Annotated in this window: 57 protein-coding genes; 16 read left to right on the top strand and 41 right to left on the bottom strand. The window is 65.9% G+C overall.

Annotated features, from left to right (window positions below; all coding sequences use genetic code 11):
* Window positions 1–63: 63 nt before the first annotated feature.
* Both H2040_RS05065 and H2040_RS05060 read right to left on the bottom strand, forming a co-directional pair.
* A complete protein-coding gene (locus H2040_RS05065; RefSeq protein ID WP_287155509.1) occupies window positions 64–450 on the bottom strand; it encodes a PIN domain-containing protein in 387 nt (128 codons plus the stop codon).
* Window positions 451–461: 11 nt separating this feature from the next.
* Entirely contained in the window at window positions 462–881 is a 420-nt protein-coding gene (locus H2040_RS05060; protein WP_022696929.1) for a hypothetical protein, read from the bottom strand.
* Window positions 882–1,032: 151 nt separating this feature from the next.
* Here H2040_RS05060 and H2040_RS05055 point away from each other — a divergent pair, with 151 nt between their 5' ends.
* Window positions 1,033–1,800: a HesA/MoeB/ThiF family protein gene (locus H2040_RS05055; RefSeq protein WP_287155447.1), complete on the top strand. Its 768-nt coding sequence runs from the start codon at window positions 1,033–1,035 to the stop codon at window positions 1,798–1,800.
* A 301-nt stretch (window positions 1,801–2,101) separates the two neighbouring features.
* Here the strand turns inward: H2040_RS05055 and H2040_RS05050 are convergent, their stop codons facing one another.
* Entirely contained in the window at window positions 2,102–3,016 is a 915-nt protein-coding gene (locus tag H2040_RS05050) for an MBL fold metallo-hydrolase (RefSeq protein WP_287155435.1), read from the bottom strand.
* A gap of 107 nt (window positions 3,017–3,123) precedes the next feature.
* On the opposite strand from H2040_RS05050, the gene H2040_RS05045 reads away from it, so the two are divergent.
* Entirely contained in the window at window positions 3,124–3,756 is a 633-nt protein-coding gene (locus tag H2040_RS05045; RefSeq protein WP_022696925.1) for a MarC family protein, read from the top strand.
* On the opposite strand, the gene H2040_RS05040 is transcribed toward H2040_RS05045, so the two are convergent.
* Genes H2040_RS05040 through H2040_RS05030 form a run of 3 tightly spaced genes read right to left on the bottom strand, consistent with a single transcriptional unit; the run spans window position 3,736 to window position 5,226 of the window.
* Window positions 3,736–3,933, bottom strand: coding sequence for a hypothetical protein (locus tag H2040_RS05040; RefSeq protein WP_287155418.1), 198 nt, complete (start codon window positions 3,931–3,933; stop codon window positions 3,736–3,738). The two genes, H2040_RS05045 and H2040_RS05040, sit on opposite strands and share 21 nt — an antisense overlap.
* 49 nt (window positions 3,934–3,982) lie before the next feature.
* Window positions 3,983–4,201, bottom strand: coding sequence for a hypothetical protein (locus tag H2040_RS05035; protein WP_287155410.1), 219 nt, complete (start codon window positions 4,199–4,201; stop codon window positions 3,983–3,985).
* Complete coding sequence (locus H2040_RS05030; protein ID WP_502709327.1) at window positions 4,198–5,226, bottom strand: 2-hydroxyacid dehydrogenase; 1,029 nt, start codon at window positions 5,224–5,226, stop codon at window positions 4,198–4,200. Before H2040_RS05030 ends, H2040_RS05035 begins: the two co-directional genes overlap by 4 nt.
* A gap of 116 nt (window positions 5,227–5,342) precedes the next feature.
* On the opposite strand from H2040_RS05030, the gene H2040_RS05025 reads away from it, so the two are divergent.
* The 4 genes from H2040_RS05025 (at window position 5,343) to H2040_RS05010 (ending at window position 8,584) form a co-directional block, all read left to right on the top strand.
* Entirely contained in the window at window positions 5,343–5,831 is a 489-nt protein-coding gene (locus H2040_RS05025) for an SH3 domain-containing protein (protein WP_287155397.1), read from the top strand.
* Between the two features lie 149 nt (window positions 5,832–5,980).
* A complete protein-coding gene (gene fabA / locus H2040_RS05020) occupies window positions 5,981–6,496 on the top strand; it encodes a bifunctional 3-hydroxydecanoyl-ACP dehydratase/trans-2-decenoyl-ACP isomerase (RefSeq protein ID WP_022696921.1) in 516 nt (171 codons plus the stop codon).
* 16 nt (window positions 6,497–6,512) lie between these two features.
* Window positions 6,513–7,727, top strand: a complete 1,215-nt coding sequence (fabB, locus tag H2040_RS05015; RefSeq protein WP_287155391.1) for a beta-ketoacyl-ACP synthase I — start codon at window positions 6,513–6,515, stop codon at window positions 7,725–7,727.
* Between the two features lie 38 nt (window positions 7,728–7,765).
* Window positions 7,766–8,584, top strand: a complete 819-nt coding sequence (locus H2040_RS05010) for an enoyl-ACP reductase FabI (RefSeq protein ID WP_287155383.1) — start codon at window positions 7,766–7,768, stop codon at window positions 8,582–8,584.
* Between the two features lie 60 nt (window positions 8,585–8,644).
* Here H2040_RS05010 and H2040_RS05005 read toward each other — a convergent pair whose 3' ends face one another.
* The 26 genes from H2040_RS05005 to H2040_RS04880 all read right to left on the bottom strand — a co-directional run bounded on the left by H2040_RS05005 (window position 8,645) and on the right by H2040_RS04880 (window position 36,323).
* Window positions 8,645–9,481 (bottom strand): CAP domain-containing protein, encoded by an 837-nt coding sequence (locus H2040_RS05005; protein WP_022696918.1) that lies wholly within the window; start codon window positions 9,479–9,481, stop codon window positions 8,645–8,647.
* A 217-nt stretch (window positions 9,482–9,698) separates the two neighbouring features.
* Complete coding sequence (locus H2040_RS05000) at window positions 9,699–11,663, bottom strand: DUF885 domain-containing protein (protein WP_287155371.1); 1,965 nt, start codon at window positions 11,661–11,663, stop codon at window positions 9,699–9,701.
* A 180-nt stretch (window positions 11,664–11,843) separates the two neighbouring features.
* Window positions 11,844–13,970: a polyribonucleotide nucleotidyltransferase gene (pnp, locus tag H2040_RS04995; RefSeq protein WP_287155362.1), complete on the bottom strand. Its 2,127-nt coding sequence runs from the start codon at window positions 13,968–13,970 to the stop codon at window positions 11,844–11,846.
* A gap of 50 nt (window positions 13,971–14,020) precedes the next feature.
* Window positions 14,021–14,290 (bottom strand): 30S ribosomal protein S15, encoded by a 270-nt coding sequence (gene rpsO / locus H2040_RS04990; RefSeq protein ID WP_287155354.1) that lies wholly within the window; start codon window positions 14,288–14,290, stop codon window positions 14,021–14,023.
* A gap of 16 nt (window positions 14,291–14,306) precedes the next feature.
* A complete protein-coding gene (gene truB / locus H2040_RS04985) occupies window positions 14,307–15,260 on the bottom strand; it encodes a tRNA pseudouridine(55) synthase TruB (protein WP_287155347.1) in 954 nt (317 codons plus the stop codon).
* A 2-nt stretch (window positions 15,261–15,262) separates the two neighbouring features.
* Window positions 15,263–15,655 carry a 30S ribosome-binding factor RbfA gene (gene rbfA, locus H2040_RS04980; protein ID WP_287155338.1) on the bottom strand — a complete coding sequence of 131 codons (393 nt, stop codon included), beginning with the start codon at window positions 15,653–15,655 and terminating at the stop codon, window positions 15,263–15,265.
* 70 nt (window positions 15,656–15,725) lie between these two features.
* On the bottom strand, window positions 15,726–16,616 hold the full coding sequence (locus H2040_RS04975; protein WP_287155332.1) for a hypothetical protein: 891 nt from the start codon (window positions 16,614–16,616) through the stop codon (window positions 15,726–15,728).
* A 105-nt stretch (window positions 16,617–16,721) separates the two neighbouring features.
* On the bottom strand, window positions 16,722–19,310 hold the full coding sequence (locus H2040_RS04970) for a TonB-dependent receptor (protein ID WP_287155324.1): 2,589 nt from the start codon (window positions 19,308–19,310) through the stop codon (window positions 16,722–16,724).
* Window positions 19,311–19,483: 173 nt separating this feature from the next.
* The gene (locus H2040_RS04965) at window positions 19,484–19,945 is read right to left on the bottom strand and encodes a DMT family transporter (protein ID WP_287155316.1); all 462 of its coding nucleotides are present in this window, start codon (window positions 19,943–19,945) and stop codon (window positions 19,484–19,486) included.
* Between the two features lie 90 nt (window positions 19,946–20,035).
* Window positions 20,036–22,561, bottom strand: a complete 2,526-nt coding sequence (gene infB / locus H2040_RS04960) for a translation initiation factor IF-2 (protein WP_287155307.1) — start codon at window positions 22,559–22,561, stop codon at window positions 20,036–20,038.
* 126 nt (window positions 22,562–22,687) lie between these two features.
* Window positions 22,688–23,308: an RNA-binding protein gene (locus tag H2040_RS04955; RefSeq protein ID WP_287155507.1), complete on the bottom strand. Its 621-nt coding sequence runs from the start codon at window positions 23,306–23,308 to the stop codon at window positions 22,688–22,690.
* Complete coding sequence (gene nusA, locus H2040_RS04950; protein ID WP_287155299.1) at window positions 23,301–24,971, bottom strand: transcription termination factor NusA; 1,671 nt, start codon at window positions 24,969–24,971, stop codon at window positions 23,301–23,303. Before nusA ends, H2040_RS04955 begins: the two co-directional genes overlap by 8 nt.
* A complete protein-coding gene (gene rimP / locus H2040_RS04945; RefSeq protein WP_022696903.1) occupies window positions 24,968–25,510 on the bottom strand; it encodes a ribosome maturation factor RimP in 543 nt (180 codons plus the stop codon). The genes nusA and rimP overlap by 4 nt, the downstream gene beginning before the upstream one ends.
* Window positions 25,511–25,605: 95 nt before the next feature.
* Complete coding sequence (locus H2040_RS04940) at window positions 25,606–26,181, bottom strand: hypothetical protein (protein ID WP_287155284.1); 576 nt, start codon at window positions 26,179–26,181, stop codon at window positions 25,606–25,608.
* Window positions 26,182–26,221: 40 nt separating this feature from the next.
* Complete coding sequence (gene trmB / locus H2040_RS04935) at window positions 26,222–26,908, bottom strand: tRNA (guanosine(46)-N7)-methyltransferase TrmB (protein WP_287155275.1); 687 nt, start codon at window positions 26,906–26,908, stop codon at window positions 26,222–26,224.
* Between the two features lie 81 nt (window positions 26,909–26,989).
* Complete coding sequence (gene metK / locus H2040_RS04930) at window positions 26,990–28,159, bottom strand: methionine adenosyltransferase (protein WP_022696902.1); 1,170 nt, start codon at window positions 28,157–28,159, stop codon at window positions 26,990–26,992.
* Window positions 28,160–28,291: 132 nt separating this feature from the next.
* Window positions 28,292–28,711: a helix-turn-helix domain-containing protein gene (locus H2040_RS04925; RefSeq protein WP_022696901.1), complete on the bottom strand. Its 420-nt coding sequence runs from the start codon at window positions 28,709–28,711 to the stop codon at window positions 28,292–28,294.
* A 16-nt stretch (window positions 28,712–28,727) separates the two neighbouring features.
* Window positions 28,728–30,359 carry an apolipoprotein N-acyltransferase gene (gene lnt / locus H2040_RS04920; RefSeq protein ID WP_287155243.1) on the bottom strand — a complete coding sequence of 544 codons (1,632 nt, stop codon included), beginning with the start codon at window positions 30,357–30,359 and terminating at the stop codon, window positions 28,728–28,730.
* The gene (locus H2040_RS04915) at window positions 30,356–31,222 is read right to left on the bottom strand and encodes a hemolysin family protein (protein WP_022696899.1); all 867 of its coding nucleotides are present in this window, start codon (window positions 31,220–31,222) and stop codon (window positions 30,356–30,358) included. The genes lnt and H2040_RS04915 overlap by 4 nt, the downstream gene beginning before the upstream one ends.
* Entirely contained in the window at window positions 31,212–31,697 is a 486-nt protein-coding gene (gene ybeY, locus H2040_RS04910) for an rRNA maturation RNase YbeY (protein WP_287155229.1), read from the bottom strand. Before ybeY ends, H2040_RS04915 begins: the two co-directional genes overlap by 11 nt.
* Entirely contained in the window at window positions 31,694–32,647 is a 954-nt protein-coding gene (locus tag H2040_RS04905) for a PhoH family protein (RefSeq protein WP_027068238.1), read from the bottom strand. The genes ybeY and H2040_RS04905 overlap by 4 nt, the downstream gene beginning before the upstream one ends.
* A 56-nt stretch (window positions 32,648–32,703) precedes the next feature.
* Window positions 32,704–34,074 carry a tRNA (N6-isopentenyl adenosine(37)-C2)-methylthiotransferase MiaB gene (gene miaB, locus H2040_RS04900; protein WP_287155207.1) on the bottom strand — a complete coding sequence of 457 codons (1,371 nt, stop codon included), beginning with the start codon at window positions 34,072–34,074 and terminating at the stop codon, window positions 32,704–32,706.
* A gap of 115 nt (window positions 34,075–34,189) precedes the next feature.
* Complete coding sequence (locus H2040_RS04895; RefSeq protein WP_022696895.1) at window positions 34,190–34,609, bottom strand: Fur family transcriptional regulator; 420 nt, start codon at window positions 34,607–34,609, stop codon at window positions 34,190–34,192.
* A 36-nt stretch (window positions 34,610–34,645) separates the two neighbouring features.
* The gene (locus H2040_RS04890) at window positions 34,646–35,071 is read right to left on the bottom strand and encodes a GNAT family N-acetyltransferase (RefSeq protein WP_287155196.1); all 426 of its coding nucleotides are present in this window, start codon (window positions 35,069–35,071) and stop codon (window positions 34,646–34,648) included.
* Window positions 35,068–35,715, bottom strand: a complete 648-nt coding sequence (tsaB, locus tag H2040_RS04885; RefSeq protein WP_287155505.1) for a tRNA (adenosine(37)-N6)-threonylcarbamoyltransferase complex dimerization subunit type 1 TsaB — start codon at window positions 35,713–35,715, stop codon at window positions 35,068–35,070. Before tsaB ends, H2040_RS04890 begins: the two co-directional genes overlap by 4 nt.
* Window positions 35,715–36,323 carry a malonic semialdehyde reductase gene (locus tag H2040_RS04880; protein WP_287155189.1) on the bottom strand — a complete coding sequence of 203 codons (609 nt, stop codon included), beginning with the start codon at window positions 36,321–36,323 and terminating at the stop codon, window positions 35,715–35,717. The genes tsaB and H2040_RS04880 overlap by 1 nt, the downstream gene beginning before the upstream one ends.
* A 160-nt stretch (window positions 36,324–36,483) precedes the next feature.
* Here H2040_RS04880 and H2040_RS04875 point away from each other — a divergent pair, with 160 nt between their 5' ends.
* Window positions 36,484–36,975, top strand: coding sequence for a GNAT family N-acetyltransferase (locus H2040_RS04875; RefSeq protein WP_287155181.1), 492 nt, complete (start codon window positions 36,484–36,486; stop codon window positions 36,973–36,975).
* A 12-nt stretch (window positions 36,976–36,987) separates the two neighbouring features.
* Window positions 36,988–37,530 carry an AAA family ATPase gene (locus tag H2040_RS04870; protein WP_287155173.1) on the top strand — a complete coding sequence of 181 codons (543 nt, stop codon included), beginning with the start codon at window positions 36,988–36,990 and terminating at the stop codon, window positions 37,528–37,530.
* Here H2040_RS04870 and H2040_RS04865 read toward each other — a convergent pair.
* Together H2040_RS04865 and H2040_RS04860 are read right to left on the bottom strand one after the other, a co-directional pair.
* Window positions 37,527–38,108, bottom strand: a complete 582-nt coding sequence (locus H2040_RS04865; RefSeq protein WP_287155164.1) for a NifU family protein — start codon at window positions 38,106–38,108, stop codon at window positions 37,527–37,529. The genes H2040_RS04870 and H2040_RS04865 overlap by 4 nt on opposite strands.
* 75 nt (window positions 38,109–38,183) lie before the next feature.
* A complete protein-coding gene (locus H2040_RS04860; protein WP_022699075.1) occupies window positions 38,184–38,663 on the bottom strand; it encodes a universal stress protein in 480 nt (159 codons plus the stop codon).
* Between the two features lie 122 nt (window positions 38,664–38,785).
* On the opposite strand from H2040_RS04860, the gene H2040_RS04855 reads away from it, so the two are divergent.
* Complete coding sequence (locus H2040_RS04855; protein ID WP_287155157.1) at window positions 38,786–39,271, top strand: hypothetical protein; 486 nt, start codon at window positions 38,786–38,788, stop codon at window positions 39,269–39,271.
* On the opposite strand, the gene H2040_RS04850 is transcribed toward H2040_RS04855, so the two are convergent.
* Entirely contained in the window at window positions 39,238–39,846 is a 609-nt protein-coding gene (locus tag H2040_RS04850; RefSeq protein ID WP_287155149.1) for a redoxin domain-containing protein, read from the bottom strand. The genes H2040_RS04855 and H2040_RS04850 overlap by 34 nt on opposite strands.
* Window positions 39,847–40,037: 191 nt before the next feature.
* On the opposite strand from H2040_RS04850, the gene H2040_RS04845 reads away from it, so the two are divergent.
* Window positions 40,038–41,246: a multidrug effflux MFS transporter gene (locus H2040_RS04845; RefSeq protein ID WP_287155145.1), complete on the top strand. Its 1,209-nt coding sequence runs from the start codon at window positions 40,038–40,040 to the stop codon at window positions 41,244–41,246.
* A 10-nt stretch (window positions 41,247–41,256) separates the two neighbouring features.
* Here the strand turns inward: H2040_RS04845 and H2040_RS04840 are convergent, their stop codons facing one another.
* The 3 genes from H2040_RS04840 to H2040_RS04830 form a co-directional block, all read right to left on the bottom strand.
* A complete protein-coding gene (locus tag H2040_RS04840; RefSeq protein ID WP_287155124.1) occupies window positions 41,257–43,440 on the bottom strand; it encodes a protein-disulfide reductase DsbD family protein in 2,184 nt (727 codons plus the stop codon).
* A gap of 123 nt (window positions 43,441–43,563) precedes the next feature.
* A complete protein-coding gene (locus H2040_RS04835) occupies window positions 43,564–44,379 on the bottom strand; it encodes a SapC family protein (protein WP_161624638.1) in 816 nt (271 codons plus the stop codon).
* A gap of 131 nt (window positions 44,380–44,510) precedes the next feature.
* Window positions 44,511–46,640 carry a TonB-dependent receptor gene (locus tag H2040_RS04830; RefSeq protein WP_287155113.1) on the bottom strand — a complete coding sequence of 710 codons (2,130 nt, stop codon included), beginning with the start codon at window positions 46,638–46,640 and terminating at the stop codon, window positions 44,511–44,513.
* A gap of 114 nt (window positions 46,641–46,754) precedes the next feature.
* Here H2040_RS04830 and H2040_RS04825 point away from each other — a divergent pair, with 114 nt between their 5' ends.
* From H2040_RS04825 to H2040_RS04815, 3 genes are all read left to right on the top strand, one after another.
* Entirely contained in the window at window positions 46,755–47,195 is a 441-nt protein-coding gene (locus H2040_RS04825; protein ID WP_287155108.1) for a transcriptional repressor, read from the top strand.
* A 96-nt stretch (window positions 47,196–47,291) separates the two neighbouring features.
* Window positions 47,292–47,735 (top strand): ANTAR domain-containing protein, encoded by a 444-nt coding sequence (locus H2040_RS04820; RefSeq protein ID WP_022699084.1) that lies wholly within the window; start codon window positions 47,292–47,294, stop codon window positions 47,733–47,735.
* A gap of 89 nt (window positions 47,736–47,824) precedes the next feature.
* On the top strand, window positions 47,825–48,754 hold the full coding sequence (locus H2040_RS04815) for a thioesterase family protein (RefSeq protein WP_287155102.1): 930 nt from the start codon (window positions 47,825–47,827) through the stop codon (window positions 48,752–48,754).
* Here H2040_RS04815 and H2040_RS04810 read toward each other — a convergent pair.
* The gene (locus tag H2040_RS04810) at window positions 48,743–49,627 is read right to left on the bottom strand and encodes an alpha/beta fold hydrolase (RefSeq protein WP_287155100.1); all 885 of its coding nucleotides are present in this window, start codon (window positions 49,625–49,627) and stop codon (window positions 48,743–48,745) included. The genes H2040_RS04815 and H2040_RS04810 overlap by 12 nt on opposite strands.
* A 90-nt stretch (window positions 49,628–49,717) precedes the next feature.
* Here H2040_RS04810 and H2040_RS04805 point away from each other — a divergent pair, with 90 nt between their 5' ends.
* Window positions 49,718–50,134 (top strand): secondary thiamine-phosphate synthase enzyme YjbQ, encoded by a 417-nt coding sequence (locus tag H2040_RS04805; RefSeq protein ID WP_287155098.1) that lies wholly within the window; start codon window positions 49,718–49,720, stop codon window positions 50,132–50,134.
* Between the two features lie 7 nt (window positions 50,135–50,141).
* Here the strand turns inward: H2040_RS04805 and H2040_RS04800 are convergent, their stop codons facing one another.
* Complete coding sequence (locus H2040_RS04800) at window positions 50,142–51,122, bottom strand: hypothetical protein (protein WP_287155096.1); 981 nt, start codon at window positions 51,120–51,122, stop codon at window positions 50,142–50,144.
* A gap of 96 nt (window positions 51,123–51,218) precedes the next feature.
* On the opposite strand from H2040_RS04800, the gene H2040_RS04795 reads away from it, so the two are divergent.
* Together H2040_RS04795 and H2040_RS04790 are read left to right on the top strand one after the other, a co-directional pair.
* The gene (locus H2040_RS04795; protein ID WP_022699089.1) at window positions 51,219–52,376 is read left to right on the top strand and encodes a DNA cytosine methyltransferase; all 1,158 of its coding nucleotides are present in this window, start codon (window positions 51,219–51,221) and stop codon (window positions 52,374–52,376) included.
* A 25-nt stretch (window positions 52,377–52,401) separates the two neighbouring features.
* Window positions 52,402–54,861: a ligase-associated DNA damage response DEXH box helicase gene (locus tag H2040_RS04790; RefSeq protein WP_287155500.1), complete on the top strand. Its 2,460-nt coding sequence runs from the start codon at window positions 52,402–52,404 to the stop codon at window positions 54,859–54,861.
* Here H2040_RS04790 and H2040_RS04785 read toward each other — a convergent pair.
* Window positions 54,858–55,344 (bottom strand): hypothetical protein (locus H2040_RS04785; RefSeq protein WP_287155093.1); only part of this gene is annotated, 487 nt, incomplete at its 5' end. The two genes, H2040_RS04790 and H2040_RS04785, sit on opposite strands and share 4 nt — an antisense overlap.

Raw genomic sequence — 55,344 nt, 5'->3', positions numbered from 1 at the left:
GAGCCCGGAAGGGCGTCTCGAAGGCGGGGTCGAGAAGGCGCGAATTTCCTCAGGAAACTCCGCTCAAAGTCCCGCTTTTTTCGCGGCTTCGCCGGGGGTGAGGACGACCGCCCCGATGACGCCGCGGACGTCGAGGAGGTCGGAGTCGCTGGAGACGACGGGGACATCGGCTGCGGCGGAGAGGGCGGCGAATTTCCGGTCTTCGGGATCGGGGACGGCCTGCATGGCGGCAAGGTCCAGCGGGCCGTCAAAGCGGCCCGCCTCCGTGAAGAGGGGCGCGGCGGCGGGCCAGTCCAGCGGAGGAATCTTTTCAAGGATGCGCCGTGTCTCCGCGCGGGTTTCCTCCGCCCAGACAAGGATCAGCCCACCCTCTCGCGCGGCGGCGATCAGGCGGGCCGAGGCGGAGCGGGGGTTGAATCCCGCCCCGACAAAGACATTGGTATCAAGGATCAGCCGGACGCTCAGGATTCCTCGACCGCGACGCAGGCATCGCCTTGGAACGAGAACGTCTCGACATATCCGTCCGGCGCGATCACGAAACGGGTCTCACACTGGGTGAAATGATCGACGGGCGGATTATAGACGCTCTCATAGACCGTTTCCTTGCGTTTGATATGCTCGCCGTCCTCGTCGACGGTCTCGACCCAGCGCTCATGCGGGACCTGGGTGTAGTTCCCGCCGGTGGTGTAGGATTCCTCGACGAAATAGGTCCACATCTCGCGGCCCTCCGACATGCCGGCCTTGTCGACAGGCGGCCCCCAGTCCAGCAGGAGCTGGTCGGCGTGGACCCCAACCCATTGCGAGGTTTTCTGGCGATACCCTTCGGCGGTGGCGCAGGCGGCCAGCGCAAAAAGGGAAAAGATAACAAGCAGGCGGCTCATAACTCTGTCTCCCCACAGACGTTGATAAACGTCATCTTAACCCTTGCGGACCGGGTTGGGGAGGGTGAAACCGGGAGAGGCGCAAAATTCACAATCGCCCCGCGCCGCCCCATATCAGGCAGAACGCCCTTTTAGCGAGACGGACGCCGCCATGCTGAGCCCTGAAGAACTGGAGCGCTATGCCCGGCACATCGTGCTGAAAGAGATTGGCGGGCCAGGCCAGCAGGCGCTGAAGCGGTCGCGGGTGCTGATCGTCGGCGCGGGCGGTCTGGGCTCCCCCGCCGCGCTTTACATGGCGGCGGCGGGCGCGGGCGCGATCATCCTGGCCGATGACGACGCCGTGTCGCTCAATAATCTCCAGCGCCAGATTCTTTTCACGACCGATGAGGCGGGCGCGCCCAAGGCGGAAACCGGCGCGGCGCGGCTGGCCGCGCTGAACCCGCATGTCGCCGTGGAGACGCTTTCCAGACGGCTGGACGCGGCGGGCGCGGCGGAGGCCGTGGCGCGGGCCGATATCGTGCTGGACGGGTCCGACAATTACGAGACGCGGTTCGCGGTGAACGCGGCCTGCCACGCGGCGGGCAAGCCGCTGGTCTCCGGCGCGGTAGAGCGGTTTTCCGGGCAGGTGGCCGTGTTCCGCTCGGGCCTTACGAAAGAAGTGGAGGCGCGGTCACCCTGCTATCGCTGCCTGGTCCCGGACATTCCCCCCGACGCGGAAACCTGCGCGCAGATCGGCGTCGCGGGACCGGCGGCCGGGGTGATCGGAAGCTGGATGGCGCTGGAGGCGATCAAGCTGATCACCGGGGCGGGAAAGCCGCTGGACGGGCGCCTCGCCATATTCGACGGGCTGGCCGGGACCGCGCGGACCATCGCTCTGCCCCCCGACCCGGCATGCCCGGTTTGCGGGAGTAGCGCATAATAGAAGCGCGGCGGGGACCGCCGCGCTTCCTGTTGCGTCTGCCTTGATGAACCTATTTCCGTCCGGCGCCCGGCTTGTTCGCCGGCTTGTCCTTTTTAGCGTCCGGCGTCTTCGCCGGCTGGCCGGATTGGGGTTTGTTCTTGTTCTTATTGTCAGGCATGGGTTTCGTCCTGAAAGTGCGGGGTTAAGCGGCCCGCGGTCGGTCCGGCCGGAATGGCCGGATCAGACGCTATAACGCCGGACGCGGCCCGCCGGTTTCCGCCCGCGCTGCGCAAGGCGCGAACCGCGCGGCCTCGCCCCCCTAGTTCTGCGAGGAGCGGCCTTCGGTGAGGTCCGGGTAGAGGATGTTCACCAGCGTCTCGCTGTCCATGAAGCCGGCATAGTCCTCGTCCAGGTCCGCCAGCGGGTTGTCGGCGAGGGTTTCTTCCAGGGTCAGGCCCTCATCGATGCTGGCCTGCACGCGGTCGCGCAGCATCACGGCGAGGTCATGGGCGGCCTGCAGGTCGGCGCGCGTGGCGAGCGGGCCGTGGCCGGGCATGATGGTGGTGTCCTCGCCCGCGATCTCCAGCCCGCGCGCGAGCCCGGCGATGAAGCCGTCTATGGAGCCGCCGGAGGACGTGTCGATGAAGGGGAAGGACTGGTTGAAGAAGATGTCGCCCATGTGCAGCACGTCGGCCTCGGCGAAATAGATCACCGCGTCGCCATCGGTATGGGCGTTGGGGATGTGTTCGACATGTGCGGTCTGGCCGTTCAGGTGCAGCGTGACGTCGCGCGTGAAGGTGACCACGGGCCAGGCCTCTTCCGGGCTGGCCGGGGTGGAGCGGTCGAAGATTTCCGATTGCTGGTCGGTGGACAGGCGCTGGCGCACGTTTTCGTGGGCGATGATGGTGGCCTGGTCCCCGAACGAAGCGTTGCCGCCTGTGTGGTCGCCGTGCCAGTGCGTGTTGACGACATAGCCCACCGCGTTGCCCTCCACCGACTGGATGGCGGCGCGGATCTGCTCTGCATTATCGGCGAATTTGTCGTCGATGATGAAGGTGCGGTCATCGCCCGTCAGCACGCCGACATTGCCGCCGCGCCCTTCCAGCATGAACAGGTTCGGGGCGATGTTCACGACCTCGAACGGCCAGTCCTGGCCAGCCTGTTTTTCGTGCGCGTCATGAGCGGCGGCGGGGGCGGCCGCGAGCATCGCGGCGGCGGTGAGCGTGCGGAGCATGGCGGGTTTCCTTCGCTTTAGTGGGCGCAAATCTGCATGTCGGCTATGAAAATGGAGCGCGGATGAGGCTTTGACAACTTATCCGCAATGAGCGATGCGCTCGGGTCATGGACTTTATGGCGATGATCCCCTTCTTCGCGGCGCTGGTCGCGGTCACCAACCCGATGGGGTCGGCGGCGATCTTCCTGTCGATGACATCGGACTCCACGCGGGCCGAACGGGCGCGGACGGCGAACACCGCCGCCATTGCCTCGACCATCGCCTTGCTGGTGACCGCGGTGGCCGGGAAATACATCCTCGGCTTCTTCTCCATCTCGCTGGACAGTTTCCGCGCCGCGGGCGGGGTGATCCTGTTCCTGATGGCGCTGTCCATGCTGCGGGCGCGGCCCTCGCGCATGCACTCGGTGGACGAGGAGCGGCTGGAGGGCGAGGAGAAGGACGATCCGGGCGTGTTCCCGCTGGCCATTCCGCTGATCGCCGGTCCCGGCGCGTTCGCCGCGGTGATCGTCTATGGCGAGGGCGTGACCGGGCTTCTGGGCTGGGCCGCGATGTCCGGCGTGATCCTGGCCTCCGGCCTGGTGATCTTCGCGATCCTGCGCGCGGCCACGCCGATGTCCAACCTGCTGGGCGTGACCGGCATGAACGTGCTGATGCGGGTGATGGGCCTGATCCTGGCGGCGATCGCGATGGAAATGATCGCGGTGGGCTTTAGCGGGCTGCTACCCGGCCTCGCCGCCTGAATCTTCTCCGCCCTTCGGGGCAAACGCCTTGCGCGACAGCCAGGCGAGCGCGGCGACGAACAGAATCCCCAGAATCCCGATCACGATGCCGGTGAACAGAACGCCCAGCGCCGCGCCTAGAAGAAGCGCGGCGAGGAAGACGGCGACGGCCAGAATGCCGAAAAGAATATATCTCATGGCAGGCAAAACGCCGGCGGCGGGCGAATGGTTCAAAGCCGGCGCAGGCTTATTTTGCACTGGCGTCCGGGGACTGATCGCCGTCCTTGGCCGCCTGGCCCAGCGCCAGGATGAGCGCTGTTGAAAGCCCGAAGGCCAGCGCGAGGCCGATGCCGAGCCCGATGAGGGGATTATCCAGCGCGATTGCCAGCGCAACGCCGATTGACACGCCCGCCCCGAGACCGATGGCGAGGCCCGCAAAGGCGGGATGGGTGAGGCTTTCCATCATGATTCAAACAATACGCGGTCCGGCGGCCGGTGGCCATCGGTGAACACGCGGATATTGACGATCACCTTCTCGCCCATCGCCGTGCGGCTCTCGATGGTCGCCGAGCCCATGTGCGGGACAAGGACGGCGTTTTCCAGCTCCAGCAGGGTCGGGTGGATGTCCGGCTCGTTCTCATAGACGTCCAGCGCGGCGCCGGCGAGGCGGCCGTCCTTCAGGCGCTCGGCCAGCGCCGCCTCGTCGATGACATCGCCGCGGGAGGTGTTGACCAGCAGCGCCTCGGGCCGCAGGCGGTCCAGACGCTTCGCGTTCAGCAAGTGCCGCGTTTCGCGCGTGGAGGGGCAGTTGACGCTGACCACGTCGACATGGGCCAGCATGTCGTCCAGCTCCGGCCAGTAGGTGGCCTCCAGCGCCTTTTCGATGGCCGGGCTGACCGGATTGCGGTTGTGGTAATGGACATGCATGTCGAAGGCGCGGGCGCGGCGGGCCACGGCCTGTCCGATGCGGCCCAGCCCGATGACGCCCAGGCGCTTGCCGCGCAGGCTGCGGCCCATCATCCAGGTCGGAGCCCAGCCGCTGAAGCCGCCAGCGCGCAGGACGCGCTCGCCCTCCGACAGGCGGCGGGCGCAGGCCAGGATCATGGTCATCGCCATGTCGGCCGTGTCCTCTGTCAGGACGCCGGGCGTATTGGTGACGACAATGCCCTGATCGTGCGCGGCGCGGCGGTCGATATGGTCCACCCCGGCGCCGAAATTGGCGATCATCTTCAGGGAGTCGCCGCCGGCGGCGATGATATCGGCGTCGATCTCGTCCGAAACGGTGGGGACCAGAATGTCGGCGCGGGCGGCGGCGGCTTTCAGCTCGTCATGGGTGAGACCGCGGTCTTCCAGATTGAACTCGGCGTCGAACAGCTCTCGCATCCGGGTCTGGACCGGATCGGGCAGTCTGCGGGTGACCACGACAACGGGCTTGCTCGGCACTTGGACACGTCCCTTTCGTTTCGCGCGGATGGCGGAATGAAGCGGCATAGCAGAGCGCGGCGCGCGCAGCCAATGGCGCAGCCGCCTTTACGTCTTTTTCATCATGATGGGGCGATGATTCATACTTCCCGACTGGCCCGACCCCGAGAGAGCGGCGAACCGTCATGCGCGCCCTGCGATGCCTGATCCTGATAGCGGCCTTCCTGCCGGCCGCCGCGCACGCCATGGCGCCCACGCCCTCCGGCCTGCCGGTGCCGCGTTTCGTGACGCTGAAATTTACCGAGGTGAACGGCCGTGCCGGCCCCAGCCCCAACCATCCCGTGCGCTGGACCTATCAGCGACAGGGCCTGCCCGTGCAGGTGGTGGCGGAGACGGAAAACTGGCGCCGCGTGATGGATCCTGAAGGGGATCTGGTGTGGATGCACAAGCGCACGCTGGACGGCGCGCGCGCGGTTATCCCCATGCGCGACACGGCCCTGCGCAGCGATCCGGCGCGCGACAGCGAGATAGAGGCGGTGGCCGAGGCCGGGGCGGTTCTGGTCCTGAAACGCTGTGACGCCGGCTGGTGCCGCACAGAGGCGCAAGGGTTCGAGGGCTGGATCAGCGCCGCCGATCTGTGGGGCCTGAACGCGGACGAACGCCCCGGCCCCTGACAGCGCGCGCAGCCGCTTTAAGGCGCCGCGCGCCCATTGCATCTGTCACGAAATGATAACAGTTTGGCGCGGGCTTTCCGCCGGTTTGCGATGATATGCGCATGGCGGACCCTTTTCGCATGTTTCATTTGCGTGATTGACGGAATTTCATGGCGAACCAGAAAAACGCGTACAGCTACGAAGACCTTCTTGAGTGCGGCCACGGACGCCTGTTCGGACCGGGCAACGCCCAGCTGCCCCTGCCGCCCATGCTGATGTTCGACCGCATCAGCGAGATCACCGCCGATGGCGGCGCGTTTCAAAAGGGCAAGGCCGTGGCCGAGCTGGACGTTTCCGAGGACAACTGGTTCTTCGGCTGCCATTTCGAGGGCGACCCGGTGATGCCGGGCTGCCTGGGGCTGGACGCCATGTGGCAACTGGTCGGCTTCTTCCTGGGCTGGACCGGCGCGGAGGGCAAAGGCCGCGCGCTGGGCGTGGGCGAAGTGAAGTTTACCGGCCAGGTCACCCCGGACATCAAGCATGTCCGCTATGAAATCGACATAAAGCGCCTGATCAATCGCCGCCTGGTCCTTGGTCTGGCGAATGGCGAAGTGCAGGCGGACGGCAAGACGATCTACAAGGCGGAAGACCTTCGCGTCGGGCTGTTCAAACCGGAAGAATTGTAAAAGGGAGGATGCGCTGATGCGACGCGTTGTCGTAACGGGAATGGGCATTGTCTCGCCGATCGGCTCGACGCTGGACGATGTTTCGAAATCGCTGCAGGACGGCCGCTCCGGCGTTGTCCGCGCGGAAGAATACGCCGAGATGGGGTTCCGCTGTCAGGTTCACGCAGATCCGGGCCTGGACCCGGCGGGCATCGTGGACAAGCGGGATCTGCGCTTCATGGGCGACGGCGCGGCGTGGGCGTGGATCGCCGCGCGCGACGCCATCAAGGATGCGGGCCTTTCCGAGGATGAAGTCTCCAACCCGCGCACCGGCCTGATTGTCGGCACGGGCGGGCCGTCCACGGAGGCCATCGTGAAGGCTGCCGACGTGACGCGCGAGAAAGGCCCCAAGCGGGTCGGCCCGTTCGCGGTGCCCAAGGCGATGACGTCCACCGGCTCCGCGCCGCTGGCGACATCGTTCAAGATCAAGGGCATGTCCTATTCCATCGCCTCGGCCTGCACGACGTCGCTGCACTGCATGGGCAACGCCGCCGAGCAGATCCAGTGGGGCAAGCAGGACATCATGATCGCGGGCGGCGGCGAGGAGCTGGACTGGACGCTGTCGGTCCTGTTCGACGCCATGGGCGCGATGTCCAGCAAGTATAACGATACGCCCGAGCGCGCCAGCCGCGCCTTTGACGCCAATCGCGACGGTTTCGTGATCGCCGGCGGCGCGGGAATCGTGATCCTGGAAGAATATGAGCGCGCCAAGGCGCGCGGGGCGAACATCTACGCCGAAGTGACCGGCTATGGCGCGACCAGCGACGGCGCGGACATGGTGGCCCCCTCCGGCGAGGGCGCCGAGCGCGCCATGCGTCTGGCGCTGGAGACCGTGGATTCGAAGATCGACTATCTGAACCCGCACGCCACCTCCACGCCGGTCGGCGATATTGCCGAGGCGAAGGCCGTGGCGCGGGTGTTCGGCGATGACGGCCCGGCGATTTCAGGCACCAAATCGATGACCGGCCACAGCCTGGGCGCGGCCGGGGCGCAGGAGGCGATCTATTCGCTGCTGATGATGCGCGACGGCTTTATCGCCCCCTCGATCAATGTCGAGGAAATGGACCCCGATATCGCCGCGACAAAAATCGACGTGGCGACCGAAACCCGGCAGGCGAAGCTGGACACGGTGATGTCCAACAGCTTCGGCTTTGGCGGCACCAACGGGTCGCTGGTGATGCGCCGGGTCTAGGCTGAGACAAGAAAGAACAGACGAGGGAACGGGAAGAGATGTCCGACGACAATCCGATGCCGAAAGGCGAGCTGATGAAAGGCAAGAAGGGCCTTATCATGGGCGTCGCCAACAAGAACTCCATCGCCTGGGGCATTGCCCAGCAGATGGCCGCGCAGGGCGCCGAACTGGCCTTTTCCTATCAGGGCGAGCTGGAGAAGCGGGTGCGCCCGCTGGCCGAATCCCTCGGCTCCGATTTCCTGGTCTCGGCCGATGTCGCCTCTGACGAGGACATGGACAAGTGCTTTGCCGAGATCGAGAAGCGCTGGGGCAAGCTGGACTTCCTGGTCCACGCCATCGCGTTTGCCGGCAAGGACGAGCTTCAGGGCAGCTTCACGGAGAACACGACGCGCGAGGGCTTCAAGCGCGCCATGGAAATCTCCGCCTTCTCTTTCGTGGACGCGGCCAAGCGCGCCTCTCACCTGATGGCGGACGGCGGGTCGATGGTGACCATGACCTATCTGGGCGCCGAGCGGGTTGTGCCGAGCTATAACGTGATGGGCGTCGCCAAGGCGGCGCTGGAGGCCTCCACCCGCTATATCGCGCGCGATCTGGGGCCGCGGGGCATAAGGGTGAACGCGATCAGCGCCGGCCCGATGCGGACGCTGGCCATGGCCGGGATTTCCGGCGGACGCTCCCTGATGAAGACGGGCAAGGACTGGTCGCTTCTGAAGGAAGACACCAAGATGGAAGGCGTCGCGGGCGCGGCGCTTTACCTGCTCTCCGACCTCGGCACGTCATGCACGGGCGAAGTTCTGCACGTGGACGCCGGCTTCCACATCGTCGGCGTGCCGGACCCGGGCGAGGACGAGGAATAGAGAATAAAAAGGCCCCGGAGATTTCCGGGGCCTTTTTCTTTCTCTGGTTGTCGGCTGTCCCTAGTCGTCGCGGCTGGCGGTGACGGAGGGGCCGTAGAGGGTGTAGACGGTGTCGCCGCCGCGGGCGGAGACGTCCAGATAGGCGGTCTCGCCGGTCAGGGCGACGCCCGAGAGGCGCGAATTGATGCTGACGCCCAGCTCGTCCCCGGCGGCGTTCTCAAGCCGCACGGTTTCCATGGCGAAGGAGTTGTCCGCGAAATCGGGGCGGACATTGTCCAGCCGGGAAACGCGGGCCGGCATCGGGTCGCGAAGCTCGCCATCGACGCGGGCGAAGACCTCGACCGCGTAGAGACGGCCGCCGGCTTCCGCGACGCCAACGCCCATATGCGTGAATTCCTCACGCTGGATATTGGCGGCATTGACCGGATCGGCGGCGATTTTCGCATCGACCTGGCTGGCGTCGGCCTGTCTCACCACGGCGACATTGCCGCCCATTGCCCCAAACAGGGCGGTGCGGTCTATGGCGCGGGCGCGTTGCAGATGGCCGCGGCCTTCCGGGTCCTCATGCGCGGCGTAACCGCGCGCGGCCATATCCACCGCGTGCAGGCGGGCCGCGTTATAGAGGCCATAGCGCAGGCGCAGCGGATCCTCGCCCGCCGCGGCGCGGCGTTCATTGATCTGGCGGACCAGCTCGGCCTCGACATCATTACGGAGGGTGACCCCTTCCGGCGGTTGCGCGACACAGTGCGACGCCTCGTCGAGGTAGGCCTCCAGTTGAGTGGACAGGCCCGCTTCGGCGACGCGACACGCATTGTCACCAGCCGCCAGGGCGGGCCCGGCGAAAGCAGCGCTGGCGCTAGCCAGGACTGCGACAGTTTGACACAGTTTATGTAACATGAGTGTCATGCTCCGCCGTGTGACAGAGTTGGGTCAAGCGGAGTTTTGTGAAATTTTCAGCGGAATCCGGAAGCGCGCTTATTAAACAAGCCCTTGATTCCTATGAGTATAGAGGCGGACGCCGGCTGAAAGCGACAAATGAAAAGGCCGGCCCGGGCAACCGGACCGGCCTCTTGTTTGTGACACTAATGTCAAAAACGGGTGACGAAAGCGGGGCCTATTCGGCCGGGTCGGCGCTGCCGTCCGCCTGCTGTTCGGCGATCCATTTATCGACTTCGGCTTCCATGACGGTCAGCGGCAGGCCGCCTTCCACCAGCAGCTTGTCGTGGAATTGCCGGATATCGAAATCCTCGCCCAGCGCCTCGCGCGCCTTTTCGCGCAGCTCCAGGATCTTGATCATCCCCATCTTGTAGCCCAGCGCCTGGCCCGGCCAGACGACATAGCGCTCGATCTCCACGATGGCGTCGGAGCGGTCGGTCACCGCGCCGGAATCGACCATGAAGTCGATGGCTTCCTCCCGGCTCCAGCCCTTGGCGTGCATGCCGGTGTCGACCACCAGGCGCGCGGCGCGGAACAATTCCGACTGCAGGCGGCCGATATCGCCGCGCGGGTCGCCCTCATACAGGCCCATCTCCTTGGCCAGACGCTCCGAATACAAGCCCCAGCCCTCCGAAAAGGCGTTGGTGGAGGCCGTCAGCTTGCGCAGCAGGGGCGTATCCTGATTGTCCAGATTGATGGCCAGCTGGAAGTGATGGCCGGGAATGCCTTCGTGATAGGTCAGGGTCTTCAGCGCCCATTTCGGCCAGATCGCCGTGGTGCGCAGATTGATCCAGTAGATGCCCGGACGCGACCCGTCCAGCGAGGGCAGGTCATAATAACCGCCTGGCGCGGATTCCTCGGAGAAGCTCGGAACCCGGCGGATTTCCAGCGCCTGCGGGGGCACCGTGCCGAAATACTCGTCCAGAAGCGGACGGATTTCCTCGACCTGATCGTTCAGGTCGGCGATCACCTGCTCCTTCCCCTCCGGGGTATCGTCATAGAGATATTCCGGATTGGTGGAGAGCTCCGTGATGCGCTCGCCAATCGTGCCCTCGGTCATGCCGATCTCGGCGAACAGGGCGTCCATTTCCTCATGGATGCGGTCCACCTCGTCCAGGCCGATCTGGTGAATGTCGTCGCCGGTCAGGTCCGGCTCGTCCGCATTGATGCGGATCAGCGCGTTATAAAGCGCCGCGCCATCGGGCAGGCGCGAGACCGAGGCCTCGTGCACCGCATCCTCGCTGAGCGTGGTCAGGGTATCGGCCAGGCGGCCATACGCGGGATAGACAATGTCGGTGATCGTGGTTTCCGCGCGGGAGAGATAATCGTCCGCGCCCTCGATCTCCGCATCCGACAGCTTCTTGTCGAAAGCGGTGTAGAGGATGCTGTCGGTCGGGGCGTCGGCGGTGAATCGCTCGATCACGGCCAGCGTTTTCTCCAGCACGAAGTCCGGCGGAACCACGCCCTGTTCGGCGTCGCGCTCCATGATGGCGATGGATTCATCCAGCACCCGCGCCATGTCGGCCAGGCGGGCGAGATAGTCTTCCGCGCCCTGCGCATCCTGCACCGGCTGCTGCGCCTGCAGGAGATTGGGCATGTCGATATGCGGGCCGGACAGCTGGGTGACCGGATAGACGGTGAAGCCCGCCGGACTGCCGACGCCATAATCGGCGACGTTCATCGCGGCGATGCCGGCGTCGATCTGGTCCTTGAGAAGGCGCAGCGTCAGGCGGCGGTTATGGTCCAGCGGCTCCGGATCGACCGCGTCCAGGCGGGACTGGAAGTCGCGCGCCATGGCGCGGGCGGCCTCATCGCCCTCCGGCCCGTAATCGCCCCAGTGGTGGTTGTAGGGGCCGCCCATCATTTCCTGCGGCAGGCCCAGATAGGTGGCGAATTCCGGGCTCTCGCGGAACAGCTCCACCGTCACCTGCTGGATCGCGGCGTCGAATTCGGCGCGGGCTTCCTGCTGGGCTTCGGTAACAACCGGGCTTTCGCCCGCAGCGGTATCGGTTTCAGGGGCCGCGTTTTCGGTGGTTTCGGCCGGGGCCGCGCCTTCGGTTTCAGCATTATCGGCGGCGGGATCGCCACAGGCGGTCAGGGCCAGCGCGGCGGCGCCGAGCAGCAGCATTGTTTTCAGGCTCATGTGATTTGTCTCTCCCCTTTGCGGACCCATGGGCTGCGGGTTCGCGGCGTTGCTTGGATTGCCGCGCATCTTGATCGGCGCCGACCCGCGCGGCAAGGCGGCGCTGCAAAGAAAAAGGCCGCCGCCCCTTTCGGGCGGCGGCCTTTGACATTTGGGTGCGGATTGCCGCGAAGACGCTGCCTATTCGGCGTTGTCTTCGGAGACTTCCTCGCCGGTTTCCTGATCCACGACCTTCATGGACAGGCGGACCTTGCCACGGTCGTCGAAGCCCAGAAGCTTCACATAAACCTCGTCGCCCTCGGCAACCACGTCAGACGGATGGCCCACGCGCTCCTGCTTCATCTGGGAGACGTGCACCAGGCCGTCTTTCGGGCCGAAGAAGTTCACAAAGGCGCCGAAGTCCATGACTTTCACGACCTTGCCCTTGTAGATCTCGCCTTCTTCCGGCTCGGCCGTGAGGCCCCGGATCCAGTTCACGGCCTGCTCGATCGAGGCCTTGTCGCTGGAGGCGACCTTGATCACGCCGTCGTCATTGACGTCGACCTTGGCGCCGGTCGTCTCAACGATTTCACGGATGACCTTGCCGCCCGTGCCGATGACGTCGCGGATCTTGTCGGTCGGGATGGTGATCGTTTCGATCTGCGGCGCATATTCGCCCACCGAGCCGCGGGACTCGGTCAGGGCCTTGTTCATTTCACCGAGGATGTGGAGACGGCCGCCCTTGGCCTGCTCCAGCGCGGTTTCCATGATGTCCTTGGTGATGCCGGCGATCTTGATGTCCATCTGCAGGGACGTCACGCCTTCGGACGTGCCGGCCACCTTGAAGTCCATGTCGCCGAGATGGTCCTCATCGCCCAGGATGTCGGACAGGACCGCAACGCCGTCCTCGTCCTTGATCAGGCCCATCGCGATACCGGAAACCGGGCGCTTGATCGGCACGCCCGCATCCATCATCGCCAGCGCCCCGCCGCAGACGGTCGCCATGGAGGAGGAACCGTTGGATTCCAGGATCTCCGAGACCAGACGGATCGTGTAGGGGAATTCCTCGGCGTCGGGCATGACCGCCTTGAGAGCGCGCCAGGCCAGCTTGCCGTGGCCGATTTCGCGGCGGCCCGGAGCCAGACGGAAGCTGGTTTCGCCGACGGAAAACGGCGGGAAATTATAATGGAGCATGAATGTCTCCTTATAAGTCCCCGTCAGGGAGTCGACATATTGCTCGTCTTCGCCGGTGCCCAGCGTCGCGACGCAGAGGGCCTGCGTTTCGCCGCGGGTGAACAGCGAGGAGCCATGCGCGCGCGGCAGCGTGGCGACTTCCGCCATGATCGGGCGGACTTCGTCCAGCGCGCGGCCGTCGATGCGCTTCTTGGTCTTGATGATGTCGCCGCGGACGATGGAGGCTTCCACCGACTTGAAGACATCATTGAAGACCTGGCTGGTCATGCCGTCCGGGTTGTCCTCGGTCGCGACCAGCTTCTCCACCGCCTTTTCCTTGGCGGCGTCGATGGCGGCGCGGCGTTCGGTCTTGTCGGACAGCTTGTAGGCGTCGCGCAGCTCTTTCTCGACCAGCTTGGAAAGCTGGGCCTTCTGCTCCGAGCGGTCTTCCGGCTGGAAGTCCCACGGCTCTTTCGCCGCCTTCTCGGCCAGATTGATGATCGCCTCGATCACCGGCTGGAACGATTCATGGCCGGCCATGACCGCGCCCAGCATCTTTTCTTCCGAAAGCTCTTTCGCTTCGGATTCGACCATCATCACCGCATCGCCGGTGCCGGCGACGACCAGGTCGAGGTCGGAGTCTTCCAGCTCGTCCACGGTCGGGTTGATGACGTATTCGCCGTCGATCACGCCCACGCGCGCCGCCCCGATCGGGCCCATGAAGGGCACGCCGGAAATGGTCAGCGCGGCGGAGGCCGCAACCAGGGAGACGATGTCCGGGTCATTTTCCAGATCGTGGCTGAGCACGTGGATCATCACCTGGGTGTCGTTCTTGAACCCCTTGGCGAACAGCGGCCGGATCGGCCGGTCGATCAGGCGCGAGGTGAGGGTTTCCTTTTCGGTCGGACGCCCTTCGCGCTTGAAATAACCGCCGGGAATCTTCCCGGCGGCGTAGGTTTTCTCGATGTAGTTGACGGTCAGGGGGAAGAAATCAAATCCCTCTTTCGCCTTGGGTTCGGCGACGACCGTCGCCAGAACCTTGGTGTCGCCATAGGTCGCGACAACCGCGCCCGTGGCCTGGCGGGCCATGCGGCCCGTTTCAAGCGTGAGCTCGCGCCCCGCCCATTCAATCGTTTCGGTCTTTATATCGAACATACGTCTTTCATCTTCCGGCCGCGTCTAACGGTATTGCGATCTGTCGCGTCCTAGCGGCGAATGCCCAGCTTCCCGATCAGCGCCTTGTAACGAGCTTCGTCCTTGCGCTTGAGATAGTCGAGAAGGCGGCGGCGCTGGGACACCATTTTCAGGAGCCCGCGGCGGGAATGATTGTCCTTCTTGTGCGTCTTGAAGTGCTCTGTGAGGTTGGCGATCCGTTCTGTGAGGATCGAGACCTGAACCTCCGGCGACCCCGTGTCACCGTCATTCTGAGCGTTATCCTTGATCAATTCGGCTTTGCGATCTGCCGTAACCGACATCGTATTCTCCTAAACTCTAGGTCAAATTAAACACGCGCACCGGCGTCATCCGCCCGGCGCGCGCATCGCCAATGGCGACGGCCGTTCCATCCACGTGCGCCAAAGCCCAACGAGAAGCGTCCTTACCATCAATGGTGCGGGGACTGGCCTTTTCGCGAAGCTCTGTAGCTATCCGCGGAAGCAGAACGATCTCGCGCCCCTGCTTCAGACTGAAGGCGTCTCCCTCGGTCACGGCCACCGCCGGGATGTCGTCCAGCGAGGTCTGTACCGGGCTCAATACCTCAGTCAGGCGGGCCTTATGCGCCAAATCGCTCAATTCGTCCAGCGTATGGCACTGTTCCGCGGCGAACGGCCCGACACGGGTCCGCCGAAGCACCGTGACATGGCCTTCCGCGCCCAGCGCGGCGGCGATGTCGCGCGCCAGCGAACGAACATAGACGCCCTTGCCGCAATCGGCCTCGAACACCGCGGTATCGGCGTCCGGCCTCTCCGCGAGGCGCAGATCGTCAACGCGAACCTTGCGCGCCTTCATCTCCACGGTCTCGCCCTTGCGGGCCTTCTTGTAGGCGCGCTCTCCATCCACCTTGATGGCGGAAAATTGCGGGGGAACCTGATCGATTTCACCGATAAAGGCGGGCAGCGCGGCCTCTATAGCCGCGCGGTCGGGCCGCACGTCGCTGGTGGCCGTGACCGCGCCCTCCGCATCACAGCTATCGGTGCTTTCGCCCCATTTCACGGTGAAGCGGTAGGACTTGCCCGACCCCATCATGAAAGAGACCGTCTTGGTGGCCTCTCCAAAGGCCAGGGGAAGAACGCCGCTGGCCATCGGGTCCAGCGTTCCGGCGTGACCGGCCTTTTTCGCGTCCAACAAGCGCTGGACGTCGTTGAGGGCCTTGGCCGAACTCATGCCTGTCGGCTTGTCCAGGGCCACCCAGCCATGGACATTCCTGCCCGTCCGCCGTTTGGCCATGCCTAGTCGTCCAGATCCTGCGCGACTTCGGGACGGCGCATCAGCGCGTCCATGTCGCTGGCCGCCTGGAAGGATTCGTCATGAACGAATTTCAGGGACGGCGTGAACTTTGTCTCGATCTCGTCGCCCAGACGGTGACGCAGGAAGCCCGCCGCGCGGTTCAGGCCGGCCAGCACTTCTTCATGGTTCTGGTCGGCCAGCGGCGCGCAGAAGACGGTCGCGTGCTTGAGGTCGGGCGAAACCCGCACTTCCGAGACCGTCACCGAGACGCCTTCCAGCGCGGGATCGTGCATCGCTTCCTTGATCAGGATTTCAGCGATGGCGTGACGGATCAGTTCGCCGGCGCGGAGCTGGCGCTGCGTCGGCCCCTTCTTGGAATTGCCTCTTGATTTCATGCCCTCACAGAAGGGTCCGCGCGAGGGGGAAGTCAAGACGCGGCGCAGGGACCGGCGCAGCGATCAACCGCTATTTCGCGAAACGCCGGGCGTGCTCCATTTCCAGCGGCACCTCCGGCAGGCGAAAGCCGCGAACCTGACCGTTGGGGCGGCTGATGGCCCAGATAACGCGCGGATCTTCGGGATCGAAGGAAAAGGCCTGCCCTTCCGCATCCACCGCAATCGTGGCGACATGCAGCAAGGTCGGGCCCATGTCCGGTTTCGCCAGCACGTAAAGCTCCGGCTTGTCGTGGCCAAAGATATAAAGAAGCCCGTCCTCGCCCAGCGCCCCGCCGGAGGCCGCCTGCGGCGCCATTTCGGCGATCAGGTGCGGCGGCAGGCGCCAGCCGCCCGTGCGGCGCCATTCCTTGTCGAACGTATGCACCCCGGCATAGGCGTTGGATTTGAAGGGCTCGCCCGTCTCGTCATTATAATGGGCGAAACCGACGATCCAGCCCGCGCCCAGATGATCGAACCAGGTCAGCGACCCCTCGTCCATCAGGCCAAGACTTTTGGTGCCGGCATGCTCCATCGTTTCGGTGTCGAAAATCTCTACCGAGCTGGCCATCGGCACTTCCGGGTGGTTGGAATTGGCGCAGAGCAGCTGGCCGCCCTCGGCAAAGCAGCTGTTGAGGTGGCCGATCAGGCCGCCGCGCGGTCCTTCCCATGCGGCCACGCGCTCGCCGGTTTCGCGGTCATATTTGCCAATGGCGAAATTGACGATGGCGTAGATATGGTCCGCGTCCGCCGCCGCGCCCTGCCGCGCCTCGGGCGCTTCGATGCGGGCGATTTCCGCGGCCTGAAGCTGTACCGGCTCCGGCCGTTCATAGGTCGGCCAGTCGGCCCAGCGGCTTTGCGCAAACGCCTGCGCGGAGGCAACCAGGGCAAAGATGGCGAGCAACAGGATCCGCTTGATCATCATGGCGAAAACTCCGGGAGAATCTCACAGGAAAGGGAAGGGATGCGCCCGGCGACGGTAGGAAGGCCCGCCGCCGGGCGCCAATGAAGTTCTTGCGACGCCAGCCCCCTAGAGCGCCGCAGAGACCCCCAGCCAGAAGGTGCGGCCAAAATCGGCATCCTCCTGCAGATATTCCGCGCCGGGGCCTGTCAGCTCCGTGCGGCCCTGATCGGTCAGGTTCTGCACCTCGCCGATCAGGGTGATGCGGTCGGTGACGTTGAAGCGGCCCTGCAGGTCCACCTGGTATCGGTCCTCCCAATACTCGTCGAGATTGGCGTTCCCCGCGTTCACGGTGTCCAGGAACGTGTCCGTGTAGTTGTAGGAGGCCCGCAGCTCGAACGCCTCCGTGGCGTAGAAGGCAGTCAGGTTGGCCGTCATGTCCGGCTGCTGGAAGAAGCCGGTTTCACGCGTGCCGCCGGCCGGGACCGGGACCACGAATTCGGTGTCCAGCAGGGTGATATTGGCCGAGACGCCAAAACCGTCGAACGGCGCGGGCAGAAAGGAATAGGTCTGCTGGTACTGCGCCTCGAAGCCGCGGATTTCGGCGTTTGTGGCGTTTTCCGGCTGGGTCAGGGCGCTGTAGGCGACGCCGTCCACCTCGACCGGGCCTTGCGTGGTCTGGACGAAGATCTCGTCCTTCACGTCCTTGTAGAACACGCCCGCGGCGAGGATGCCCTGCGGGATGTACCATTCCAGAGAAACGTCGAAATTGCTGGAAAGGCGCGGTTTCAGGTCCGGATTGGAGCGGGAGATCGTGTTGTCGGTGAGATTGATGTTCTCGCCGCGGGTCAGCTGGTTGAGGTCCGGCCGCCCCAGGGTCTGCGAGGCCGCGCCGCGCAGCACCAGATCCCCGGTCAGGTTATAGCGCACGTTCACCGAGGGCAGGACATCGGTGTAATCGCCGCTGACCAGCGCCCCGCCCAGTGGCGCGCCCTCCCATTCGGTGTTCTCCACGCGCACGCCGCCAACCACCATCAGCGGACCAGTTTCATAACGGCCCATGACATAGCCGGCGGTGACTTTCTCCTCGGCGTCGGAGCCGCTTTCCGAGGTCGCGGTCAGGGCGAAGGCGTTGGACTGGAAATAGGCGTCCGAGGCGTCCAGCCCGATGCGGTTCTCGAAACGATAGCCACCCTGCCAGTCCACGCCGGCCAGCGCCGGGTCGGCCACATCGGCCAGCGTGTAGCCGAGCGCCGGATCGGCGACATAGCGGTTGAAGGTGAAGCCTTCGGACTTCTCCGCGTTGCGGATCAGGCCGCCCGCCTTGAGTTCCAGCCCCTGAACCGGAACCGAATCCCAGGTGACGTCCAGCGTCGCCTCATAGATGTCGTCCTCGGCGAAGCGGTCCAGCGTGCCGCGATTGGTGTGCGCCCAGTTGGTCAGGTCGCCGAACGCGGCCGGGTCCAGCGGATCGGTGAAGGGGAAGAAGCCGGACGTATCATAGCGCGCGCCGAAGCTGGTATCGGTCTGGAAGCCCTCGGTGACTTCCGGGTTGGTCAGCTCCGCCGTCGAGATCGCGCCGCCCGCTTCGACCAGCCAGCCCTCGGCCGGGATCCATTCGCCCGAGGCGCGCAGGCTGGTGATTTCGCGGTCCAGCACGAAGCGGCCGATGCCGATAAAGCCATAGCCGGTGTCGCTGACGCCGGTGGTGGCGGTCTGGTTGCGGATCGTGGCCGGCTGGCTGGAAGCGCCGCTGGTTCCCAGCTCGTAGGTTTCCTCGTCGCGACGCTCTGAGTCGTTGTACTCGTTATAGGAGCCAGCGATTTCGAAGCGGAACTGGCTGTTCGGCCGCCATTCGCCCTTCACCACCGCGCCGATACGCTCGCGGACATTATTATAGAAGAAGATGCGGTTATTAGTCGGCACGACGAAGCCGTTGCCATTGCCAAGACCGACATTGTTCCCGGCCGAGTCGAACTCGGTATAGTCGGCGTCATCCACCTCGACCTGCGGAATATTGAAGTTGCGGATCGAGTAGTCGAAGCCGGCGACGAGGCCGAACTGGCCGTCCGGACCGAAGCGGCGGCCGGCGGCGAAATTGGCGCGCCAGGGCTGCACCTCGTCGCCCTCGTCCAGCGTCGTGCCGTCGCCGGAATTTTCATGATGGCCGATGAAGGCGGAGCCGAGCAGGAACGGCTCGTCGCTGTCCAGCGCGGAGCGCGTGACCAGATTGATGGAGCCGCCGATGGCGTTGTGGTCGCGGTCCGGCGTGATGGTTTTCTGCACCTCGATCCGCTCCACCAGAGAGGCGGGGATGAGGTCCAGCGGCACCGCGCGGCCCAGGCCGCCGCGCTCAGGCGAGGCGACGATATAGCCGTCGATCGTGGTGCGGTTATAGGTGGCGTTCAGGCCGCGCAGAATGGGGAAGCGGGCCTCGCCCTGGTCGTTCTGCACCGCCACGCCCGGCAGGCGAAGCACGGCCTGGGCGGTGTTGAGGTCCGGCAGGCGGCCGATATCGTCCTGCGCCGTCGCCTCGATGATGGAGTCGGATTCGCGCTTGGCTTCAATCGCGCGCTGGATGGACAACGCCTGTCCATAGACGACGATATTATCGACGCCGTCCTCGGTCCGGGCGTCATCCTGGGCGTAGGCCGCGCCGGAAAGCGCGATCATCGAAACGGCGCCAGCCAGCGCGGCGCGGCGGAAGGTCGGTGTCATCGGATTTTCCCCTCAAAGGCACACACGCCGGGACCGGCGTGAAAACCGGGGGAAAATCGCGGGAAGGCGTGACCGTTCGGAAACGGTTCGGTGAACTCGCCGTCAAGCTTTATTGACGCCGCCGCAACGGATTGAAGACACTTTCATAAAGAAACCTGATAGCGTTCCGGTTTCTAGCCGCGCACCACCAGCAGCGCGCCCAGAACAAGGAAACCGGCGCCCGCCACGCGCATCAGCGTCGCCGGGCGGACCTCCATGCCGATCATGCCGAAATGATCCAGCGCGATGGCCGCGATCAGCTGGGCGGCGATCAAAGTGGCGAAAAAAGCCCCCACGCCGATACGGGGCGCCGTCCAGGCGGAGGTGGCGACGAAGAAGGCGCCCAGCGTCCCGCCGATGAACCACAGATGCAGCGGCACGCGCGCCAGCTCCTTGCCCGTCGGCAGGCCCGTTTTGAAAACCAGCGCAGCGCTGAGGCAGAACAAAACGACCACCCCGGCAGAGAAACTGACCAGCGCGGCCCGGACCGGCGAGCCGAGAAGCTGCGCAAGCTGGCCGTTGAAGGCCGGCTGCATGGCGACCGCCGCGCCGGCGACGGCAACCAGGACGAGGGGGAGAAGGAGCGCAGGGTTCATTTGCGAAATTGACTTTCACTGGAGCCAAAAAGAAAACGGGGCGGCCATTCCTAGCCGCCCCGTCATCCTGTTTCCAACCGAATGCGCGCCTTACAGCGTGCGTTCGTGCATGGTGACCTCGAAACACTCGATCTGGTCGCCCTTCTGGATGTCGTGATAATTCTCGAAGCCCATGCCGCATTCCTGACCGGACTTCACTTCCGTCACTTCGTCCTTGAAGCGCTTCAGCGTCGACAGCTTGCCTTCGTGGATCACCGTGTCGTCGCGCAGCAGGCGGACGCCTGAACCGCGGCGCACGATGCCGTCCGTGATGCGGCAACCGGCGACCTTGCCCAGCTTGGAGATGTTGAACACCTCCAGAACTTCGGCGTAGCCGAGGAATTCCTCGCGCTTCTCCGGCGCCAGCATGCCTTCCAGCACGGCTTTGATGTCGTCCAGAAGATCGTAGATGATCGAGTAGTAGCGGATCTCCACGCCTTCGCGTTCGGCCAGTTCGCGCGCCTGTTTATTGGCGCGAACATTGAACGCAAGGATCGGCGAGCCGGACGACTTGGCCAGCGACACGTCGGATTCGCTGATGCCGCCGACGCCCTGATGGATGATGCGGGCGCGCACTTCGTCATTGCCGATCTTGTTGAGCGAACCGGCGATGGCTTCCGCGGAGCCCTGAACGTCAGCCTTGATGAGCAGCGGGAACTCGGAAATTTCCTTGTCCTTCACGCGGGTCATCATCTGTTCCAGCGACGCGGCCGCGCTGGGGCCGCCGCCGGTCTGGCTGTCGCGCACCATGCGGACGCGATATTCGGTCAGGTCGCGGGCGCGGGCTTCGGTCTCGACCACGGCGAAGGGCTCGCCGGGCTCGGGCGCGCCGTCCAGGCCCATGATTTCCACGGGAAGCGCCGGACCGGCCTGTTTCACCTGCTGGCCGCGCTCGTTCATCAGGGCGCGGACCTTGCCCCACTGGGTGCCCGCCACGACGATGTCGCCGCGCTTGAGCGAGCCGCGATTGACCAGAAGCGTCGCAACGGCGCCGCGGCCCTGTTCCAGCTTCGATTCGATGACGATGCCATCGGCCAGACGGTCCGGATTGGCCGTCAGCTCCAGAACCTCGGCCTGAAGCGCGATGGCTTCGGTGAGTTCGTCCAGACCCTTTTTCTGTAGCGCGGAAACTTCGACGACCTGCGTGTCGCCGCCCATCGATTCCACGACGATCTCGTGCTGCAGCAGGTCCTGAAGAACTTTCTGCGGATCGGCGCCCTGCTTGTCGATCTTGTTGACCGCCACGATGATCGGCGTTTCCGCCGCCTTGGCGTGATTGATGGCCTCGACCGTCTGCGGCATGACGCCGTCATCGGCCGCCACCACCAGGATGACGATGTCGGTGACGTTCGCCCCCCGCGCCCGCATGGCGGAGAACGCGGCGTGGCCCGGCGTATCCAGGAAGGTGATCTTGTCGCCCGAGGCGATCTGAACCTGATAGGCGCCGATATGCTGGGTAATGCCGCCGGCCTCGCCCGCCACCACGTCGGTGGAGCGCATGGCGTCCAGCAGGGACGTCTTGCCGTGGTCGACATGGCCCATGACGGTCACGATCGGCGGACGCGGCTTTTTCTTCTCTTCCGGATCGTCGTCCTCGATAAAGCCGGTTTCGACATCGGATTCGGCGACGCGTTTGATGCGGTGGCCAAAGTCCTCGACGATCAGCTCCGCCATGTCGGCGTCGATGACCTCGTTGGCGCGCAGCATCTGGCCTTCTTTCATCAGATACTTAACGACGTCGGCCGTACGCTCGGCCATGCGGTTGGCCAGTTCCTGCACCGTGATGGTTTCCGGAACCACGACATCGCGCGCCTGCTTGTCAGAGCCGGCGCCGCCCTGTTCGCGGCGTTCCTTCTCGCGCTCCCGGGCGCGGCGGACCGAGGCCAGCGAACGCTGGCGGTCCTCGTCGTCCTCGAACACGTTCTGAATGGTCAGCTTGCCGCGGCGCTTGGGCGATTCAGCGCGCTTCTTGGGCGAGGCTTTCGGCGCGGCGGGGCCGCCCGATTTCTTGGACTTGACCCGTCCGCCCGCGCGTTCGACCGCGCCGGCGAGGCCTTCCTCTTCCGGGGCTTCCTTCTGGGCGGACTTTTTGTCGGCCGGCTTTTCGCGGCTCTCCTCGACCCTGGATTCCGCCTCGGCGGCCTCGGATTCGGCCTTGGCGCGGGCCTGTTCGGCTTCGCGCTGGCGGGCCTCTTCCTCTTCGCGCTTGCGCGCTTCCTCGAGGCGCTGGCGGTCCTCGGCGGCGCGGCGTTCGCGCTCTTCCTCTTCGGCGCGCTGGCGCTCGCGGCGCTCTTCCTCTTCGGCGCGCGCCTTCTCGATCGCGCGCTGGCGCGACTGCATTTCCTCTTCAGAGAGACCACGGTCCGACCTGGGCGGGGCCTTCTTGGCCTCTTCCCGCGTCCGGGTCGGCGCGCCGCCGCTCTGCGGGCCGAGTACGCGCTTGCGCTTCTTCTCGACCACGACGGACTTCGTCTTTCCGCGCGCAAAGCTCTGGTTTACAGTGCCTGCGCCCGTGGTCCGCTTGAGAGTCAGCGGTTTGCGGCCTCCCGGCTTATCGGTATCTTTGGCGTCGCTCATTCAAATCCGTTTCTGCCCGGCAGTCATTCATTCAAGGCAAAGCGGCGGCCCAGGCCTGCCGTTCGCCCGATCCGCAGCCGCTTCATCGCCTGAAGGCGCGCTAAACTAAACGCCTGCCAAGCTTATTCAACCATTCTCCGCTGCGCCGGCCAAATCGGCGGCGTCAGCGCGAAATCCTCTGAGACGGGCGACATCCGCTTTCATCCGCTCCGCCAGGCCGCCATCGGCCAGGCAAAGATGAACCGCGCTGTCCCGCCCGATCGTCCGGCCCAGCTCCGCCGCGGTGAACAGCGAAACCATTTCCGGCTCGCCCCACGCGGCGCGATGAAGCGCGACCAGCTTGCCGCGCCCGTCATCCGCGCCGTCCGACGCCTCGATCATGAGGGCCGGCCGCCGGGCCTTGATCTCCGCGCGCACCTGATCGAACCCGGAGGTCAGATCGCCCGCACGCCTTGCCAGAGAGATAAGCGACAAAACCGAACGCGCAAGCGCGGTTTCGATTTCCGCCGCCAGATCCGGCCCCGGATCCACCGCCTGACCGGCCGAACGCGCAAACGCCTTTTTCTTCAGCGCCTTGGCGATCGCGTCCCGTTCCGCCGCCACCCAGACGCCGCGCCCGGGCAGTTTTGCCCCAAGGTCCGGGACCAGACGCCCTTCCGGCGAAATGGCCAGCCGGACGAGATCCGTCTCCGGACGGACCTCGCCGCTGGCCGTATCGCGGCGTTCGCGGAGCTTCGTCTTACTCAGACGGCGTCCCCTCTTCGTTCGCGGCCTCGGGAAGTTCCTCTTCCTCGGCCTCTTCCTCTTCGGCGACGCCGACCGCTTCCTTGTAGTCGTCCTCGGTGATCCAGCCGGCGTCCAGACGCGCCCGCATGATCAGCTCCTCGGCGTCCTCGGCCGACAGACGATACTCGTCCAGCAGGCCCGGATGGCGAACGCGTTCGCCGTCCTGGCTCTCATACCAGCCGCGCAGATCGTCCGGCGTCAGGCCGGCAAAGTCCTCGACGCTCTTCACGTCGTCGCCGGCCAGCTTGATCGAGGTTTTCAGCGTGTCGATGGATTCGCCGCCCAGGAAGGCGATCAGATTGTCCTGAACGCCCAGTTCCTGACGCTTGGAATCCAGGTCGCCGGTCAGGCGCTGCAGGTGTTCGCGGGCGCGATCCTGAAGCTCCTGCGCGGTTTCCTCGTCGAAGCCCTCGATATGCTCGATCTCGCCAAGCTCGACAAAGGCCACTTCCTCGACCGACTCGAAGCCTTCGGAGACCAGAAGCTGGGCGATGACCTCGTCGACGTCCAGCGCCTCCTGGAACAGCTCGGTGCGCTCGGTGAATTCCTTGTTCCGGCGCTCGGACTCTTCTTCCTCGGTCAGGATGTCGATGGACCAGCCGGTCAGCTGCGAGGCCAGACGCACATTCTGGCCGCGGCGGCCGATGGCCAGGCTCAGCTGCTCTTCCGGGACCACGACCTCGACGCGGTTATCCTCTTCATCAAGGACCACCTTGGCCACTTCGGCGGGCTGCAGCGCGTTGACGATGAAGGTGGCCGCATCGGGCGACCACGGGATGATGTCGATCTTCTCGCCCGCCAGCTCGTTCACCACCGCCTGCACGCGGGAGCCGCGCATGCCGACGCAGGCGCCGACCGGGTCGATGGAGGAGTCATTGGTCAGCACGGCGATCTTGGCGCGGGAGCCGGGGTCGCGGGCGACCGCCGGGATCTCGATCACGCCTTCATAGACTTCCGGCACTTCCTGCGCGAACAGGGCGGCCATGAAGTCCGGATGCGCGCGCGACAGGAAAATCTGCGGGCCGCGCGTCTCGCGGCGGACATCGTAGATATAGGCGCGCACGCGCTCGTTCACCTGCAGGTTCTCGCGCGGCAGGCCGTCATTGCGGCGGACAATCGCCTCGGCGCGGCCCAAGTCGATGATCACATTGCCGTATTCCACGCGCTTGACGATACCGTTGACGATCTCGCCGACGCGATCCTTGTATTCCTCGAACTGGCGCTCGCGCTCGGCTTCGCGCAGGCGCTGCATCACCACCTGCTTGCCGGTCTGCGACATGACCCGGCCGAAATCGAACATCGGCAGGTCTTCTTCGAAATAGGCGCCGACATCGGCGGTCTTGTCGCGTTTCTTGGCGTCGGTCAGCGGGATCTGGGCGGATTCGTTCTCCACCTCGCCGTCCTCGACCACCGTGATGCGGTGTTTCAGGGAAATATCGCCGGAGACCGGGTTGATCTTGGCGCGGATGTCCAGCTCCGCCCCGTAACGCGAACGGGCGGCCTTCTGGATCGCTTCCTCGATCGCTTCGAGGACCAGCCCCTCATCGATCGTTTTTTCCGCCGCGACCGCCTTGGCGATCTGCAGCAGCTCCAGCCGGTTGGCGCTGACGCCTGACGTGGTCATTGCCCGGTATCTCCCTGATTGTCGCCCGCGTCCTCCGTCTTGGAGCGGCGCAGGCTTTCCTTGATCAAATCCTCGCTCATCATGAGCTTGGCGTCCTCAATCCAGTCGAAGGGGATGAGGGCGGTTTCGTCCTCGCCTTCGATATCCAGAAGTACGTTTCCGTCCTCGACGCCGGCCAGCACGCCGCGGAAGCGGCGCTGCCCCTCGACCAGCCGGTCGAGCTGGATCTTCGCGTCATAGCCTTCCCAGCGCTCAAAGTGCCGGACCTCTGTCAGAGGCCGGTCGATGCCGGGGGAGGAAACCTCCAGCGACCATTCGCCGGAAAACGGGTCTTCGACGTCGAACACCGCCGACAGGGCGCGCGAAAGATCCGTGCAAGCCTCGACATTCATCGTGCCGTCGGGGCGTTCGGCCATCAGTTGCAGCGTCTTGGCGTTGGAGCCCTGGATGCGCACGCGCACCACTTCCAGACCCAGATCGGCCGCGACCGGGTCGGCGATTTCCAGAAGACGCTTTTCCTGTGGGGTTCTGGCCCGCAAGGTTTTGCTCCCTCGAAAGCAACAAAAAAGCGGCCCCGGTTCCCCGAGCGCCGCTCGAGCGTTCATCGACGCTCAAGTGCCAATTACAAGAACAGCTATATACGCGCCTCGTCATCCTCCCGCAAGCCGTCCGGCTGCGGCGCGGCGCCGTCCGCCCGCGCGGCGCCGGCGCGGATATTCATGCGGCGGATCGCGGCGCGCAGGGCGTCCCCGGCGCGGACGCCATGGCCGTTCGCCTCGCGCTGCAGCTGGTCGATGGCGTTATCCACGGCGCGCTTCATGGAGGCGGCCGTGCCGCCCTTCTCGTACTCGCGGACGATCACGCCCTCCAGCCGCGCCACGATGGCGTCGACCGAATATTCCTTGCGCAGGGTTTCATCGTCCGGATCGGTCTCGCACACCGCGCCATAGACATTGATGATCTCTTCGCTCTGACGGCCCCAGTTCAGCACCTTGTAGAAGCGCTGCCCCTCCGTCTCGCCCTTGAAGACAATGTCCAGCCCGGCGGCCACGAGAGAGGCCGGCATCAGGACGAGGTCGCGCATATTGTCCAGCGCCATCTTGCCCTGGAACACCGCCACGTCGCGCAGAAAGCTCCAGCGCATATCGGCGTTGGACGGGGCCGCGTCATCGCGCGGCGCTTCCTCCGGATTGGCGGTTTCATTTTCCACGCGCACAAAATAGGCGCGGCGGCGCGGCGATGGAAGGGCGTCAGCCGGTTCGGCGGAAATCGAAAAAGACCGGCGCGGCGTCCCCCAGCCGCTTTTCCTCATAGCGCGTGGTGACATGATCGGCCGGAGCGTCGCGCCAATCGGCGGCGCGTTCGGCCAGCCAGTCGAAGCGGCCGTCCTTCAGGAAACGCTCCAGCGCCCAGTCCTGATAGGAGGCGACATCGGTGGCGAAGCGCAAGCGCCCGCCGGGCTTCAGAACGCGCGCCAGCTCGGCCACGAAACCTTCGCTGACGATGCGGCGCTTCCAGTGGCGTTTCTTGGGCCAGGGATCCGGGAACAGGATCAGGACCCGGTCCAGCGCGGCGTCCGTCATGCGCTCGACCAGATCGCGGGCGTCGCCACGATGCAGGCGGACATTCTTCAGATCGTGGTCCTCGACCCCGGCCAGCGCCTTGGCGACGCCGTCCAGGAACGGCTCAACGCCCAGAATGCCCGTATCGGGCCGCCGCCGGGCCTGTTCGATCAGGTGCTCGGCCCCGCCGAACCCGATTTCCAGCCACGCCTCGCCGGCGTCCGGAAACATCCCGCGCGGATCGAACGCGCCCCCGGGCGGCTCCAGCGCGGGCAGCAGGTCATCGATCAGCCTCTGACGGCGGGCGCTGAGCGGCTTGCCCTGCGCGCGGCCATAGAGGCGGCGGTTTTTCGGATGGGGAGAGTCGTCGGTCACGGCGGGAAGAGGCTTTAGACAACGAAAAAGGGCGGCGCAAATGCGCGCCGCCCTTCCCGATACGGTTTTTGCAGCGAACCCTTACGCGGCGAGATCCTTCAGATCGTCGACCAGGTCCGTCTTCTCCCAGGAGAAGCCGCCATCGCTGTCCGGCGTGCGGCCGAAATGGCCGTAGGCCGCGGAGCGGGCATAGATCGGACGCTGCAGTTGCAGGTGCTTGCGGATGCCGCCCGGCGACAGGTTCATTACCTCATTCAGGCGCTTGGCCAGCTTGTCCTCGTCGCAGCGGCCGGTGCCGTGCAGGTCGATGAAGATGGACAGCGGCTTGGACACGCCGATCGCATAGGCGACCTGAAGCGTGCATTTGTCCGCCAGGCCCGCCGCGACGACGTTCTTGGCGAGATAGCGCGTGGCGTAGGCCGCCGAACGGTCCACCTTGGACGGGTCCTTGCCGGAGAACGCGCCGCCGCCATGCGGGGCCGCGCCGCCATAGGTGTCCACGATGATCTTGCGGCCGGTCAGGCCGGCGTCGCCGTCCGGTCCGCCGATCACGAACTTGCCGGTCGGGTTCACGTACAGCTCTTCGTCCGGGCACATCCAGCCATCGGGCAGAACCTGCTCGATATAGGGCTTCACGATTTCGCGGACCGCATCCTGGTCGAGGTCTTCGGTGTGCTGGGTGGACAGCACGATGGAGGTCGTGCGCTGCGGCTTGCCGTCGCCGTTATAGGCCAGCGAAACCTGGCTCTTCATGTCCGGCAGCAGCTTGGGCTCCTTGCCCGATTTGCGCGCGTCGGCCAGCACTTTCAGGATATTGTGCGAGAACTGGATCGGGGCCGGCATCAGCTCTTCGGTCTCGTTGCAGGCGAAACCGAACATGATGCCCTGGTCGCCCGCGCCCAGCTCCTTGTCGCCGGACTCGTCAACGCCCTGTGCGATCTCGGCGGACTGTTCGTGCAGGTAATTCGAAAATTCGGCGGTCTTCCAGTGGAAGCCGTCCTGTTCGTAACCGATGTCCTTCACGGCGGCGCGCACGGCGTCTTCCAGCTGGTTGTCGGAAAACACCGGGCCGCGCGTTTCGCCGGCCAGGACGATGCGGTTGGTGGTGGTCAGGCACTCACAGGCGACACGGCAATTGGGATCTTCGGCCAGGAACATGTCCACGACCGTGTCCGAAATGCGGTCGCACACCTTGTCAGGGTGCCCTTCGGATACGCTCTCACTCGTAAAAAGATAGGCGGATCGGCTCATTGCGGCGGAACTCCGTCTGCGGGTGATATAAAGGAATCTTTATATGATGCAGCTGGAAGTAAGCCGATAAGGGGGCTGTTTTCAAGGCGCGCCCCTGAATCTTTCCGTTAAATTGCGCGAATTTCCGCCGGATCAGGCGTCGCCGGACTCGTCGTCCTCGTCGCTCAGCGCGCGGATCAGCTCGATCACGCGGCGGCGCACCTTGGGATCCTGGATTTTGGAAAAGGCGCTGGCCAGCGCCACGCCATCGGTGGACTGGATGAAGTCGTACATCAGCGGCTGCTGTTCGCCTTCCGCCATGCCCGTCACGGCGTCCGGCGCTTCCAGCCCTTCGAAGAAGAAACCGACCGGAACTTCCAGCACGTGCGAGACGGCATAGAGCCGCGAGGCGCCGATCCGGTTGACCCCGCGCTCGTATTTCTGGACTTGCTGAAAAGTAACGCCGAGAGCTTCGCCCAGCGATTCCTGACTCATGTTCATGATCTTGCGGCGAAGGCGCACGCGAGAACCGACATGCTTGTCTACCGGGTTAGGCCCCTTGGTTTTGGTCACGGGCGGCGAAGTCCTTTTAGTATGAAGTTTTTTTGTTATCGACGCGGGTTTTCGCTGGCGTCAAGCCGCTTCGCGCCAAAAGCGCAAGCGCCCCAAGCGCAACTAGGACAAGGGCCAGAACGCCCAAAAAACCAAAGCGAGAGTATAATGTAGCATAACCAGGGTCCGGAATCTGGATATCGAGGTAATCGGAAGAATATGGAGGCATTGCGGCAACCTGCCGGCCCCGCGCATCGATCGCTCCCGATACGCCGCCCGACGCCGCCCGGATCACCGGCAAGCCTTCCTCGATCGCGCGGAAGCGCGCCTGGGCCAGGTGTTGCCAGGGTCCGGGCGTGGGGCCGAACCACGCGTCGTTGGAGACATTCAGGATCCATGAGGGCCGGTTTTCATCGTCCGGCGTGAAGCCCGGAAAGATGATCTCGTAACAGATCAGCGGCGCGAACGGCGGCACGCCGGCGACGTCCAGCGTCACCGGGCCGGGGCCGGGCGTCATGCCGCTGGCGATGGCTGAGGGCAGCCGGAATCCCAGCCGGTTCAGCACTGCCGCCCCGGGCGTGAATTCCCCGAACGGCACCAGAAGGCGCTTGTCGTACAGCGCCGCCAGCTGCGCCTGATCGCCCGAAAAACCCAGTACGGCGAAGGAGTTATAGTATTCCGTGCCGCCATCGGGCGTGGGGGAGCGGCGATAAAGGCCCGTCCCCAGCCATGTCTCCCCGCCCAGCGCGCCGCCGAGCTGCGCCAGCGCGGCGCCGTCTTCCAGAAGCGGCAGGGGGAGCGCCGCCTCCGGCCAGATCACCATGTCGACAGCATCCAGATCGCCGGCGCCGGAAAGCGCCGCATACCGGTCGATCACCGCCTGCCGGCCCGCCGGATCCCACTTGTCGCGCTGGCCGAAACCGGCCTCCACCACGCGCACCGTGACGGTTTGCGCGTCATCAGGGACCGGCCGCGCCAGACGGCCCAGCCCCATCCCGAACAGGATCGCGAACACCGCGAAACTGACCGCCAGAGGCGCGGAGCGAAGCCGGGGCGAGGCGTCCGGACCGGCCATCGCCGCGGGCGCGGCGAACCCGGTCAGGGTCAGGAAGCTGAGGCCGTAGACGCCGAACCACGCCGCGCTCTGGGAGACCGGCCCGCCCGCCGGCCAGATCAGGCCGGGCAGATTCCAGGGAAAACCGCTGAACAGGTGGCCGCGGGCATATTCCGCGGCAAAGATCGCCAGGCCGAACACCAGAATACGCCGCACATCCCGCGTCCAGAACCGCATGGCCAGCGCCCCGGCCAGCGCCCAGAACAGGGCCAGCCCGGCCGGCAGAAGCGTGATCGCGAAGGGGATCATCGGGGCGAATTCGGGGCCGCGATTGATGAAGGCGTAAGCGACCCAGTAGAGGCCGAAGAAGAAATAACCGAAGGCGAACGCCCAGGCGCGCCATGCGGCGGAGCGGTATTTGCGTTCGCTCTCGAACGCCCCGTCCAGCAGCCAGACAAGGGCGGTCAGGGTGAAGATCATCATCGGCCAGAGGCCGAACGGCGCATGCGCCATGACCGAGACAGAGCCCAGCAGAAAAGCCAGACCGCCGGAGCGAAGAATGCCCGGCGTCATCAGGAAAGCGCGGAACCGCGACAGGGGCGCGGCCTGCGTCATTTCCCGCCCATCTCCGTTTCAGCGGGCGATACGTCCCGCGCGAGCAGGCGATTGACGCGGCGCGGGTCCGCCTCGACCACCTCGAACTCGATGCCGGAGGGGTGTTTCACCACCTCCCCGCGCTCGGGCACGCGGCCGGCGATGGTGAAGACCAGTCCGCCGAGCGTGTCGACGTCCTCTTCCTCCTCGTCGGTGGCGACCTCGCGGCCGATCAGCGCCTCGAAATCCTCGATGGAGGCGCGGGCGTCGGCCTCCCATATATTGGGGCCGCGGGCGCGCAGCTTGGGCGCGGCGGTCTCGTCGTGCTCGTCCTCGATATCGCCGACGATCTGCTCGACCAGGTCCTCAAGCGTCAGCAGGCCGTCCGTGCCGCCATATTCATCGACCACCAGCGCCATGTGGATGCGCCGCGTCTGCATGCGCAGCAACAAATCCACGGCCTTCATGGAGGGCGGCACGAACAATACGTTGCGCACCACGCCTTCCAGCGCCCGGCGGGAGAACAGGTCCGGCGGCAGGCCGCGACCCTCGTCCGGGGCCAGCATGCCGATCACGTCCTTGATATGGACCATGCCAAGCGGGTCATCCAGCGTCTCGCGATAGACCGGCAAACGGGAATGGGAGGCCTCTGCGAACGCGCGCGCGGCCTCGCCCAGCGGCGTGGCGACATCAATCGCCACGATGTCGGCGCGCGGCACCATCACATCCTCGATGCGCAGCCCTTCGAACGCGGCCATCTTGTCCAGCATTTCCGCCGGCTCCAGGCGCGGCGCGTCATCGGTGGATTCCGCATCGGGCGGGGTGCGCCCGCCAAACAGGGAGGACAGGCGCGATAATATGTCGTCGCGGGAATCAGAGGGCATGGGCGGCCTCGCTGGCGTAAGGATCGTCAACGCCGAGCGTGGCGAGGATTTGCGTCTCCAGCGCCTCCATCGCCCCGGCCTCGTCATCGGTTTCATGGTCGAAGCCATGCAGATGCAGCAGGCCGTGCACGATCATGTGCAGCGCGTGATCGCGGAACGTCTTGCCCTGTTCCGCCGCCTCGCGCGCCAGCGTGTCGCGCGAAACCGCGATATCGCCCAGCATCGGGCCCGGCGGCGCCGGGAAGGACAGGACATTGGTCGGCTTGTCCTTGCCGCGCCATTGCGCGTTCAGCGCCTGCAGCGCCGCGTCATCGTCCAGAAGCAGGGCGATTTCGCCCCGGCGTTCGGGCTTCAGGGCGGCATTGACGACGGACAGGGCCTTCTCGGCCAGGGACGGCCAGTCTTCCTCGTCCGCGTCCCATCGCGGGTCGCGGCTTAAAGTCTCTATGCTGTCGGGACTGGGGACATCGTTCATGAAGAGTCGCGCGCCTCGTTCTGGCGCGCCAGATCGGCCTCGTAAGCTTCCACGATCTCCGCGACGATGGGATGGCGCACCACGTCGCCCTTTTCAAAGCGCGTCACCTTCATGGTGCTGACATTGTGGAGAATATCGATGGCGTGCGCCAGCCCGCTGCGTTCGCGCGGCGGCAGGTCCACCTGGGAGGGGTCGCCGGTGACCACCATGCGCGCGCCCTCGCCGATGCGGGTCAGCACCATTTTCATCTGCGCGACGGTGGCGTTCTGCGCCTCGTCCACAATGACAAAGGCGTTGGAAAGGGTGCGCCCGCGCATGAAGGCCAGCGGCGCGACCTCGATCTCTCCCGCCGCGCGGCGCTTGTCCAGCGCCTCCCGGCCCAGCAGGTCCTGCAGCGCGTCCCAGATCGGCTGCAGATAGGGGTCCACCTTTTCTGCCAGATCGCCTGGCAGGAAGCCGAGGCGCTCGCCCGCCTCGACGGCGGGGCGGGTGACCACCAGACGCTTGACGCGCCCGGCCATCAGCTCCCCCGCGCCATAGGCGACGGCGAGAAAGGTCTTGCCGGTGCCGGCCGGACCGACACCGAAATTCAGGTCATATTTGGCCAGCGCGTCGATATAGCCGGCCTGGTTGGGCGTGCGGGGCGAGATCACCGTGCGGCGGCCCACCCGGATCACGCCCTCGGTCGTCAGGCCCGGCTCTCCGTCGTGGCGGGCGAAGCGTATCGCGGCCTTCACGTCCGGCTCGCCATCGAAATGGCCCGAAGAAATGCGGCCGTGCAGGTCCAGAATGGCGCGCTTGGCGGCTTCGCGCTCATCAGTGCCGCCAGTGATGGTCACCGCGCCGCCCGGGGCGGCCATCAGCACGTCGAAGGCATCCTCGATCAGGGCCAGCCAGCGGTCATTGGGCCCCGATAGCTGCTTGGCCAGCGCGCTGTCTTCAAAATGGATGGTTTCGGTGGCTTCCCGGCGGCGCTTGCCGCGGGCCTCGCCCTTGCGCGGCTGAGTCACGCGGCGGCCGCTCCTTCCCGGACGAGCGCGCCGGCGAGGCTGTTGCGAGAGGAGGATTCAATGCGCACCGGCGCGATCTGTCCGATCAGGTCTTGCGATCCCTGAACGTGCACGGCCTGCAGATAGGGCGAGCGGCCCTGAAGCTGGCCTTCATTGCGGCCCGGCTTTTCAAACAGGACCGGCAGTTCGCGACCGACGCAGGACGCGTTGAAATCCACCTGCTGGCTTTCCAGCAGCGCCTGCAGACGAGCGAGGCGATCCGATTTCTCGTCCTCGGCCACCTGTTTCATCATCGACGCGCCGGGCGTGCCGGGGCGGCGGGAATATTTGAAGCTGAAACACTGCGCGTAATTCACCTCGCGCACCGCCTCCATCGTCATTTCGAAATCGTCCGCGCTTTCACCCGGGAAACCGACAATGAAGTCCGAGGACATGGCGATATCGGGGCGCGCGGCGCGGATTTTCTCGATCAGCGTCAGATAGGATTCCAGCGTGTGGCCGCGATTCATCGCCTTGAGGATTCTGTCCGACCCGGCCTGCAGCGGCAGATGCAGGTAGGGCATCAGCTTTTCTTCCTCGGCGTGCGCATTGATCAGCGCATCGTCCATGTCGCGGGGATGGCTGGTCGTGTAGCGGATCCGCTCGATACCGCCGATCTTCGCGATATGCCGCGCCAGCTGGCCAAGGCCCCAGTCGCCGTCTTCCTCGCGGCCCGCCGGGGGCTCGCCATGATAGGCGTTGACGTTCTGGCCCAGCAGGGTGACTTCGCGCACGCCCCGGGACGCCAGCTCCCGCGCCTCGGCGGCGATCTGGTCCACAGGGCGGGAATATTCGCCGCCGCGCGTATAGGGCACAACGCAGAAGGTGCAGAACTTGTCGCAACCCTCCTGAATGGTCAGGAAGGCGGACGGGCCGTTGACGCTGCGCGCTTTGGGCAGGGCGTCGAACTTTTCCTCGACCGCGAAATCGGCGGCCAGCGCCTCGCCCGACTTGCGGTGAAGTTTCGCGATCATTTCGGGCAGCTGGTGATAGGTCTGCGGGCCCATGACCATGTCGACCATCGGCGCGCGGCGTTTCATCTCCGCGCCCTCGGCCTGCGCCACGCAGCCCGCCACGGCGACCAGCATTTCCCCGCCGCCGGAGGCCTTCGCTTCTTTCAGCGGGCGCAGGCGCCCCAGCTCCGAATAGACCTTCTCGGCCGCCTTTTCGCGGATATGGCAGGTATTGAGGACGACAAGGTCGGCGCCGTCCGGGGTATCGGTCGTCTCATAGCCAAGCGGCGCCAGCACGTCCTTGATCCGCTCGGAATCATAGACGTTCATCTGGCAGCCATAGGTCTTGATATGGACGCGCTTGTTCTCGGCCATCACTCTTCACGCCGCGCACGTTTCAGGGGCGCGGCTTTTTCCGCTTAAATCAAGGCAAGGACTTATGGGGAAGGCAAGGCGCGCACGCAAGAAGCGGCGCTGAATCGGCGCGGGCCTACTCGCCGTCCTTCAGCTTGACGCCGTACAGCTCCAGCCGGTGATCGACCAGGCGATAGCCCAGCTTGCGCGCCACCTCTTTCTGGAGCTTTTCGATCTCCTCGTTCATGAACTCCACGACCTCGCCCGACTTCACGTCGATCAGGTGGTCGTGGTGATCCTCCGGCGCTTCCTCGAAGCGGGAGCGGCCGTCGCGGAAATCATGGCGTTCGATAATGCCCGCTTCCTCGAACAGACGCACGGTGCGGTAGACCGTGGCGAGCGAGATATTCGGATCGATCTCGCTGGCCCTCTCATAGAGGGTTTCGGCGTCCGGGTGATCGTCGGCGACAGACAGCACGCGCGCGATGACGCGGCGCTGTTCGGTCATCCGCAGACCCTTTTCGACACAGAGATTTTCGATGCGGGTATCGGTCATATCGCGCCTCTTATAATCGCGCCGGCGCGCGAAGGTCTAGCGCAGTTGCTTATCGAGTATCAGCGCATCCGCCCCGTCGGCGTAATAGGCCTTGCGCCGGGCCGCCTCGCCATAGCCCGCCGCGGCATAGAGCGCGCGCGCCGCGGCGTTGGTTTCGGAAACGTCCAGCACCATGCGCGCCGAGCCGGCGGCGGCGCATTGCGCCTCCAGCGCCGCCAGCAGCGCCCGGCCCAGCCCGGCGCGGCGGCGGTCCGGATCGACGGCGAGGCTGAGGATTTCCGACTCGCCCGCCACCACGCAGCCCAGCGCGAAACCACCGCCGCCGGCGTCGATCACGCCGGTTGCGCCCTTGCCCGAGAGCAGCGTGCGCATCTCCCCGGCGCTCCAGCCGCGCGGAAAGCTTTTCTCATGGATGGCGGCCATGGCTTCGGCGTCTCCCGGCCCGGCCGGGCGAACGCTCATGGCGGAGTTATCCCGCCGGGCCGCTTGGCGTCGGGCGGGCGCTGATAGATGGGCGATGGCGGGGCAAGGTCCTGAGCCTCGGCGGCCAGGCGCGCCGCCTGCTCGGGGTCCGGCGGCTCGGTCGCCGCCGTCTCGAGGCCGCCCAGCGCTGCGGCCAGCTTCATCGCGCCGCTGCCCGCGAGGATGAAATCATCCATGCCGCGCGCCTGCCCGGCGACGGCTTCGACGTGGTCCAGACGCATTTCGCCTTTCGCCGCGCCGCGCTCATAAATCTGCCAGGCCAGTTCGTCGCGGCGGGCGTCGTGCGCGGCCAGAACGGTTTTCCCGCGCGCCGGGTCTGCGCTGCGCGCCGCGCAGGCCAGCGCGCTGATCCCGACCGCGGGAATATCCAGCGTCAGGGCGAGGCCGCGCGCAAACGCGACGCCGACGCGCACGCCGGTGAAGCTGCCCGGCCCGGCCACCACGCCGATGCGGTCCAGCCGCCCGGCCGTGACGCCGGTCTCTTCCATCAGCGCGCGCACCAGCGGCGCCAGACGCTCCGCATGGCCGCGGCCGATTTCTTCCACCCGCGCGCCGATCAGCCCGTCCCGGTCGATCAGCGCGGCGGAACAGTTCGCCGCCGACGTATCAAGGCCGAGGACGATCAGAGGATTTTGCCCGCTTCTTCAAAGCTGAACCGCGGCGAGCGCTCGAACAGCTTGGTGTCGTCGCCATAGCCCAGATTGCAGATGAAATTGACGCGCCAGTCCTTCATTTCCGGATCGTCCGCGAAGAACTCCTTGTTCACCGCGTCCTTGTCGAAGCCCGACATCGGGCCGCAGTCCAGCCCCATCATGCGCGCGGCGATGATCAGATAAGCGCCCTGCAGCGAGGAATTGCGGAAGCCGTTATCGAAGCGGGCATCCTCGTCCTCGAACCATTCTTTCGCTTCCGGATTATGCGGGAAGAGCTGGGGAATCTTCTCATGGAAGTTCCAGTCCCAGGCGACGATCACCGTCCAGGGCGCATCGACGGTCTTGTCCTGGTTCGGCTCGATCAGGTGCGGCTTCAGGCGCTCTTTTGCCTCTTTGGAGCGCAGCCACAGGAAACGCGCCGGGCACTGATTGGCGCTGGTCGGGCCCAGCTTCAGCAGGTCATAGGTCGCCCGGATCAGGGTTTCCGGCACGTCCTCGTCCAGCCAGCCATTGCGGGTGCGGGCGTCGCGGAACGTCTGGTTCAGACAGGAATCGGAAAGCGGCTTGTTCACAGGCATGGCGTCTCCTCGAGAATAATTCTTGTTCCGGACAAATGAATGTCCTAGCGCGGCGGGCGTTCACAATGAAATATGCTGCGCGTGCGAGGCGCTGAGCCGCGCGCCCTGGGCTTGAGGGCTGGATATGGCGGATACATCGCCCGAGACAAGACATGACGCCATGACGATACGCGGCGTGCGGGCGGACGACGCCGCGGCCATCGCGGAAATCTATCGCCCGATTGTCGAGACGACCGTGATCTCCTTCGAACTGGTCCCGCCGGACGCGGGCGAGATCGCCCGCCGCATAGAAGCGACGCTGGAGGCGGGATACCCCTATCTAGTCGCCGAGCGGGACGGCGCGGTGACCGGCTATGCCTACGCCGCGCGTTTCCGGGGCCGCGCGGCCTATGACGGCACGGCGGAAACCTCCATCTATGTACGGCGGGACGTGAAGCGCGGCGGGGTGGGCCGCGCGCTGATGACGGCGCTGGAGGACCGCTTGCGGGAGGCCGGCTATCGCATGATGGTGGCGGGGATGAGCGGCGAGGACGCCGAACCTTCCGTCCGCTTCCACGCCGCGCTCGGCTTCACGCTCACGGGCGAAATCCCCGCCGCCGGCGTAAAATTCGGCGCCGAACACAAGCTGACCTTCATGTGGAAACGGCTCTAGCCTCTCCCCGATATGTCCAATTTCGTTGTCATTTCAGGCTGCTCCGGCGGCGGCAAATCAAGCTTGACCGGCGCGCTCGCCCGCAAGGGCTACGCAACCGTCTCCGAACCGGGCCGGCGGATCGTGCAGCAGGAAATGCAGAAGGGCGGCGACGCCCTTCCATGGATCGATCCCGAAGGCTTCGCAGAACGCCTCGTTGAAACCTCGCTGGCCGATTACAAGGCCGCGCCGAGGGGAACGGACTGGGCTTTCTTCGATCGCGGCCTTGTCGACGCCGCCGCCTATCGCGACTCGCTCAAAGGGGGAGACGTCCTGACCAGGTTTGGTCAGGCGCACCGATACCACCGCCGCGTTTTTCTCGCCCCGCCCTGGCCGGAGCTGTTCGCCAGCGATGCAGAGCGGCGTCACGGCTTCGAGGACGCGGTGGAGGAATATGAGAGGCTGGCCGTGGCCTATCCCCGGCTGGGCTATGAGGTCGTGACCCTGCCCAGGACTTCAGTCGCCGGGCGCGTGGATTTCGTGTTGCGCGAACTCGCTTCCGGCGCGGTCGCCTAGAGCGCCGCTTCGACCCCGGTGACCTGCGGCACGTAGTGTTTCAGCAGGTTCTCGATGCCGGCCTTCAGCGTCATCGTGGAGGACGGGCAGCCGGCGCACGCGCCACGCATGTGCAGGGTCACCACGCCCGATTGCGGGTCATAGCGCTGAAAGACAATATCGCCGCCATCCTGCGCCACGGCCGGGCGCACGCGGGTGTCGATCAGCTCCTGAATCGTGCTGACGATTTCCGCGTCCTCGCCCTCATACTCGCCCGCATCGCCGCCGGAATCGGCGGCGTTCGCGCCTTCCTCGGTCAGCACGGGCAGGCCGGCGGTGAAGTGATCCATGATCACGGCCAGAACGCCGGGCTTCAGATGCCGCCAGTCAATGGCGTCCGCCTTGCTGACCGACACGAAATCATCGCCCAGAAAGACGCGCTCCACGCCGTCCACCTCGAACAGGGCGGCGGCCAGCGGGGAAGCGCCGCGCGCGGCGTCCGCGGTCTCGAAATCATGCGCCGGACCGCCGGTGACGTCCCGTCCGGGCAGGAATTTCAGGGTCGCCGGATTGGGCGTGTCTTCGGTCTGGATAAACATGGCGGCGGGCCTCGCTTCAGGTCGTGGCGGCAATCAAGGGTTCGCCAGTGCAAATGGCGTATCCGCCGCCGCGCTTCAAGCCAGCTGGTGAATTAGCTCCGGCGTCAGGTCGCCCGGCACCACCAGAACCGGGATATGGCGGTCCGCGAAGGCGAAATTGGAGCGCGCCAGCGCGGAGATCAGCGGCCCCGGTCCCTTGCGCCCCGTCGAGGCGCCCAGAACCAGCACTTTCACCTCCGGATCCTCATTGATCAGGCGGCGGATCTCGCCCCGCACCTCGCCCTCCCGCACCAGGCATTCGGCGGGCGGTTCGATCTCCGTGGCGACGATTTCGGTCAGTTCCTCCAGCAGCGCCTCGCGCCGCTTGCGCTCGTCGCGGCTGATCTCGTCATTCACGCCCAGCCAGTGATGGAAATTGGTCGGCTCTATCACCGCCAGCAGCACCACGCGCCCCTTGTCGGAATGCTTGGCGCGCCGCGCCGCGACATGCGCCGCCACGCGGCATTCCGGCGTGTCGTCGGCGATGACGAGATATTTTCTCAAGGATTGCGGCATAGCGTCCTCGCGCGGATCGTGACGGAGCGCGCGTTTCCGCGCAAGTACCGTTTGCGAGCGCAAACGGCGCCGCGCTTGCTTCGCCTGTAGAGAGAATTCAACTCGCGCTTCAAGGGTGTCCCATGTTCGCACGATATTTTGCCGCCGCCGCGCTTCTGGTCTTCGCCGCCGTCCCGGCCTGGGCCGGAAACGATCCGTTGAGCGAGACCTATCAGTCCATGTCGAACGCCGGCGCGGCGCTGCGCGCGGACGCCGAAGCGGTGCAGACCGGCGACAGTTCCGCCGAGGCGCTGCTGGCGCGGCTTTCCGATTTCGCGCAGACCGCCAGCGCGGCGGGCGCGGCCATCGACGCCAATGAAGGCCCGCACGATCTGGGCTGCATCTATCGCGGCATGGCCGCCGACGCCGCGCTGCAGGCCGACCGCCTGCGCGGCGAGGAGAAGGACGACGCCATCGAGACCGTGCGTCTGCTGGGCGACGACGCGGTGCTGGTGACCCCGGAAACGGAAGCGGAAACGCAAGACCCCACCGGCATGCCGATGGGGTCCTGTCCTGTCGAGAAGATGAGCGCCGATCAGCTGTCGGCGTATTTCACCGAACAGCCATAGGGCGTCGTCTGGGCCGGATCGACCGGCTCGCCCTTGCGTAGCGCGGCCAGCGCCGCTTCGACATGATTGTCCGCCTCGTCCGCCGGACCGCGCGGCGAGTCGTCGATGGCGCCGTCATATTGCAGCACGCCGGCCTCATCGATCAGGAACATATGCGGGGAGGTCTTGGCCTCATACATGCGGCCAATATCGCCCTCAGGGTCCAGAATGACCGCCGCCGGATAGGCTTGCGGGCGGTCTTCCATCTCTCCCGCCGTAATGGCGTTCGCCTGATCCGGCGTGACATGACCCTGCTTGCCGGGGGCCGAGGAGATGATGGTCAGCCAGGCAATGTCCTGCTGCGCGGCGTCCTGCTGCATGGCCTGCATGTCGCCCTTGTAGTGGCGCTGGACGTAGGGACAGCCGTCATTGCTCCATTCCAGAATGACCTTCTGGCCGGCAAAGTCCGACAGGCTGACTTCGTTTCCGTAGGTGTCCGTGCCGGTGAAGGCGGGCGCGGCTTCGCCCACGACCGGTTCGGCCAGCGCCGGCGCGGCAAGCGTGAAGGCGGCGGCGGTAATCAGAAGCGTTTTCATTATCGACCCCGTTTTTTTTCAAAACTCATGTCTTGGCTAGCATAACAAAATAGTGCGCCCGCGGTTTCCGCCAAGCGGAATCGGCGTTGCCTTAAAGCTTCGCCCGGCGGAATTAATGAACCAGACGGTTGAATTCGAAAGTCGGAAGCGCGATCAGGCTGCGACCTTCAAGGAATTTCCGGAAAGCCGCCATGTCATCATCCATGTTTCGCTCGGCCCTTATTCTGGGGCTGCTGTCCGCCGTCGGGCCGCTTTCCATCGATATGTACCTGCCCGCCCTGCCCGCGATCGAGGCGGGCCTGCGGACTGATATCGCCTCCACCCAGCTGACCCTGACGCTGTATTTCCTCGCCTTTGGCGTGGCGCAGCTGGTCTATGGGCCGCTGGCCGACCAGTATGGCCGAAAGCGGCCGCTCTATGCCGGACTGGCCATCTTCATCGCCGCCTCCATCGGCTGCGCCTTCGCGCCGACCATTGGCTGGCTGATCGCTTTCCGCTTCCTGCAGGGGCTGGGCGGGGCGGTGGTGATGGTGGTGCCGCGCGCCATTATCCGTGACATGCACACCGGCAACCAGGCCACGCGCCTAATGGCGATGATCATGCTGGTCATCAGCGTTTCGCCCATGCTGGCGCCCTTGTTCGGCAGCGGCCTGATCCTGCTGGGCGGCTGGCGGGTGATTTTCGGCGCGCTGGCGCTGATGGCGGTGTTCAGCCTGCTGCTGACCGGCTTCGTCCTGCCCGAGACTCTGGCGGAGTCGCGCCGCACGCCGGTCAATCTGCGCTCCATGTGGCGGGGGACGAAGGTGCTGTTCCGCGACCCGGTCTTCATGGGCCTGACCTTCATCGCCGGGTTCGGCATGGCCAGCTTCTTCGTGTTCATCGCCAGCGCGGCCTTTGTCTATACCGACCAGTTCGGGCTGTCGCCGACCGGCTTTTCCATCGCCTTCGCCATCAACGCCATCGGCTTCTTCTCCGCCTCTCAGGTGGCGGCGAATCTGGGCGAGCGGTTCGGCATCCAGCGGGTGATTTCATGGGCCGTGACCGGCTTCATGGCGTTCACGCTGACGCTTCTGGCGCTGACTCTGGGCGGGTTCGGGACGCTTCCGGTTATCGTCGGCTTCCTGTTCATGGCCAATGCGTGTCTGGGCCTTGTCATCCCGACGACCATGGTGATGGCGCTGGACGATCACGGCGATATCGCCGGGCTGGCCTCCTCGCTGGGCGGCACGCTTCAGATGCTGGCGGGCGGGATCATGATCACCGCCGCCGCGCCCTTCTTCAACGGCACGGCCACGCCCATGGTCGCCGCCATCGCGCTGTGCGCCGTGGCGGCGTTCATTCTGACGCGCCTGTTGTTTGCGAAAATGCCCGCGCGGCGGGACGAGGCCAGCGAGATCTAGGCCGCCGCGGTTAGGAGGTCGCCGCAGCGCCCTTGCGGATCGTGTTGAGGATGCCGCGTTCGGTCAGGATCTGCGGCAGGATCTCCGGCGCGCCGCCGCCCGGCGGATAGTAGAGATAGAGCGGCACGCCCGCGCGGCCGAACCGCTCCAGCTCGGCGGCGATTTCCGCGTCCTTGTTGGTCCAGTCGGCGACCAGAAAGGCGACATCGTTCTGCGCGAAAGCCGCGGCGACATCACTGGTTTTCAGCGCCGTGCGCTCGTTCACCTGACAGGTGATGCACCAGGCAGCGGTAAAATCGACAAAGATGGGCCGCCCCTCCGCCTGTAGCTGCGCCACGCGTTCGCGCGACCAAGGCTCGCTCGACAACGCGCCCGGCGCGCCGGAGGTTTCCGCAACGCTTGCCCCGCCCGTGCTCAGCTGCGCGGCGGCCGGAACGGTCAGGAGGGCGGCGATCATCGCGCCCAGCGCGGCCGCGCGCCCGGTCCAGCCGGAGAAGCGCCCGGCCCAGATGGCGAATCCGGCGGCCAGCAGCCCGATCAGCGCGAACGCCACGCCCGTCGGCCCGGCCTGAATGCTCAGCACCCAGACCAGCCAGACCGTGGCCGCCAGCATCGGGAAAGCCATGAATTGCTTGAACCGGTCCATCCACGGCCCCGGTCTGGGCAGGCGGCGCAGCAGCGCCGGGAAAAACGCCAGCAGCGTGAATGGCGCGGCCAGTCCAAGGCCCAGCGCCAGGAAGATCGCCAGCGCGCCAAGGGCCGGCAGGCTGAGCGCATAGCCCAGCGCCGCCGCCATGAAGGGCGCCGTGCAGGGCGTGGCCACGATCACCGCCAGCACGCCGGTCAGGAAAGCCGCCGCGCCGCCAGAACGCCCGGCGACCAGCCCGGAGCCCAAATTCTGCAAGCCGCCGCCAATTTCGAAAAAGCCCAGAAGATTCATGGAGATCAGGAAGAAGAGCAGCGCCAGCGCCATGATCACCGCCGGGTTCTGAAGCTGGAAGCCCCAGCCCACCGCCGCGCCGCCCGCCTTCAGCGCCACCAGCAACAGGCCCAGCGCGGCGAACGTGACCAGCACGCCGCCCATGAACAACAGGCCGTGCCGCCGCACCGTGCCCGGATCTTCATGCGCTTTCTGCGCAAAGCCCAGCGCCTTCAGCGACAGAACCGGGAAGACGCAGGGCATCAGGTTCAGGATCAGCCCGCCCACAAACGCCCCGATCAGCGCCAGCAGCAGGGCCTGACCGCCGCCGCCCGCGCCATCGCCGCCGCGCGCCGGGGCCGCGGCCAGCGACAGGTCCGCCGCCTCGCCCGGTTCGGCGGAAATTTCCACCGCGCGCCCGGCCCAGCCCTCCGCGCCGCGCATCTCATAGGTCAGCACGCCCGCCACCGGCGCCGCGCCATCCTCCAGCTCGTATCCGGGAGTCAGGGCCAGGATGAGGGCGTCATCCATCGCGTGCGGCGTCTGGTCCGCCGCCGCCTCGACCATGCCCGGCTCATAGGGGAAGAAATAGAAATCGCGCAGATCGCCGGCGCCCAGGGCGTCCGACAGACCCGCATCCTGCAGGGAAAGCTGCGCGGTTTCGCCGTCCAGCGCGATCGTGGAATCGAACAGGGCCGGTTGCGGCATGGCGGCCAGCGCGTCGGCGATGCGGTCGCCCCAGCGCGGATGCACGCGCGGCTCGCCCTCGCTGACGCGCAGCGACAGCTCCAGCTTTCCGCTCTCCGGAATGCAGATTTCCTCGCAGACCAGCCAGTAGGCGTCCGCCTTGATAGCGGCGGCCGCGCCGTCGAAATCCTCCGGCACGGTGACCGGGATTGGCAGCAGGACTTCGTTAGAAAAGCCGTAATTGGTCAGCGGCCCGACAGGCAGCGGCTCCGGCGCGGGCCAGACGATCTCGCCCGCTTCCCAGCCATCGGGAAGCGTCAGGTCAATCTGCGTCGGCTCCCCGGAATCGCCGGGATTGCGCCAGTAGGTGTGCCAGCCCTCGCGAATATCCTGATGCAGGGCGATATAGAATGTCTGTCCGGGGGAGACGACGATGGAGTCCGCGGCCAGCGTCGCCTTGACGTTGTCCGTTTCCACCGTGGCCGGGTCGGCATTGACCAGGCCGGTGTCCAGCGCGTCCTGCGCAAGGGCCGCGCCGCCTGTCAGCGGCGCGGCGATAAGACAAAGCGCTGTCAGTAATGCCCGCATAGGTCCGGTCCTGTTGTCGTCCAACCTGCCTCTAGCGCCCCTTATAGGGAGCGCCCGGGGGCGGTGTCAGCCGCCCTCGCGCAGACTTGACGCGCTTGTGACCTCACGCAGACCGGGCCGGCGTTACGCCTGGACGTCGCCGCCCGTGGCCTGCGGCGTTCCGCCGGCGCCGTTCTGCGGCATTTCGGCGGAGGGCGCGCCCTGCTGCTGGTTGCGGATCAGCGTCAGGTCGATCAGGCGATCCCAGTTCATCAGGGAAATCAGGTGCGCATAGATCGCGCCCAGATAGCCCTTCTCGGCCAGTTCCTTCAGGACGTCCGGCGCCAGCGCCATCAGTTTCTGCTCGGAAATCGCCAGATGCTCGGTGATCTTTTCCTGCTGGCCCGGACGGCCGCGCGCAGCCGGATTATAGACCACTTCGCGCGTTTCGAAGAGATCCAGCTCTTCAAGGCGCTTCACGGTCTGTTCGGTGGCCAGGCGCTGCGTCTCGTACTGCTTCAGGAACTCGACGGCGTTCTGCACATATTCCGTCGGCTCATTGTCCTTGAAGAAGGGCATGTCCGGTTTGTCGGTAATGGCGGAGAATTTGCGGTCGATGCACACGATCATGCGCTCGGCTTCCGGCGGCTTGGCCAGAACGAAGGGATAGCGGCGGATATAGCCGGGGACATAGGCGTCCGGCTTGAAATTGTTCTTTTCGTCGATGAACAGATTATCGCCCGGACGCAGGCCCATCACGGCCAGGGGCTGTTTCTGTTCGCCGGCGAAGATGATCGGGAAGGTCGTCGCGGCGACGCCGAATTCATTGGCGTTGACCGGCACAAAGTGCAGGTCCTTCACGAAATCGAACCCGTTATTCTGTTGCGTGATCCCCAGATTCCCGTGCGCCTGGAAATTCAGCGGCTCGGGCTTTTCATACATCAGGACCTTGCCGCTCACCTGACCTTCTTGCATCCCGCCTTCGGCCATCGCCGTTCCCCCTTGTCGTATCCTTGTCCGGAAAGCGGGCTAGATAACGTCTCCCCGCCGCCGGGACAATCCGCCAAGGCGCCTAAGCGCCAGCGCCAGCCTTAAAATCCGGCGCTGACCGCGATGCGGAACGAGCGCCCGGGCAGCGGCAACAGGTCCTTCAGATAGGAGGAATGAACCCGCGCCTCGGCGTCGAACACGTTCTTGGCCTGAAGGATCACGGTGACGTCGCGCTCCTCCACCGGGCGCCATTTGGCGCTCAGATTGACCCGTTGATAGGCCTCGGTCGGAAGTTCGAAGGCAAAGGTTTCATCCTGTTCGGAGACCAGCTCCGCCTCGGCGCGCGCGGTCAGGCGCGGACCCAGGAATTCGGTCTCCACCCCGATCGTGCCGCTAAGCGGGGGAATGCGCGGCAAGGCGCGGCCATCGGCCAGCTTGCCGCTGACATATTCCACCACGGCGTCGCCGCGCAGCTCATACCCGGCGCCCTGCGCCAGAACGACATCGCCGCTAATCTCGAAACCGTGCAGGTCCGCATCGCTCTGGGTCTGGACAAAGACCGGCAGGCCGTCCTCCTCCATCCCCGTGGGAGCCAGGAAGATGAAGCCGTCATAATCGGCGTACCAGGCCGAGGCCTCGAACCCGTAGCGGTCACGGTCCAGCCGGGCCACGGCCTCGAAGGTCCAGGCTTCCTCCAGATCCAGGTCAGGATTGCCGACCTCGAACTGACGGGTCGAAAGATGCGGCCCGTTGGCGAACAATTCTGAATCGCCCGGCGCGCGCTGGCTGAAGGCCACATTGCCGCTGAGGAACGCGCCATCCGCGGGGCGCAGGAACAGGCCGCCAGACGCGGACACCGTATCGAAATCGCGGTTTCCGGCGACGGAATCCACTTCCCGCGTCTCCACTCGGGCGCCGAATTCGCCGCCCCAGCCGCCGGCGTCATAGCGCTGCGAGGTGAACAGGCCGAAATCGGTGGTTTCGGTTTCGGGGATGAAGGCTTCCTCTCCCACGGACCGGAAATCCTTCTGGAAAGCCTGCACGCCGATGGCCCCGGACCAGCGCTCCGTCTGAGCCTGCGTCACTTCCATCCGGGTTTCCCAGCCTTCGTTGAAGAAGGTCGTGCCCGGCTCGCCATTCGGCTCGAACTCTGTGTGTTCGTAATCGGCCGTCGCTGCGGAGAAGCGGAAAAGGTCGAACCAGGGCAAATGCAGGTCATATTCCCCGCGCAAATCAACGCGCGTTTGCTCCATCTCGATATAGGCGCCGCCCTCTTCTTCGTGGGCGTGCTCCTCGTCCTCATGATCGTGGTCGTCGTGATCGTCCTCGTGGTCCTCGCCGTCGTGGTCCTCGTCTTCATGCTCGTGGGCATGATCGTGGCCCGGGATGCCGTAGCTGGACTCGAAGCCCTTTACGGCGACGCCGATGAAGCCGCGCTCGCCGACCAGCGACACACCCACCGAACCGGAATCGAATTCGTACCAGGTGTTCTCCGCGACGCCGCGCGCGTGTTCCTCTTCCTCGTGTTCGTCGTGGTCCCCGTCCTCATGATCCTCGTCCCCGTGGTCATGCTCTTCTTCCTCCATGGCCCGGAGGATGGAGGATTCCGCAAAACCCGGGATGTCGTAGTCTTCTCCTTCGCGGTGCAGGCCCTGCACGGTAAAGACCAGCGGTCCGGCGGACGCGGTCACGGAGCCGGCCGTCTGCCAGCCCTCGTTCACCGTCTCGTAGCCGCTGTAGAACTGGCCCGACAGACCGTCTGCCGGCGCTTCGGAGGGGATCGTGCCGTCGATGATGTTCACCACGCCGGAGATCGCGTTGCCGCCATAGGCCAGCGCGCTGGCGCCGCGCAGAACTTCGATGGATTCGGCTTCCAGGCCTTCCGTGGTCACCGCGTGGTCAGGGCTGGCGCTGGCCGCGTCGATGGACCCGACGCCATTGGTCAGCACGCGCACACGCTCACCCCCCAGCCCGCGAATGATCGGCCGGCCCGACGCCGCGCCGAAGAAGCTGGAGGATACGCCCGGCAGTTTCGCCAGCGTGTCGCCCAGACTGCCTTCGTAGTTTTCAAGGATCTCTTTCTTGTCCAGCACGTCGACGTTCTGGAACGCCTCGAACTCGCTGGTCTGCAGCGGGCTGGACGTGATGACGATCTCGTCCGTTTCATGTTGCGCATGGGCGGCGCCGGCGGCGGCGAAGAGGGCGGTGCTGGCGAGAAGAAGACGTTTCATGACGGATCGAACCCCTGGATAAATGCGGCAAACTTGAGGGATGTAATAACATAACATTTCTACAGGTCCAGAGGCTCGCACTCACATGACAAAATGATTATGTTCCGGACCGTAATGAGTGACTCGCACGCATACGCCGAAACCCTCGCCCACGCGGAGCGCGTCTGCGCCGACCGGGGCGAACGGCTGACCCCGCTGCGCCGGCATGTGCTGGAGCTGGTGGCCCGGTCCGACGGGCCGGTGAAGGCGTATGACCTTCTGGACCAGATGAAGACCGGCCCCGGCGCGGCCAAGCCGCCCACGGTTTACCGGGCGCTGGACTTCCTGATGCGGCTGGGCCTGATCCATCGGGTCGAGGCGCTGAAATCCTTCATCGCCTGCGCCCATGATCACGGGCACGAGGAAAGCGCGGAGCTTTATATCTGCGAATCCTGCGGCCGCGTGGACGAGCAGGATCACCCGGACGCCGACCCCAGCCCGCCTTCGGGCTTTGCCGTTTCCAGATCGGTGATCGAGCATTACGGGCAGTGCGGCGACTGCGTTAACGACCGCTGAACGCGCGTTTAAGCGTTCCTACACCCGTTCCTGATAACCTCCATTTTAATCAAAAGCCCCGCGCTTTGAATGCGGGCGTGATGGTGGAGGTTCGCTATGCCGACGATCAGTTTCCCCCAGATGCGGGCGCTGGCGCTTGATCCGGTCCAGGAAAGGATCGATTTCTTCCTGTCCGCGGTTCACGAACTGGGCTTTGGCGCGGTCATGCAGGCCCGCAATACAGAAGAAGCCCGCGATCAGGTCTTCTTCAATCCCGCCCAGTTCATCGTCATGGGCGCCGAGCTGAAACCCTGGCCGGCCGAGCGTTTCGTCGCCGCCGTGCTGGAGGAGGCCCGCACGCCGCCCGCCATCATCGTGGTCGGCAACGGACAGATCGAGAACCGCCGCGCCCTGATAGAGGCCGGGGCCAGCGTCGTGCTGAGCGCGCCGCTGTCGCGCCAGAAACTGCTCAACGCCTTCATCGCCGCGGCCAGCAAGATCCACATGAATTGCGCGCCGCAGGCCGCCCATCGCCGCGCCCTGCGCCAGGGCCTGATTTGATCCGCTGACCGCCTCTCCGTAAGACTGAATCCTTAGCAGCGCCGAATCGTTTGCGGCGGCGCTTTTCGCGGCGAGAGGCATCGACAGTCATGCGGGAAGTCTGGCGCGGTTACGCCGCGGCGTGGGAATGCGACGAGCTTGGCCATCTGAACGTCGCCCATTATCTCGCCAAGGCCATGGAGGGCGTGGCGGGCTTCGCCATCGATCTTGGCCTGACCGACGCCTTTACCGACAAGGCCTTCTCCACGGTCCGGCCCCGCGAAATCCATATCCGGTTTCTAAAGGAATGCCGCCCGGGCACGCCGCTCTCCGCCTTTGCGGGAGTGTATGAGATCGGCGGGGACGGCGCGGGCGTCTATATGGAGCTGCGTCACTCGGCCACCGGCGAGGTTTCCGCCGCCTTCCGCTTCACGCTGAACCATATCTCCGTCCGGACGGGCGAGCGCTTCAGCTGGCGCGCCGACACGCTGGACCAGCTGGACGCGGCGAAAATCGAACCGCCGGCGGCCACCGCCCCGCGCGGCGTCGATCTGGCCGTTCCCGCGGAAACCGATGTCAGCGCCGCCCGCGCCGACGCGCTGGGCATGGACATGATCGGCCGCGGCGTGATCGAGCCGCACGAATGCACGGTTTTCGGCTGGTACCGCCCGGCCACGGTGATCTCCCGCATCTCCAGCTCCGTGACCAATTTCTCGCGCGGTTTTCCGGAAGAGTCCGCGCAGGCCGCGGGCGAAGCGGACGGGCCGCGCCTGGGATCGGCCCTGATGGAGGCCCGTATGGTGTTCCGCGGCTGGCCGCGCGCAGGGTCGGCCTATGTCATCCGCACCGGCGTGGTGGAGGCGGGCGATCGCGTGCGCCGCCTGGTCCATTGGGTGCTGGATCCGGTGACGGGCCGCCCCTGGGCCTCGATGGAAGGCGTGGCGATGCTGATGGATCTGGACGCGCGCAAGGCGGTGGTCCCGGCGCCGGACATGCAGCAGAAACTGCGCGAATCGGTGATCGCGGACCTACGCGTCTAGCGCCGCCTCCAGCGCCGCGCGCGGCAGCTCCGGCGCCGATAGCGGGAACATGTGATTGCGGCCTTCCAGCCGTGTGACCTCGGCTTCCGGCCGGAAACGGCGAATGCGCCATTCCACGGTCGGCGGCGTCGGGCTGTCCTGTTCCGCCAGCAACACCCAGAGCGGCGCCTCGATGCGCCGCACCGCCCCCAGCACGTCATGTTTGTGCGCCAGATAGGTGCGGGCCTCCCAGTCACGCGGACAGGCCAGCGTCACCCCGCCCTCCGTGTCGACGAACCCGTCCTCGACATAGTCTTCCAGCGCCTGTTCCGGCCATCCGGCGAAGGTGGATTTCAGCCGATAGGCCTCCACCGCCGCCGCCTTTGACTCGAAGAATGTCCGCCGCCGGCTGGTGGCGCGATAGGGCGCGATGAAGCGGGCGAACATCCGCCGCAGAAAGGCGTTCTGCGACAGCGCGGCGATGGCCGGGGGCAGCACGGGCGGGTCCAGCGCCACCACCGATTTCACCAGGTCGGGGCGCTCCCCCGCCAGCAACAGCGTCGCCGTCGCGCCCAGCGAATGGCCGGCCAGCGCCACCGGCGCCTCCGCGGAAGCCTCCAGCGCCGCGATCACGTCATTCTTGTAGATGTGGAAATTGCGCAGCCGCTCATAGTCCAGAGGCAGGTTCGTCTTGCCGTGGCCGCGCAGGTCCAGCGCCCGGATGCGCGCGCGCTCCGCCAGCGGCCCCAGCATGTGGCGGTAGGTCCGCGCGTTGAAGCCCGCCGCGTGCAGGAAGACCAGCTCCACCGGCCAGTCGGCGGGGCCGGCCTCATAGCCGTGCAATGTCCCGCCGGGGACGGCGATCTCGATTTCCTTGAACTCGGGCTCGCTCATAGGCGCGTCGGCGGCTTGATTTCAGCGCGCCGGACGGCGCAAGGAAGGGCGTGTAAAGTGACATAGCAAACCGCACGGGATGGGAAAGCCATGCGTCAGCACCGCGACGAAATCAGCCTGCGCACAGAGGGCCGCCGCCTGACCGAAATCACACGCCGGATCGACGGGTTTACGGAGGATTCGGGCATCGCCAACGGCCTTCTGACCGCGTTCTGCCGCCACACCACGGCCAGCCTGCTGATTCAGGAAAACGCCGACCCGGACGTGCAGCTGGACCTGATGGACGCTTTTGCCCGGCTGGCGCCCGAAGGGGCGGACTGGCGGCACGGGGCGGAGGGCGCAGACGACATGCCCGGCCATGTGAAGGCGGCGCTGGCCCCGGCCTCGCTCTCCATCCCCATTATTGACGGCGCGCTGGCTCTAGGGACGTGGCAGGGCGTGTACCTGGCGGAATGGCGCGCGGCGGGGCGGCAGCGCCGCGTCCTGCTGCACGCAATCGGGGACTGAGGGCGGCCTAGAGCCGGGCCATCATCTGGCGGATCAGGGCGGCCAGCCCGTCGCCCGGCGACATGCCCAGCGCCTGCTCGTAACGCTGGCGCGCCTCGCCGGCATTGCCCGCGTCCTGCGCAATCGCGCCCAGACCGGCCACGGCCTCCGCGGAATAGGGATCAAAGGTCAGGATGCGGTTGTACAGCTCCCGCGCCTCCGCCGTTTCCCCGGCGCGAGCGCGGCAGGCGGCCAGACGCATCACGGCCTGCATGTTCCAGGAATCGGCCGCCGATTCCTGCTCCGCCCGCTGGCATGCGGCCGGGTCCAGACGCGCCGCGAAGAAGCTAATCGCCTCGCCCGACGGCGTGTCGCCGCCGCGCGATCCGGCCTGTTCCGGCGCTTGCGGGGCCGCCTCGGCGGCGGCCGTTTGCGTTTCGCCTTCGGCCGGAGCCTCGTCCGTTTCAGCGTCCGCTGCGGCGTCTTCTTCGGCCTCGCCCGCTTCAAGGGCGGCCATCGCGGAGTTTCGATCTTCCGGGTTGGGGATCGGGTCCATGGTCAGGCGCACCGGACCGGACCGTTCCGCCTCTTCCCCGTCAGGTGTTCCGCTATCCGCCGTCCCGGCGGCTTCAGCAACGGCTTCGCCGCCCGACAGCGTCACGGTCAGCAGCACCGCGTTTTCGTATAATTGGGCATTGGCGTCGCCCGCCGCGCCGTCGAACCGGATTTCAAAGTCCGGCCCCGGCGAAATCGTGATTCCGGTCACCGGCGAGCCCGCGGGCGGGGCGATCTCGCCCGGCGCCGCCGATGCGCCGCGCGTGGTCAGCCGCACCGCGCCCCCGGCCCGGCTGGCGGTCGCCAGCGTGGGCTGGCCGTCAAAGGAAATCAGCACGCGCGCCGTATCCCCGTCCCGCGCGGCGGTCACTTCCGTGATGTCCGCGGCGGCGATGGCGGGGGCAAAGGCAATGAGGCAGGCAAGAAGGGCGGCGCGTTTCATGGTCACAGTCATGGGGTGATTCGGCGGGTAAAATCTTGTCGGTCGCGCTTTTCCTATCCACCGCCCGTTAAGATTCATTAACCATGGCGCTGTGAAACTGCGCCGGTTATGAGCGGCGATTCGCATCTGACCTTCCATGAATTCTTTGCCGGCGGCGGCATGGCGCGGCTGGGCCTGGGCCCGGCCTGGCGCTGCGTCACGGCCAATGATTTCGACGCCAAGAAGTGTGCCGCCTATCGCGCCAATTTCGGCGGCGATCACCTGATCGAGGGCGACGTGGCGCAACTGACCGCCGGCGATCTGCCGGGGGAAGCCGATCTGGCCTGGGCCAGCTTCCCCTGTCAGGACCTGTCTCTGGCGGGCCTGCGCGGCGGTCTGAAGAGCGAACGCTCCGGAGCGTTCTTTGCGTTCTGGAACCTGATGCAGGATTTGCGGAAACAGGAGCGCGGCCCCCGCCTGATCGTTCTGGAGAATGTCTCCGGCCTGTTGAATTCCCGGAAGGGAGAGGATTTCGCCGCGCTGTGCGCCGCGCTGGCCGAGGGCGGCTATCGCGTCGGCGCGCTGGAGATCGACGCCATTCGCTTCCTGCCGCAATCGCGCCCGCGCCTGTTCGTGGTGGCGCAGCGCGCCGATTTGCCGCTGGACCCGGCCCTGATCGACCCCAATGCGCGCCTGACCATTCCCACCGTTTTCCAGACCCCGGCGGTGCAGCGCGCCGCCCGCGCCCTGCCCGAACCGGCAAAATCGGCCTGGGTGAACTGGCGCCTGCCCGAACCGCCGGACCGCGAGACGCAGCTGGCCGATATCGTGGAGCGCGGGGCCAATGACTGGTTCAATCGCGCCGATACCGACCGTATTCTGGAAATGATGAGCGCGGCCCATATCGCCCGCGTCTGGGAGCGGCAGGAGGCGGGCGGCGTCCATGTCGGCGCGCTCTACCGCCGCACCCGCAATTTCAACGGCAAGCGCGTGCAGCGCGCGGAGGTCCGTTTCGACGGCGTGGCCGGATGCCTTCGCACGCCCGGCGGCGGGTCTTCACGCCAGTTCATCATGGTCATCAAGGACGGCAAGGTCGGGGTGCGCCGCATGAGCGCCCGCGAATCCGCCCGCCTGATGGGCCTGCCCGAAGATTATGTCCTTCCGGGCTCGGACACCGCCGCCCTGCACGTCACCGGGGACGGCGTCGCCGTGCCGGTCGTCGCATGGCTGGCCGAACACCTGCTGACGCCGCTTCTCACCGGCTCTGAAATTCGCGTCGCCGCCTGATCAAAGCGCGTTACATTTGCGCCTGATGGATGTCGACGCGCCCCTTCCCGAACCCTTTGCCGGCTGGTTCGCCAGCCGCGGCTGGGCGCCCCGGCGACACCAGCTCGAACTCCTCGACCTCGCGCGTCAGGGCAAGGATGTCCTTCTCACCGCCCCGACCGGCGGCGGCAAGACGCTGGCCGGCTTCCTGCCGAGCCTGATTGATCTCGCCGGAACCGCCACGGGCGGGAAGCAGCGCCCCCACAGGCTCCACACCCTCTATGTCTCCCCGTTGAAGGCGCTGGCCGTCGACGTCGCCCGCAACCTCACCATCCCGGCGGAGGAAATGGGCCTCGACCTTCGCGTGGAAACCCGCACCGGCGATACGCCGCCCTCCCGCCGCCAGCGCCAGCGCATCAACCCGCCGGACATCCTGCTGACCACGCCCGAGCAGATTGCCCTGTTCTGCGCCTCACCCAACGCCGAGACCTTCTTCCGCGACCTGAAAGCCATCGTGATCGACGAGATTCATGCGCTGGCCCCGTCCAAGCGCGGCGATCTTCTGGCGCTGGGCCTGTCCGCCATCCATCGCTGGGCGCCGGCGGCGCGGCGAGTCGGCCTCTCCGCGACGGTGCGCGATCCGCACGCCTATGCCCGATGGCTGAGCCCGCAAACGCCGGACGAGGAGCGCATGGCCGAGCTGGTCACGGGCGATCCCGGCCGCCCGCCCGAAATCGACGTGCTGATCAGCGAGAACCGCGTCCCGTGGTCCGGCCACACCGGCGCGCACGCGATGAAGGAGGTGTATCAGGCGATCAAAAGCGCCCGCACCGCCATCGTCTTCGTGAACACCCGCGCGCAGGCGGAGCTGACCTTCCACTGGCTGTGGGACATCAATGAGGACGGCCTGCCCATCGCCCTGCACCACGGCTCGCTGGACGTCGGCCAGCGGCGGAAGGTGGAAGCGGCAATGGCGGAGGGCAGGCTTCGCGCGGTGGTCGCCACCTCTACGCTCGACATGGGCATCGACTGGGGCGATGTGGATCTGGTGCTGCAGATGGGCGCGCCCAAGGGCTCGTCCCGTCTGCTGCAAAGGATCGGCCGCGCCAATCACCGGCTGGACGATCCCTCGCGCGCCGTGCTGGTGCCCTATAACCGGTTCGAGGCGCTGGAATGCGACGCCGCACAGGGCGCGGTTTCCGAAGGCGCGCTGGATGGCGAGGTTCCGGGCCGCGGATCGCTCGACATACTGGCCCAGCACGTCATGGGCCGCGCCTGCGGCGAACCGTTCGAGGCGGATGCGCTCTATTCGGAAATCACCACCGCCAGTCCGTACGCGGATCTGACGCGGGAGAGGTTTGGCGAGGTGATGGAGTTCGTCGCGACCGGCGGCTACGCGCTGAAAACCTATGACCGGTTCCGCCGCATCGTGAAGGGCAAGGACGGGCTCTGGCGCGCCCGCAATAACGACATCGCCCAGCGCCACCGCATGAATGTCGGCGCCATCGTGGAGGCGGCGATGCTCAATGTCCGCCTCGCGCGCAAGGGCGGCCGCGCCGGCATGAAGCTGGGCGAGATCGAGGAATGGTTCATCGAACAGCTCGCCCCCGGCGACTCCTTCCTGTTCTCCGGCCAGGTGCTGGAGTTCGTAGGCCTGCGAGAAACCGACGCGCTGGTCGTCCGGTCAAAGGCGGACGCGCCGAAAATCCCGTCATACATGGGCGGCAAGTTTCCCCTCACCACCTACCTCGCCGAGCGGGTGCGCGGCATCATCTCCAGCCGGGAGGACTGGCGGCATCTGCCCGTTCAGGTGCGCGAATGGCTGGAGATTCAGGAAAAACGGTCGCTGATCCCCGAACCCGGCCAGATGCTGGTCGAGACCTTCCCGCGCGCCGACAAGCACTATCTCGTCGCCTACCCGTTCGACGGGCGGCTGGCCCACCAGACGCTGGGCATGTTGCTGACCCGGCGGCTGGAGCGGCTGCGCCTGCGCCCGATGGGGTTTGTCGCCAATGAATACGCGCTGGCGGTCTGGGGCCTGCGCGATCTTTCCGGGGTCGATCTGGACGCCCTGTTCCACCCGGACATGCTGGGCGACGATCTGGACGCCTGGCTGCAGGAAACCCCGCTGATGAAGCGCACCTTCCGCAACTGCGCCGTCATCGCCGGCCTGATCGAGCGCCGCTTCCCGGGGCAGGAAAAGACAGGGCGGCAGGTCACCTTCTCCGCCGACCTCATCTATGACGTCCTGCGCACTCACCAGCCGGATCATATCCTGCTGCAGGCCGCCTATCAGGACGCCGCCTCCGGCCTTCTCGACATTCGCCGCCTGTCAGACGCGCTGGCCCGCATCCGCGGCCATATCGTTCACCAGACGCTGAAAAAGGTCTCCCCGCTCGCCGTTCCCGTGATGATGGAAATCGGCCGCGAATCCGTCTTCGGCGAAGCCAATGAGGCGCTGCTGGCCGAAGTCTCGGAAAGCCTGATCGAGGATGCGACCGGTTAGTTCCGATAGCTGATTTCGTCGATCCGCCACGCCAGCTGGTCCTCGCTAGCGCCGGGAACATTGTTGGCGCGGCGCAGCGTGGCGGTTCCGCGGCGGTTGAATTCCTCATCCGTGGCGGCGAGGCGGCCATAGAGCTGCACCGGGACTTCGACATAGAGCGTCCCGGCCGCGCCCTCGATGCGGCCCGGCGCGCCAATATTGGCGTGCACTTCCGAATAGGCGCTGAAGCGGTCGGCGAAGTCTGCCGCGCTTTCGCCGCTGGCGTCGCCGCGACCGGACCACAGCACATAGGCCTCGTCATATTTCGCCTGTTCGATCAGGGCGAAATAGGTTTGCAACACCTGTCCCGCGCCCTGCGCGCTGTCAGGCGAGATCGGGCCTTCCTCCACGGGCGTCCGGTCATCGGGCAGGCCGCCCGGCTCACCCGGGGCGGGCGGGGTCAGCGCGGCTGAAGTCTCATCCGGGGGCGGCCCGTCATCGGCG

Source organism: Euryhalocaulis sp. (genome assembly GCF_013911995.1).
GTDB classification, from domain to species: Bacteria; Pseudomonadota; Alphaproteobacteria; order Caulobacterales; family Maricaulaceae; genus Euryhalocaulis; species Euryhalocaulis caribicus.
This window is presented reverse-complemented; position numbering and strand designations above follow the sequence as displayed.

Bases quoted from the DNA above. Each gene is read 5' to 3' on its own strand.
- H2040_RS05060 (WP_022696929.1), bottom strand. From the start codon at position 881: ATGAGCCGCCTGCTTGTTATCTTTTCCCTTTTTGCGCTGGCCGCCTGC.
- H2040_RS05055 (WP_287155447.1), top strand. From the start codon at position 1,033: ATGCTGAGCCCTGAAGAACTGGAGCGCTATGCCCGGCACATCGTGCTG.
- H2040_RS05050 (WP_287155435.1), bottom strand. From the start codon at position 3,016: ATGCTCCGCACGCTCACCGCCGCCGCGATGCTCGCGGCCGCCCCCGCC.
- H2040_RS05045 (WP_022696925.1), top strand. From the start codon at position 3,124: ATGGACTTTATGGCGATGATCCCCTTCTTCGCGGCGCTGGTCGCGGTC.
- H2040_RS05040 (WP_287155418.1), bottom strand. From the start codon at position 3,933: ATGAGATATATTCTTTTCGGCATTCTGGCCGTCGCCGTCTTCCTCGCC.
- H2040_RS05035 (WP_287155410.1), bottom strand. From the start codon at position 4,201: ATGATGGAAAGCCTCACCCATCCCGCCTTTGCGGGCCTCGCCATCGGT.
- H2040_RS05030 (WP_502709327.1), bottom strand. From the start codon at position 5,226: ATGCCGCTTCATTCCGCCATCCGCGCGAAACGAAAGGGACGTGTCCAA.
- H2040_RS05025 (WP_287155397.1), top strand. From the start codon at position 5,343: ATGCGCGCCCTGCGATGCCTGATCCTGATAGCGGCCTTCCTGCCGGCC.
- fabA (WP_022696921.1), top strand. From the start codon at position 5,981: ATGGCGAACCAGAAAAACGCGTACAGCTACGAAGACCTTCTTGAGTGC.
- fabB (WP_287155391.1), top strand. From the start codon at position 6,513: ATGCGACGCGTTGTCGTAACGGGAATGGGCATTGTCTCGCCGATCGGC.
- H2040_RS05010 (WP_287155383.1), top strand. From the start codon at position 7,766: ATGTCCGACGACAATCCGATGCCGAAAGGCGAGCTGATGAAAGGCAAG.
- H2040_RS05005 (WP_022696918.1), bottom strand. From the start codon at position 9,481: ATGTTACATAAACTGTGTCAAACTGTCGCAGTCCTGGCTAGCGCCAGC.
- H2040_RS05000 (WP_287155371.1), bottom strand. From the start codon at position 11,663: ATGAGCCTGAAAACAATGCTGCTGCTCGGCGCCGCCGCGCTGGCCCTG.
- pnp (WP_287155362.1), bottom strand. From the start codon at position 13,970: ATGTTCGATATAAAGACCGAAACGATTGAATGGGCGGGGCGCGAGCTC.
- rpsO (WP_287155354.1), bottom strand. From the start codon at position 14,290: ATGTCGGTTACGGCAGATCGCAAAGCCGAATTGATCAAGGATAACGCT.
- truB (WP_287155347.1), bottom strand. From the start codon at position 15,260: ATGGCCAAACGGCGGACGGGCAGGAATGTCCATGGCTGGGTGGCCCTG.
- rbfA (WP_287155338.1), bottom strand. From the start codon at position 15,655: ATGAAATCAAGAGGCAATTCCAAGAAGGGGCCGACGCAGCGCCAGCTC.
- H2040_RS04975 (WP_287155332.1), bottom strand. From the start codon at position 16,616: ATGATGATCAAGCGGATCCTGTTGCTCGCCATCTTTGCCCTGGTTGCC.
- H2040_RS04970 (WP_287155324.1), bottom strand. From the start codon at position 19,310: ATGACACCGACCTTCCGCCGCGCCGCGCTGGCTGGCGCCGTTTCGATG.
- H2040_RS04965 (WP_287155316.1), bottom strand. From the start codon at position 19,945: ATGAACCCTGCGCTCCTTCTCCCCCTCGTCCTGGTTGCCGTCGCCGGC.
- infB (WP_287155307.1), bottom strand. From the start codon at position 22,561: ATGAGCGACGCCAAAGATACCGATAAGCCGGGAGGCCGCAAACCGCTG.
- nusA (WP_287155299.1), bottom strand. From the start codon at position 24,971: ATGACCACGTCAGGCGTCAGCGCCAACCGGCTGGAGCTGCTGCAGATC.
- metK (WP_022696902.1), bottom strand. From the start codon at position 28,159: ATGAGCCGATCCGCCTATCTTTTTACGAGTGAGAGCGTATCCGAAGGG.
- lnt (WP_287155243.1), bottom strand. From the start codon at position 30,359: ATGACGCAGGCCGCGCCCCTGTCGCGGTTCCGCGCTTTCCTGATGACG.
- H2040_RS04915 (WP_022696899.1), bottom strand. From the start codon at position 31,222: ATGCCCTCTGATTCCCGCGACGACATATTATCGCGCCTGTCCTCCCTG.
- ybeY (WP_287155229.1), bottom strand. From the start codon at position 31,697: ATGAACGATGTCCCCAGTCCCGACAGCATAGAGACTTTAAGCCGCGAC.
- miaB (WP_287155207.1), bottom strand. From the start codon at position 34,074: ATGGCCGAGAACAAGCGCGTCCATATCAAGACCTATGGCTGCCAGATG.
- H2040_RS04895 (WP_022696895.1), bottom strand. From the start codon at position 34,609: ATGACCGATACCCGCATCGAAAATCTCTGTGTCGAAAAGGGTCTGCGG.
- H2040_RS04890 (WP_287155196.1), bottom strand. From the start codon at position 35,071: ATGAGCGTTCGCCCGGCCGGGCCGGGAGACGCCGAAGCCATGGCCGCC.
- H2040_RS04880 (WP_287155189.1), bottom strand. From the start codon at position 36,323: ATGCCTGTGAACAAGCCGCTTTCCGATTCCTGTCTGAACCAGACGTTC.
- H2040_RS04875 (WP_287155181.1), top strand. From the start codon at position 36,484: ATGACGATACGCGGCGTGCGGGCGGACGACGCCGCGGCCATCGCGGAA.
- H2040_RS04870 (WP_287155173.1), top strand. From the start codon at position 36,988: ATGTCCAATTTCGTTGTCATTTCAGGCTGCTCCGGCGGCGGCAAATCA.
- H2040_RS04865 (WP_287155164.1), bottom strand. From the start codon at position 38,108: ATGTTTATCCAGACCGAAGACACGCCCAATCCGGCGACCCTGAAATTC.
- H2040_RS04860 (WP_022699075.1), bottom strand. From the start codon at position 38,663: ATGCCGCAATCCTTGAGAAAATATCTCGTCATCGCCGACGACACGCCG.
- H2040_RS04855 (WP_287155157.1), top strand. From the start codon at position 38,786: ATGTTCGCACGATATTTTGCCGCCGCCGCGCTTCTGGTCTTCGCCGCC.
- H2040_RS04850 (WP_287155149.1), bottom strand. From the start codon at position 39,846: ATGAAAACGCTTCTGATTACCGCCGCCGCCTTCACGCTTGCCGCGCCG.
- H2040_RS04845 (WP_287155145.1), top strand. From the start codon at position 40,038: ATGTCATCATCCATGTTTCGCTCGGCCCTTATTCTGGGGCTGCTGTCC.
- H2040_RS04840 (WP_287155124.1), bottom strand. From the start codon at position 43,440: ATGCGGGCATTACTGACAGCGCTTTGTCTTATCGCCGCGCCGCTGACA.
- H2040_RS04830 (WP_287155113.1), bottom strand. From the start codon at position 46,640: ATGAAACGTCTTCTTCTCGCCAGCACCGCCCTCTTCGCCGCCGCCGGC.
- H2040_RS04825 (WP_287155108.1), top strand. From the start codon at position 46,755: ATGAGTGACTCGCACGCATACGCCGAAACCCTCGCCCACGCGGAGCGC.
- H2040_RS04820 (WP_022699084.1), top strand. From the start codon at position 47,292: ATGCCGACGATCAGTTTCCCCCAGATGCGGGCGCTGGCGCTTGATCCG.
- H2040_RS04815 (WP_287155102.1), top strand. From the start codon at position 47,825: ATGCGGGAAGTCTGGCGCGGTTACGCCGCGGCGTGGGAATGCGACGAG.
- H2040_RS04810 (WP_287155100.1), bottom strand. From the start codon at position 49,627: ATGAGCGAGCCCGAGTTCAAGGAAATCGAGATCGCCGTCCCCGGCGGG.
- H2040_RS04805 (WP_287155098.1), top strand. From the start codon at position 49,718: ATGCGTCAGCACCGCGACGAAATCAGCCTGCGCACAGAGGGCCGCCGC.
- H2040_RS04800 (WP_287155096.1), bottom strand. From the start codon at position 51,122: ATGACTGTGACCATGAAACGCGCCGCCCTTCTTGCCTGCCTCATTGCC.
- H2040_RS04795 (WP_022699089.1), top strand. From the start codon at position 51,219: ATGAGCGGCGATTCGCATCTGACCTTCCATGAATTCTTTGCCGGCGGC.
- H2040_RS04790 (WP_287155500.1), top strand. From the start codon at position 52,402: ATGGATGTCGACGCGCCCCTTCCCGAACCCTTTGCCGGCTGGTTCGCC.